The organism is Paenibacillus sp. GCM10023250, assembly GCF_042653205.1.
Taxonomy (GTDB): domain Bacteria; phylum Bacillota; class Bacilli; order Paenibacillales; family Paenibacillaceae; genus Paenibacillus_Z.
Window position 1 is genome coordinate 57289 of the sequence record NZ_JBHSHY010000001.1, and the last position, 57671, is coordinate 114959.

At 63.7% G+C, this 57671-nt stretch carries 50 protein-coding genes (2 of these 50 only partly in view); 41 read left to right on the forward strand and 9 right to left on the reverse strand.

Annotation, left to right across the window (positions count from 1 at the left end):
• Positions 1-1081: the 3' portion of an MDR family MFS transporter gene (locus ACFPB1_RS00265; protein ID WP_379220611.1), read on the forward strand. It extends 491 nt beyond the left edge of the window; only the last 1081 of its 1572 coding nucleotides appear in the window; the start codon falls outside the window, past its left edge; it ends in the stop codon at positions 1079-1081.
• A 246-nt stretch (positions 1082-1327) separates the two neighbouring features.
• Here the strand turns inward: ACFPB1_RS00265 and ACFPB1_RS00270 are convergent, their stop codons facing one another.
• Positions 1328-1885 carry a TetR/AcrR family transcriptional regulator gene (locus tag ACFPB1_RS00270; protein WP_379220613.1) on the reverse strand — a complete coding sequence of 186 codons (558 nt, stop codon included), beginning with the start codon at positions 1883-1885 and terminating at the stop codon, positions 1328-1330.
• Between the two features lie 237 nt (positions 1886-2122).
• On the opposite strand from ACFPB1_RS00270, the gene ACFPB1_RS00275 reads away from it, so the two are divergent.
• The 6 genes from ACFPB1_RS00275 (at position 2123) to ACFPB1_RS00300 (ending at position 8570) form a co-directional block, all read left to right on the forward strand.
• Complete coding sequence (locus tag ACFPB1_RS00275) at positions 2123-3130, forward strand: oxidoreductase (RefSeq protein ID WP_379220615.1); 1008 nt, start codon at positions 2123-2125, stop codon at positions 3128-3130.
• A 60-nt stretch (positions 3131-3190) separates the two neighbouring features.
• Complete coding sequence (locus ACFPB1_RS00280) at positions 3191-3655, forward strand: cupin domain-containing protein (RefSeq protein ID WP_379220617.1); 465 nt, start codon at positions 3191-3193, stop codon at positions 3653-3655.
• A gap of 389 nt (positions 3656-4044) precedes the next feature.
• On the forward strand, positions 4045-7437 hold the full coding sequence (locus tag ACFPB1_RS00285) for a methylmalonyl-CoA mutase family protein (RefSeq protein WP_379220619.1): 3393 nt from the start codon (positions 4045-4047) through the stop codon (positions 7435-7437).
• A 29-nt stretch (positions 7438-7466) separates the two neighbouring features.
• Entirely contained in the window at positions 7467-8024 is a 558-nt protein-coding gene (locus tag ACFPB1_RS00290) for a cob(I)yrinic acid a,c-diamide adenosyltransferase (RefSeq protein WP_379220621.1), read from the forward strand.
• Positions 8025-8134: 110 nt separating this feature from the next.
• Positions 8135-8266 (forward strand): DUF4023 family protein, encoded by a 132-nt coding sequence (locus tag ACFPB1_RS00295; RefSeq protein ID WP_379220623.1) that lies wholly within the window; start codon positions 8135-8137, stop codon positions 8264-8266.
• Between the two features lie 100 nt (positions 8267-8366).
• Positions 8367-8570 carry a hypothetical protein gene (locus ACFPB1_RS00300; protein WP_379220625.1) on the forward strand — a complete coding sequence of 68 codons (204 nt, stop codon included), beginning with the start codon at positions 8367-8369 and terminating at the stop codon, positions 8568-8570.
• A 159-nt stretch (positions 8571-8729) separates the two neighbouring features.
• Here ACFPB1_RS00300 and ACFPB1_RS00305 read toward each other — a convergent pair whose 3' ends face one another.
• Complete coding sequence (locus ACFPB1_RS00305) at positions 8730-10181, reverse strand: PLP-dependent aminotransferase family protein (RefSeq protein WP_379220627.1); 1452 nt, start codon at positions 10179-10181, stop codon at positions 8730-8732.
• A gap of 185 nt (positions 10182-10366) precedes the next feature.
• Positions 10367-11545, reverse strand: a complete 1179-nt coding sequence (gene chrA, locus ACFPB1_RS00310; protein WP_379220629.1) for a chromate efflux transporter — start codon at positions 11543-11545, stop codon at positions 10367-10369.
• 225 nt (positions 11546-11770) lie between these two features.
• Here chrA and ACFPB1_RS00315 point away from each other — a divergent pair, with 225 nt between their 5' ends.
• Positions 11771-13081 carry a VTT domain-containing protein gene (locus tag ACFPB1_RS00315; RefSeq protein ID WP_379220631.1) on the forward strand — a complete coding sequence of 437 codons (1311 nt, stop codon included), beginning with the start codon at positions 11771-11773 and terminating at the stop codon, positions 13079-13081.
• A 115-nt stretch (positions 13082-13196) separates the two neighbouring features.
• Here ACFPB1_RS00315 and thpR read toward each other — a convergent pair whose 3' ends face one another.
• Positions 13197-13874 carry an RNA 2',3'-cyclic phosphodiesterase gene (gene thpR / locus ACFPB1_RS00320; RefSeq protein WP_379220633.1) on the reverse strand — a complete coding sequence of 226 codons (678 nt, stop codon included), beginning with the start codon at positions 13872-13874 and terminating at the stop codon, positions 13197-13199.
• A 160-nt stretch (positions 13875-14034) separates the two neighbouring features.
• On the opposite strand from thpR, the gene ACFPB1_RS00325 reads away from it, so the two are divergent.
• Positions 14035-14355, forward strand: coding sequence for a thioredoxin family protein (locus ACFPB1_RS00325; protein ID WP_379220635.1), 321 nt, complete (start codon positions 14035-14037; stop codon positions 14353-14355).
• A 141-nt stretch (positions 14356-14496) separates the two neighbouring features.
• Here ACFPB1_RS00325 and lspA read toward each other — a convergent pair whose 3' ends face one another.
• Positions 14497-14958: a signal peptidase II gene (lspA, locus tag ACFPB1_RS00330; RefSeq protein ID WP_379220637.1), complete on the reverse strand. Its 462-nt coding sequence runs from the start codon at positions 14956-14958 to the stop codon at positions 14497-14499.
• 212 nt (positions 14959-15170) lie between these two features.
• Here lspA and ACFPB1_RS00335 point away from each other — a divergent pair, with 212 nt between their 5' ends.
• The 5 genes from ACFPB1_RS00335 (at position 15171) to speD (ending at position 19290) form a co-directional block, all read left to right on the forward strand.
• Positions 15171-15920 (forward strand): hypothetical protein, encoded by a 750-nt coding sequence (locus ACFPB1_RS00335; RefSeq protein ID WP_379220639.1) that lies wholly within the window; start codon positions 15171-15173, stop codon positions 15918-15920.
• 92 nt (positions 15921-16012) lie between these two features.
• A complete protein-coding gene (locus ACFPB1_RS00340; RefSeq protein WP_379220641.1) occupies positions 16013-16957 on the forward strand; it encodes a nucleoside hydrolase in 945 nt (314 codons plus the stop codon).
• Positions 16958-17076: 119 nt separating this feature from the next.
• Entirely contained in the window at positions 17077-17295 is a 219-nt protein-coding gene (locus ACFPB1_RS00345) for a hypothetical protein (RefSeq protein WP_379220643.1), read from the forward strand.
• Positions 17296-17564: 269 nt separating this feature from the next.
• Complete coding sequence (locus ACFPB1_RS00350; protein WP_379220644.1) at positions 17565-18092, forward strand: 3D domain-containing protein; 528 nt, start codon at positions 17565-17567, stop codon at positions 18090-18092.
• Positions 18093-18459: 367 nt separating this feature from the next.
• The gene (gene speD, locus ACFPB1_RS00355) at positions 18460-19290 is read left to right on the forward strand and encodes an adenosylmethionine decarboxylase (RefSeq protein ID WP_379220646.1); all 831 of its coding nucleotides are present in this window, start codon (positions 18460-18462) and stop codon (positions 19288-19290) included.
• Between the two features lie 153 nt (positions 19291-19443).
• Here the strand turns inward: speD and spoVB are convergent, their stop codons facing one another.
• Positions 19444-20991, reverse strand: a complete 1548-nt coding sequence (gene spoVB, locus ACFPB1_RS00360) for a stage V sporulation protein B (RefSeq protein ID WP_379220648.1) — start codon at positions 20989-20991, stop codon at positions 19444-19446.
• Between the two features lie 209 nt (positions 20992-21200).
• Here spoVB and ACFPB1_RS00365 point away from each other — a divergent pair, with 209 nt between their 5' ends.
• From ACFPB1_RS00365 to ACFPB1_RS00390, 6 genes are all read left to right on the forward strand, one after another.
• A complete protein-coding gene (locus ACFPB1_RS00365) occupies positions 21201-22271 on the forward strand; it encodes a Gfo/Idh/MocA family protein (RefSeq protein WP_379220650.1) in 1071 nt (356 codons plus the stop codon).
• A 184-nt stretch (positions 22272-22455) separates the two neighbouring features.
• Complete coding sequence (locus ACFPB1_RS00370; protein ID WP_379220652.1) at positions 22456-22833, forward strand: MerR family transcriptional regulator; 378 nt, start codon at positions 22456-22458, stop codon at positions 22831-22833.
• 105 nt (positions 22834-22938) lie between these two features.
• Entirely contained in the window at positions 22939-23775 is an 837-nt protein-coding gene (locus ACFPB1_RS00375; protein ID WP_379220654.1) for a phytanoyl-CoA dioxygenase family protein, read from the forward strand.
• 300 nt (positions 23776-24075) lie between these two features.
• Complete coding sequence (locus ACFPB1_RS00380; RefSeq protein ID WP_379220657.1) at positions 24076-25035, forward strand: phytanoyl-CoA dioxygenase family protein; 960 nt, start codon at positions 24076-24078, stop codon at positions 25033-25035.
• A gap of 215 nt (positions 25036-25250) precedes the next feature.
• Entirely contained in the window at positions 25251-25919 is a 669-nt protein-coding gene (locus tag ACFPB1_RS00385; protein ID WP_379220659.1) for a sulfite oxidase-like oxidoreductase, read from the forward strand.
• Between the two features lie 150 nt (positions 25920-26069).
• Positions 26070-26465: a VOC family protein gene (locus ACFPB1_RS00390; RefSeq protein ID WP_379220661.1), complete on the forward strand. Its 396-nt coding sequence runs from the start codon at positions 26070-26072 to the stop codon at positions 26463-26465.
• Between the two features lie 73 nt (positions 26466-26538).
• On the opposite strand, the gene ACFPB1_RS00395 is transcribed toward ACFPB1_RS00390, so the two are convergent.
• Positions 26539-27120 carry a TetR/AcrR family transcriptional regulator gene (locus ACFPB1_RS00395; protein ID WP_379220663.1) on the reverse strand — a complete coding sequence of 194 codons (582 nt, stop codon included), beginning with the start codon at positions 27118-27120 and terminating at the stop codon, positions 26539-26541.
• A 317-nt stretch (positions 27121-27437) separates the two neighbouring features.
• On the opposite strand from ACFPB1_RS00395, the gene ACFPB1_RS00400 reads away from it, so the two are divergent.
• The 8 genes from ACFPB1_RS00400 to ACFPB1_RS00435 all read left to right on the forward strand — a co-directional run bounded on the left by ACFPB1_RS00400 (position 27438) and on the right by ACFPB1_RS00435 (position 37489).
• On the forward strand, positions 27438-28181 hold the full coding sequence (locus tag ACFPB1_RS00400; protein ID WP_379220665.1) for an SDR family oxidoreductase: 744 nt from the start codon (positions 27438-27440) through the stop codon (positions 28179-28181).
• Between the two features lie 234 nt (positions 28182-28415).
• A complete protein-coding gene (locus tag ACFPB1_RS00405; RefSeq protein WP_379220667.1) occupies positions 28416-29174 on the forward strand; it encodes a cyclase family protein in 759 nt (252 codons plus the stop codon).
• 488 nt (positions 29175-29662) lie between these two features.
• Positions 29663-31279 (forward strand): response regulator transcription factor, encoded by a 1617-nt coding sequence (locus ACFPB1_RS00410; protein ID WP_379220670.1) that lies wholly within the window; start codon positions 29663-29665, stop codon positions 31277-31279.
• A 15-nt stretch (positions 31280-31294) separates the two neighbouring features.
• Positions 31295-33184: a cache domain-containing sensor histidine kinase gene (locus ACFPB1_RS00415; RefSeq protein ID WP_379220672.1), complete on the forward strand. Its 1890-nt coding sequence runs from the start codon at positions 31295-31297 to the stop codon at positions 33182-33184.
• Positions 33181-34572: an ABC transporter substrate-binding protein gene (locus tag ACFPB1_RS00420; protein WP_379220675.1), complete on the forward strand. Its 1392-nt coding sequence runs from the start codon at positions 33181-33183 to the stop codon at positions 34570-34572. The genes ACFPB1_RS00415 and ACFPB1_RS00420 overlap by 4 nt, the downstream gene beginning before the upstream one ends.
• A gap of 97 nt (positions 34573-34669) precedes the next feature.
• On the forward strand, positions 34670-35620 hold the full coding sequence (locus ACFPB1_RS00425; protein WP_379220676.1) for a carbohydrate ABC transporter permease: 951 nt from the start codon (positions 34670-34672) through the stop codon (positions 35618-35620).
• A 6-nt stretch (positions 35621-35626) separates the two neighbouring features.
• Positions 35627-36460: a carbohydrate ABC transporter permease gene (locus tag ACFPB1_RS00430; RefSeq protein ID WP_379220677.1), complete on the forward strand. Its 834-nt coding sequence runs from the start codon at positions 35627-35629 to the stop codon at positions 36458-36460.
• Positions 36461-36628: 168 nt separating this feature from the next.
• The gene (locus ACFPB1_RS00435; protein ID WP_379220678.1) at positions 36629-37489 is read left to right on the forward strand and encodes a phosphotransferase; all 861 of its coding nucleotides are present in this window, start codon (positions 36629-36631) and stop codon (positions 37487-37489) included.
• 171 nt (positions 37490-37660) lie between these two features.
• Here the strand turns inward: ACFPB1_RS00435 and ACFPB1_RS00440 are convergent, their stop codons facing one another.
• Positions 37661-38785: a GntR family transcriptional regulator gene (locus ACFPB1_RS00440; RefSeq protein WP_379220680.1), complete on the reverse strand. Its 1125-nt coding sequence runs from the start codon at positions 38783-38785 to the stop codon at positions 37661-37663.
• Positions 38786-39261: 476 nt separating this feature from the next.
• On the opposite strand from ACFPB1_RS00440, the gene ACFPB1_RS00445 reads away from it, so the two are divergent.
• The 5 genes from ACFPB1_RS00445 (at position 39262) to ACFPB1_RS00465 (ending at position 44980) form a co-directional block, all read left to right on the forward strand.
• On the forward strand, positions 39262-40896 hold the full coding sequence (locus ACFPB1_RS00445) for a hypothetical protein (RefSeq protein WP_379220682.1): 1635 nt from the start codon (positions 39262-39264) through the stop codon (positions 40894-40896).
• A gap of 82 nt (positions 40897-40978) precedes the next feature.
• A complete protein-coding gene (locus ACFPB1_RS00450) occupies positions 40979-41872 on the forward strand; it encodes an ABC transporter permease (RefSeq protein ID WP_379220684.1) in 894 nt (297 codons plus the stop codon).
• Positions 41866-42819 (forward strand): carbohydrate ABC transporter permease, encoded by a 954-nt coding sequence (locus tag ACFPB1_RS00455; RefSeq protein ID WP_379220686.1) that lies wholly within the window; start codon positions 41866-41868, stop codon positions 42817-42819. Before ACFPB1_RS00450 ends, ACFPB1_RS00455 begins: the two co-directional genes overlap by 7 nt.
• A 35-nt stretch (positions 42820-42854) precedes the next feature.
• A complete protein-coding gene (locus ACFPB1_RS00460) occupies positions 42855-43700 on the forward strand; it encodes a phytanoyl-CoA dioxygenase family protein (protein ID WP_379220688.1) in 846 nt (281 codons plus the stop codon).
• Between the two features lie 56 nt (positions 43701-43756).
• The gene (locus ACFPB1_RS00465; protein WP_379220690.1) at positions 43757-44980 is read left to right on the forward strand and encodes an enolase C-terminal domain-like protein; all 1224 of its coding nucleotides are present in this window, start codon (positions 43757-43759) and stop codon (positions 44978-44980) included.
• Between the two features lie 84 nt (positions 44981-45064).
• Here the strand turns inward: ACFPB1_RS00465 and ACFPB1_RS00470 are convergent, their stop codons facing one another.
• Positions 45065-45205: a helix-turn-helix domain-containing protein gene (locus ACFPB1_RS00470; RefSeq protein ID WP_379220692.1), complete on the reverse strand. Its 141-nt coding sequence runs from the start codon at positions 45203-45205 to the stop codon at positions 45065-45067.
• Between the two features lie 214 nt (positions 45206-45419).
• Here ACFPB1_RS00470 and ACFPB1_RS00475 point away from each other — a divergent pair, with 214 nt between their 5' ends.
• The 8 genes from ACFPB1_RS00475 to ACFPB1_RS00510 all read left to right on the forward strand — a co-directional run.
• Positions 45420-48218 (forward strand): S-layer homology domain-containing protein, encoded by a 2799-nt coding sequence (locus ACFPB1_RS00475; RefSeq protein WP_379220694.1) that lies wholly within the window; start codon positions 45420-45422, stop codon positions 48216-48218.
• A gap of 235 nt (positions 48219-48453) precedes the next feature.
• Positions 48454-49563 carry a 4-hydroxyphenylpyruvate dioxygenase gene (hppD, locus tag ACFPB1_RS00480; RefSeq protein ID WP_379220696.1) on the forward strand — a complete coding sequence of 370 codons (1110 nt, stop codon included), beginning with the start codon at positions 48454-48456 and terminating at the stop codon, positions 49561-49563.
• An 83-nt stretch (positions 49564-49646) separates the two neighbouring features.
• Complete coding sequence (locus tag ACFPB1_RS00485; RefSeq protein ID WP_379220698.1) at positions 49647-50825, forward strand: homogentisate 1,2-dioxygenase; 1179 nt, start codon at positions 49647-49649, stop codon at positions 50823-50825.
• Between the two features lie 28 nt (positions 50826-50853).
• A complete protein-coding gene (locus tag ACFPB1_RS00490; RefSeq protein ID WP_379220700.1) occupies positions 50854-52881 on the forward strand; it encodes an AMP-binding protein in 2028 nt (675 codons plus the stop codon).
• Positions 52882-53101: 220 nt separating this feature from the next.
• Entirely contained in the window at positions 53102-54061 is a 960-nt protein-coding gene (locus ACFPB1_RS00495; protein ID WP_379220702.1) for a hypothetical protein, read from the forward strand.
• 4 nt (positions 54062-54065) lie between these two features.
• The gene (gene fahA / locus ACFPB1_RS00500; RefSeq protein ID WP_379220704.1) at positions 54066-55334 is read left to right on the forward strand and encodes a fumarylacetoacetase; all 1269 of its coding nucleotides are present in this window, start codon (positions 54066-54068) and stop codon (positions 55332-55334) included.
• A 34-nt stretch (positions 55335-55368) separates the two neighbouring features.
• Positions 55369-57084 carry an aromatic amino acid hydroxylase gene (locus ACFPB1_RS00505; protein WP_379220706.1) on the forward strand — a complete coding sequence of 572 codons (1716 nt, stop codon included), beginning with the start codon at positions 55369-55371 and terminating at the stop codon, positions 57082-57084.
• 255 nt (positions 57085-57339) lie between these two features.
• Positions 57340-57671, forward strand: partial view of an SDR family NAD(P)-dependent oxidoreductase gene (locus tag ACFPB1_RS00510; RefSeq protein ID WP_379220708.1) — the 5' portion only. Its footprint extends 472 nt past the window's final position; only the first 332 of its 804 coding nucleotides appear in the window; the start codon lies at positions 57340-57342; its stop codon lies beyond the right edge, outside the window.

A 57671-nucleotide genomic window follows, 5' to 3' on the forward strand; every position in this document is an offset into this window, starting at 1 on the left:
GTGGATATTCTACATTAACCTGCCGTTCGGCATCTTCGCGGCCATCATCCTGTCGATCGCGCTCAAGGAATCCAAGAGCGACGAGAAAAAGGCGATCGACTGGGGCGGCGCGGCCACGCTTACCGGCGCGATCGTGGCGTTCCTGCTCGCCATCGAGATGGGCGGCAGCGGCTCGTCCGAAGGCGGCATGACGAAATATGCGTGGGACTCCCCGCAAATTCTCGGCCTGTTCGGCGCCAGCCTCGTGCTGATCCTGCTCTTCCTGTGGATCGAGTCCAAGGTGAAAGAACCGATCATCCCGCTCAAGCTGTTCGCCAACCGCGCGATCTCCGTATCGAGCATCGTCGGCTTCTTGATGGGCATGGGCATGTTCGGCGCCATCACGTACATTCCGCTGTTCTCTCAGGCGGTTATCGGCACTTCGGCCTCGAATTCCGGCTATATCCTGACGCCGCTCATGCTGTCGCTCATTCTGTCGAGCATCATCGGCGGCCGGCTCATCATGAAGCTGAGCTACCGGAGCATCGTGATGGCGTCGATGGCGATCATGACCATCGGCTATCTGTTCATGTCGCAGATGACCGTGAATACCGGCAGCTTCGAGCTGATCGTGTATATGATCATCATCGGCTTCGGCATGGGCGCGCTCATGCCGGTGCTCACGATCGCGGCGCAAAGCGCGGTCGGACACGAGCTGCGCGGCGTCGCGACGTCGACGACCCAATTCACGCGTTCGATCGGCGGTACCGTCGGCGTCGCGATCATGGGCGTCATCATGTCGACCAAAATGACGGACGGCATCGGCGGCCTGCAGCAGGAGTTCCAAGACATTCCCGCGGATCAGCTGAGCTCGCTGGCGAATCCGCAGGCGCTCCTGCAGCCCGAAGTAAAGGCGCAGGTGCCGCCGAAGCTGCTCGAGGCGCTGCAGCATATTTTGAGCAACGCGATTACCTCCGTCTTCGTCATCGGCATCGTCGTGGTCGTCATCGGCCTGATTTCGGCGTTTTTCTTCGGCAAGCTTCGGATGCCCAAGCGCCAGCAAGGCGCCGCGCCGGTGAAAATCGAAGCGGAAATGATGTAAGCCGGCCGTTCTCATGGATTCGGGAATCGCCGGTTCAACGATTTCGTTCGGATTTGAACGCACTTATTCGATTCGCTTTACCGCCAAGCCTGATTAGGGCTTGGCTTTTTTTTTTGCGCGGCCGGCGGGTTGTGGTGGGATCACCTGAAGGGCAGTGTGATTTATCATTTGTGCGGATAATTAAATATAAAAAAGCAAAAAGCCGATGCATCGTCGGCTTTCCAAGCAGCAAGTAATGAAACACTCCTAATCGTTAAGAATCATTCGAAGCAATTCTTTAATCATTTCGCGAAGCTCCGAGGAGTTTTTGGCGACAATTTTAAACCCGCGAGTGGCACTTGTTAAGAGATGAGCCAATTTCTCTGGAGAAAGGGTATCTAAGCTTTTGGCGGATTTCGGATGAGATTCCAAGATACTGACTAGAACGACCTCAAGCTTCTTGTAGCTCGCATGGAGTGCCTCTTGAGCGAATGTATACGAGCTCTCAGTCATTTCTTTTACTTCCGGTGAGTTCAACGATTGATCGAAATTGTTTATAGACCAAACCTCGAACGCAAATAAAATTTTGTCCTCAGGCGTTTTCTTGGAAGAAAGTCCTTCCACTATTTCTTCAATAAGAAGGTCGCCATAATGAAGAATCGTCGCGTTAAAAACTTCCTCCTTGTTCTTAAAGTACAAATACAGACCCGCACGCGATATGCCGGCGGCTTCTGCGAGTTCATTCATTGACACTCGCTTATAGCCATACTTGAAAAACACGTCCAAAGCAACGGTTAGCAGATGCAGCTTTTTTTTGTCGTCCATGATGTTATTATTATACACTTTACACACTTTGTCTATTCGTATATTATCGTCATATAGACATTAAACGTTATTTGTCTAAATATCAAAAAGGAGGCCTGCAATGAGGACCACAGCATTTAAAAGCTACTGCAAGGGTTGCCGATTGTTTTAGCTGGACTTTGCGGCTATCGGTTTCGAAATGGATAGCAAATACAAGATAAGCCATTTATTATCATGACCTTTAAAGGAGAATTTATGATGACAACAAAACAAACACCAATCGGCTCCGGATTTGGAGCTACTGTAACAGCCGAAGAGGTTATTAAAGGTATTGATCTTACCAATAAAACGGCCATCGTCACCGGAGGCTATTCCGGACTTGGACTTGAGACCGTGCGCGTACTGCGTTCTGCAGGAGCCAAGGTTATTGTTCCAACGCGTGACGTCAATAAAGCGGTGAGCGCACTTGCAAACATTGACGGCGTTGATATTGAAGTGATGGACCTAATGGACCCAGCTTCGATTAATGCCTTTGCAGACAAGTTTCTTGCTACCGGGCAAGCACTGCATATCCTGGTAAACAGCGCGGGCATTATGGCGTCTCCTTTGTCCCGCGATTCGAGGGGTTATGAATCACAATTCGCGACGAACCATTTGGGCCATTTCCAGCTTGTTGCACGGCTATGGCCAGCGCTGCGCAAGGCGAACGGCGCGCGCGTGGTGTCGGTTTCTTCCTGGGGGCATCACTTTTCGCCTGTCGTGTTTGAGGATCCTAACTTCGATCGGCGTGACTATGACCGCTGGGCAGCCTATGGGCAGTCTAAGACGGCAAACATTCTCTTTGCGGTTGCGCTGGATAAACGCGGCCAGGCCGACGGCGTGAGGGCGTTTTCCCTTCATCCGGGCAGCATCGTCGGCACCGGTCTCGAAAAACATCTGTCGGAAGAGGAACTTCGAGCAGCCGGTGTCATCGACGAGAACGGACAACCGGTTCTAGATCCCGCCAAAAATCTCAAGACTGTAGAACAAGGGGCTGCTACCAGCGTATGGTGCGCGACGAGCCCACAACTTAACAATAGGGGCGGCGTTTATTGCGAGAACTGTGATATCGCCCCTCTGGGTCATGACAATGAGTCGGATTTTTATTTGGACAACGAGTCGACTTTAACGGATTCAGGCGTGATGCCGTATGCGGTTGATTCGGCAGCAGCCGATCGGCTCTGGAGCCTCAGTGAACAACTAATCGGCCAAAAGTTTGCAATATAAGAAGAAGGAGTTCATACAGCGGGAAATAATGATAACGCCTTGCAGCGAGGAGAAATGAAAATGAAACAAACAACTAGTTCCGTAACCAAGGCAGCAGTTACTTTCGCCGAGGATCTCGAATGGTTCGATACGATGCCGGGTGAACAAATGGCTATTCGCATTCACAGCAGCCAAGTTGGCGGAGCAATAACGGTCATTGAAGCTCGTGTACCAGCTTTGATTGGCCCGCCGAAACATATTCATAAGGAAAGGGAAGAGGTATTCGAGATTCTTGAAGGGACTTTCCGTTTCCAAGTGGGTGAAGAGGAATTTGAAGCTACACCAGGAACGAGTGTCGTGGTTCCCAGAGGCATTCCTCACGCGTGGGCTAACGTCGGGCATGATACGGGACGTATTCTTTTCACTTTCGCGCCAGGCGGAATAGACGATTTCTTCCTTGAGATCAGCCGGCATACGATCGAGGAAATTGGGCGGCTGGCCGAGCAAAATGATACCCTAATTATTGGGTCTCCAATGCTCACGTAATTCGGAATTGACAATTGAACTTCATAAAATAACCAAACACGGGACAGCTAGCCCACAATCGGATAGAGCGAAGCTCATATGAGCTCTCGAAGCGTCTTATGAAGCCCATAAAGTAACCGCCCAAAGATCGCGAATCGTGCAATCCGGCAGCGTAACGGAGCAGGCGTAAGGTTCATAACGCCGCGTCTTGACCGCGAGCGGGGCTCCAGTTGGGAAGGCGCCAAGGCATTCGGCCTTGGCGCCTTTTTCTTTTGCCCGGGCAGCGGCTGGCGGCCGCGGCCGGCAGCAACCGGTTCTCCGAAACGGCATCTCTCGCGTGAAACCGAAATAAGGTAATAAGGAACGCAGCAATTCGGTGCGGCGCACAGCCGCGGAAGGGCGGGTGCATCATGGATACGCAAGCGTATCGCCCGGTTCATCCGGTGCGCTTCGTAACGGCCGCCGCCTTGTTCGACGGGCACGACGCTTCCATCAACATCATGAGGCGGCTGCTTCAGGACTCCGGCGTCGAGGTCATTCATCTGGGGCATAACCGGTCGGTGCAGGAGGTCACCGCGGCGGCAATCCAGGAAGACGCGCAGGGCATCGCCGTCAGCTCTTACCAAGGCGGCCATCTGGAATATTTGACGTACATGCTGGACGTGCTGAAGGCGCAGGGCGCGGGCCATATCCGGATTTTTGCCGGCGGCGGCGGCGTCATCCTGCCGTCCGAGATCGAAGCGCTGGAACGGTACGGCATCGCCAAAGTGTTTTCGCCGGACGACGGGCGCGCGATGGGGCTGCAGGGCATGATCGATTTTATGGTCCGCGACTGCGACCGCCGGACGCCGCGGCAGGCGGAGGCGGATATGCAGGCGCTTGGCACGGCGAATTGGGGCGCCGTCGCCAGGATGATCTCGCTCGCGGAGGACCGAGCGGCGGGCGCGGAGCTGGGCGGCGCGGAAGCCGCGGCGCTCGCGCGGCTGCAGGCGGAGGACACGCCGCCGGCGCCGGTCCTCGGCATTACGGGGACGGGCGGCGCGGGCAAAAGCTCGCTCACCGACGAGCTGGTGCGGCGCTACCTCGACGCCTATCCCGGGCGTACGATCGCGGTGCTGTCCGTCGACCCGACGAAGCGGAAGTCGGGCGGCGCGCTGCTCGGCGACCGGATCCGGATGAACGCGATCCAGAACCCGCGCGCCTATATGCGCAGCCTCGCGACGCGGGGCTCCGGCTCGGAAATCAGCGACGCGATCCGCGACGCGATCGCGGTGGTCAAGCGGGCCGGCTACGACTTCGTCATCGTGGAGACGAGCGGCATCGGCCAAGGGAGCGCGGCCGTCGTGGACGTCTGCGACGCGGCGATGTACGTCATGACGAGCGATTTCGGCGCCGCGAGCCAGCTGGAGAAGATCGACATGATCGATTACGCCGACATCATCGCGATCAACAAATTCGAACGGCGCGGCTCGGCGGACGCGCTGCGCGACGTGCGCAAGCAGTTCAAACGCAGCCGGAAGGCGTTCGACGCGGCCGACGAGCAGCTGCCCGTGTTCGGCACGATCGCCAGCCAGTTCAATGATCCCGGCACGTCGCGGCTGTTCCGGCGGCTGATGGCGATCGTCGAGGCGAAGACCGGCAAGAGCTGGCCGGCCGGCCTGAAACCGTCGGACGATCCTAGAGACGGATCGCCGGCCGCGGCCTCGCCCGCGAACGCGCCGCAGCCGCACGTGCCGCCTGGTTCCGCCCGAGACGCCGCAGCCTTAGCCCCGTCTGCGGCAGCGCATGAACCGGCGGCGCGGCCGGCGATCATTCCCGCCGAGCGCAGCGGGTATTTGAACGAGATCGTGCAGACGATCCGCCGCCGGAGGCGCTTCGTGGACGCGCAGGTCGAGGCCGCCCGGCGGATCGCCCACCTCCGCGGCGCGATGGAGCAGCTGGCGACCGACGGCGCGAGGTTCGTGAGCGCGGAGGAGACGGCCGACATCGCCGCGAAGCTGGGCGCGATGCTCGCGGATCGCGAGGCGGCGCTCGATCCGGCGTGCCGGAAGCTGCTCGACGATTGGCCGGCCATCCGAGCGGCGTACCGGCAGGAGCTGAGCGTCAGGACCGATGGCGCGCCGATACCGCCGCGCGAGGAATCGGCGACCGAGTCGCTGTCCGGGACGCGCGTGCCGCGCGTGAGCCTGCCGAGGTTCGAGGATGCCGGCGAGCTGCTGCGCTGGCGGCTGACGGAGAACCTGCCCGGCCATTACCCTTATACGGCCGGCGTCTTCCCATTCAAGCGGACCTCGGAGGATCCGAAACGGCAATTCGCCGGCGAAGGCACGCCGAAGCGGACGAACCGCCGCTTCCACTATCTGTGCCGGAACGACGAGGCCAAGCGGCTGTCCACGGCCTTCGACAGCGTCACGCTGTACGGCCAGGATCCGAGCGAGCGGCCCGACATCTACGGGAAGATCGGCAATAGCGGCGTGAACGTCTGCACGCTCGACGACATGCGGAAGCTATATGCCGGCTTCGACCTTTGCCATCCGACCGTCAGCGTGTCAATGACGATCAACGGCCCGGCCCCGGCGATTCTCGCGATGTTCATGAACGCGGCGATCGACCAGCAGACCGAGCGTTTCACCGCGGAGCACGGCCGGGAACCGGACGAAGCCGAGCGCGCGGCACTGCAGGCCGCGACGCTGCGGGCGGTCCGCGGCACCGTGCAGGCGGATATTTTGAAGGAAGACCAGGGGCAGAACACGTGCATCTTCAGCACGGAATTCGCGCTCAAGATGATGGGCGACATCCAGCAATATTTCATCGACCGCGGCGTGCGCCATTATTATTCCGTCAGCATCAGCGGGTACCACATCGCGGAGGCAGGGGCCAATCCCGTGACCCAGCTCGCCTTCACGCTCGCGAATGGATTCACGTACGTCGAGTATTATTTGGCCCGGGGCATGCGCATCGACGATTTCGCCCCGAACCTGTCGTTCTTCTTCAGCAACGGGCTGGATCCCGAATACAGCGTCATGGGACGGGTGGCGCGCCGGATCTGGGCGACGGTCATGAAGGAGAAGTACGGCGCGAACGAGCGGAGCCAGAAGCTGAAATACCACATCCAGACGTCCGGCCGCTCGCTGCATGCGCAAGAGATGGACTTCAACGACATCCGCACGACGCTCCAGGCGCTGATCGCGATCTATGATAACTGCAACTCGCTGCATACCAACGCCTACGACGAAGCTGTCACGACACCCACGGAAAGCTCGGTCCGGCGTGCGATGGCGATTCAGCTCATCATCAACCGGGAGTTCGGGCTGGCGAAGAACGAAAACCCGCTGCAGGGCGCTTTCATCATCGAAGAGCTGACCGACCTCATGGAGGAGGCCGTGCTGTTGGAATTCCAGCGGATCCACGACCGCGGCGGAGTGCTCGGGGCGATGGAAACCGGCTACCAGCGGGGCAAGATCCAGGACGAATCGCTGGCCTACGAGCATAAGAAGCATTCCGGCGAGCTGCCCATCGTCGGCGTGAATACGTTCGTGAATCCGCAGCCGGAGCAGCGGCTGGACGACATGGAGCTGGCGCGTTCGACGGACGAGGAGAAACGCGAGCAGATCCGCAATCTGGAAGCCTTCCGGCAGCGGAACCGGGATCGGAACGAGGCGGCGCTGGAGCGGCTGAAGGAGACCGCGAGGAGCGGGGGCAACGTGTTCGAGGCGCTGATGGACGTCGTGCGCTTCGCGTCGCTCGGGCAGATCACGGCCGCCCTGTACGAGGTCGGTGGCCAGTATCGGCGCAATATGTAGCGCGCTAACGGGATGGGAGGAGGATCGGCATGAAAATATATACGAAGTCGGGCGACAAAGGCCAAACGAGCCTGGTGTCCGGCAAACGGGTGCCGAAGAACGCGGCACGGGTTCAGGCGTACGGCACGGTCGACGAAGCGAATTCGATGATCGGCTTCGCGTTGTCCGCGCTCGAAGGAAGCAGCGAATGGGAGTCGTTCCGCGCCATGCTGCTCGAGGTGCAGGCGAAGCTGTTCCACGTCGGGGCGGAGCTGTCGACGCCGTCGCTGCTGAAGCCCGCCTGGCCGATCAAGGAGGAGGACGTCGATCGTCTCGAAGCCTATATCGACGGGATGGAGGCGGAGCTGCCGCCGTTGACGAACTTCATCCTGCCCGGCGGACTGCCGTGCGGGGCGGCGCTGCACGCGGCGCGGACGGTCGTCCGCCGGGCGGAGCGGTTGGCCGTCGAGGTGAGGCGCGAGGAGGACTTGAACCCGGTGGTGCTGAAATATTTGAACCGGCTGTCCGACCTGCTGTTCGTGGCCGCCCGCTTCGCGAACCGCCGTCAAGGCGCGCCCGAGCCGGACCTGCCGCGTCCGCCCGCCTGATGCGGCGCGCCGGCTTGCAAGCGCCTTCGGAGGTGACGGCTTCCCGCCTGCATACCTCTTCGGGAACGGGGAGACGCTATGGTCAGCCATACGCAAAGGAGGGAACCCGAATGGAATCGACGAATGAATTCGTAAGCAAGGTGAAGAACGCGCAGGCGAAGCAGGAGAAAAACAAGGCGCATTACGGTAAAGGGACGCCTTCGGCAAAACTGTCGACCAAGCAGCATACGAACAATCCGTAACGAACGCGCGGCGCCCGGGAAATGGATGGCGTCCGCTGCCTTGCGAATGGCGGGTGTCAGCGGCAAGCCGGCCGCTTATACTATAACCGGGTGATGACGGATGACGATATTATTCATCCTGGTCGGCATCGTTATGGCCGCGGGCGTCGCGGCGACGATCATGATCGGGGAATCCAAAAGCAACAAGCAGGAAAATCCGGACTATTTTCGCAACACCGGCCGCAAGTGGATGAGTCTGACGGGCATTTACGCGATCGGGCTGGCGGTGGCGGCCATCTGTCTGATTATTTTCATTGATCGCTAATGCAGCTTTACAAAACCGAAACGCGAACAAACCGCGGAGCATGCGCTCCGCGGTTTGTTCGCGTTTCGGGCGAAGCCGCCCGGCGGACGGGGATCGGGGTATCGGCCGCTCAAGGATAAAGCATGCAAACGCCCGCATGCCTGAGGCCCGCTGCGAGGGTTACCGGCCGCCCGCGCCTTGTTCGAGCGCTCGCAGCGCTTCGGCGAAGGCGGCGATGCCCGGTCCGATGTCTTCCCCGCGCGGTCTCGCGTACGTGAACCGGACGAAGCCCGGCTCCGAGCCGTAGACACTGCCGGGAACGAAGACGGCGCCGCGGCGAATCGTTTCCTCGAGCAGTTTGCCGTCCGGCACACCGCCGCGCAGCCGGCACCAGAGATGGAGCCCGCCGCGCGGGATGCCGAATTCGATCCGGTCCGGCAGCTCTTTGCGGAGCGCCTCGATCAGGAGATCGCGCCTGAACTGCAGCTCCGTCCGCAGCCGTTCCAGGTGAGGACGGAAATACGGCGATTCCAGGAACCGCGCGACGATCCGCTGCGGAATGACGCTGAGGCCGAAGTCCATCTGCTGCCTGGCGTCCGCCAGCCGCTCGACGATGGCATTCGGGGCGACCATCCAGCCGACGCGCAGGCCGGAGGCCGCGATTTTGGAGAAGGAGCCGATGTAGAGAACGGTGCCGTCCTCGTCCATGGCTTTCAGCGGCGCTGGAGGCCGTTCGCCGAAGGCGGTGAGGCTGAACGGATCATCCTCCACGATCGGCAGCCCGAGGCCGCTGGCGGCTTCGAACAGCTGCTTCCGGCGCTCCGCGGCGAGCACCGTGCCCGTCGGGTTCTGGTAATTCGGGTTCAGGAACACCATCTTGACGCGATGCTTCTTGCGCAGCGCCCGGATGTCCTCCGGCCGCGCGCCGTGCTCGTCCACGGGCAGGCGAAAGACGCGGAGGCCGGCCGACTGGAACATCGGCAGCGAGCGGCAGTAGGACGGATCCTCGACGGCGACGGCGTCGCCCGGCGCCAGCAGGCATTGCGCGATGAGGAAAAGGGACTGCTGCGAGCCGGACGTGATGAGCACGGACGAGGCCGTCGTCCGTATGCCCCGGTATTCGGCGAGATAGGACGCGAGTGCCTCGCGGAGCGGCATATGGCCTTGCGGGTTGTCGTAGCCCAGATAGGCGATATCGTCCTGCTCCCGCAGCAAGGCCGCGATCTCCGCGGCGGGCGCCAAATCCGCGGCCAGCTCCCCGCTCGCGAAATCGATCAGGGACGGCTGCCGCGACAACGACTCGCGGATGTGCCGCATGAGCGGCAGGTTCGGGAGGAAGCCGCCGTCTTCGGCGTAGCGGCTCCAGTTTGGCGTCTGCTTGGGCGCCGTGCCCCAGCCGGCGCGGCTGACGCGCGTGCCGCTGCCGGTCCGGCTCTCGACGATGCCCGCCGCGCGAAGCTCGCCGAAGGCCAACACGACCGTGCTCCGATTGACGCCGAGCAGCTCCGCCAGCTTTCGCTCGGACGGAAGCCGGCTGCCCGGCGGAAACTCGCCGGACGAGATGCGCCGCGCCAAATCGTCGGCGATTTGGGCGTAGAGCGGCATGCCGCTGCCGCGGTCGGGCTTCCACATCGATCGATCGCCTCCTGGTTTAAGTGTGATCCCGCACGCTCTTTTGCATCCCATCATACCATGGTCGACGCGAGCCGCGTCATCCGAATGGCGGCGGAAAAGCGTCGATTGTATTACTGTCTCGTGAACATGGCGGGTCCGCCGGCTCCCTAATTGGATGGTGCGGATTCGTTATACGTTTCTTCTTACAGGTAAGGCAGTGCCAAGCCGCCGAGCGCCGATACCGCGACGACGAGCCACGGCGGCAGCTTCCACACCGTCAGCAGCCCAAATGCGATCAGCGCCAAGCCGAAGTCGGCCGGCGTACGCACGGCGCTCGTCCAGACGGGATCGTAGAGCGCCGCGGCCAGGATGCCGACGACGCCGGCGTTGACGCCCGCGAGCGCCGAGCGGAAGGCCGGCTTCGCGCGGATGGCGTGCCAAAACGGGAGGGCGCCCGCGACGAGCAGATACGCCGGCAGGAAGATCGCGGCGACCGCGAGCAGGCCGCCCGCGATGCCGTTCGGCGCCGGACCGGACACGACGCCGAGGTACGCGGCGAGCGTGAACAGAGGGCCGGGTACGGCCTGCGCCGCGCCGTAGCCGGCAAGGAACTGGCCGTCGGTCATCCAGCCCGGCGGCACGACGCTCTGCTGCAGCAGCGGCAGCACCACGTGGCCGCCGCCGAAGACGAGCGCGCCCGCGCGATAGAAGCCGTCGAACAGCGCGATCGCGTGGTTCGGCACGGCGGCCCGCAGCAACGGCAGCGCAATCAGCAGCGCGCCGAACGCCGCGAGGAACCACGCGCCGGTCCGGCGCCCGATCGCGGCGGGCCACGCCTCGGCCGGCCGCGCGTCGTCCTCTCGCAGGCATCGCCAGCCGATCAGCCCCGAGGCCGCGATGATGCCGGCCTGGACGAAGGGCGAGGGGACGAGCAGAGCCGCGACGGCGGAAGCGATCGCGATGGCGGCCGTCATTTTGCCGTTCGCCAGCTTCGCGGCCATGCCCCAGACCGCCTGCGCGACGACGGCGACCGCGGCGAGCATGAGCCCGTGCAGCCAGCCCGCGTCACGAACGTCCAGCCCATGCAGCGCGTAGGCGAACGCCATGAGCAGGACGACGGACGGCAGCGTGAAGCCGGCCCAGGCGAGCAGTCCGCCGAGCAGGCCAGCCCGGCGGATGCCGATCGCGATGCCGACCTGGCTGCTCGCCGGTCCGGGCAGGAACTGGCAGAGCGCGACCACGTCCGCGTAGCTCTCCTCCGTCAGCCACTTCCGCCGTTTCACATACTCCTCGCGAAAATACCCCAAATGCGCGATCGGCCCGCCGAACGACGTCAGCCCGAGGCGCAAGGATACAAACAGGACTTCCAGCAATCGATTCACATTGATGTCTCCTTCCGCGCGGATGCGCAGTAACTCAGCCTTGATTATGCCAAGCTTTTGTTCTTTCCGTGTTAAGAGGAAGGACTAAGGGGGAAATTTAATCGGGGAGACGCAGCGCGAACATACCTCGGCGGCGCGGCGGGCAACCTAGAAGCTGACGATACGGACGGGGCTGCCCGTCTGCCGGACGCGGCACGCATATCCGCGAGCAGGGAGGAGAGCGCCGTGGGCGCGTTAAGCGATGTTTTAAGCCGGTTGTTGGAGACGTACGGCTATCTCGTGCTGTCTTTGTCCTTATTTCTGGAAATGCTGGCGCTGCCGCTGCCGGGCGAGCTGCTGATGACCTATACCGGCCTGATCGTCTTTGAAGGCCGCCTCCATTGGCTGCTAGCCGTGCTTGCGGGAGGGGCCGGCGCGTCGCTCGGCATGACGGCTTCCTATTGGATCGGCTATCGGCTCGGCAATCCGTTCTTCGAGCGATGCGGCGCGCGCTTTCACTTCGGACCCGACAAGTTCAGCCGGTTGTCCAGCTGGTTCGCCCGATACGGCTGCAAGCTGCTGCTGATCGCCTTCTTCATTCCCGGCGTGCGCCACATGACCGGTTACTTCTCGGGCACGACCAGACTGCCGTTTCGCAAGTATGCGGCATTCTCGTACGCGGGCGCGTTTCTGTGGGTGTTCGTCTTCATCACGCTCGGCAAGATGCTCGGTCCGAAGTGGGAGCAGTACCATCACGAGCTAACCCGTTACTTGGTCATCTTCGGCATCATCTCGGTCGCCGCGTACGCCGCCTACGCGCTGATCAAACGAAGCCGCGCGCGCTGGTATGCGCTCGCCAAGTCGCGGGTGGAGCGCGCCGCTCGCCGCTACCGCTCCCTCGGGACGGTGCGCCTGCTCATACTCGGGGCCGGCGCGGCGTTCCTGGGCTGCTTCTCGCTCATGATCGGCCTCGTTCGAAATTTCCTGGCGCACGAGTTCGCCGTCTTCGACGAGGTCGTCCTTTACCTCGTCGGACGGCTGTTCGGCCCGGAGTGGCTTACGCCGATGACGCGCTTCGCCGCGCTCGGCGCCATGCCGGCGCTCGCCGCGGCGATGCTGCTGACGCTGCTCTGGATCGGGCTCGGCAGCCGCGACCGGCTGCTCGAGCTGGCCTTCTACGCCGTGGTCATCGCCGGCGGCGAAGGATTGGAGGAAGGGCTGCGGCAGCTGTTCCGCCGGGTCGGACCGACAGGCGAATGGCTGTCGTTTCCCGGCGAGCCGACGTTCATGGCGCTGACCGTGTACGGCTTCTCGGCCTATCTGCTGGTGCGCCATCGCGGCCGGCCGAAGCATCGCGTCCTGGCCGCCGCGGCCGTAACCGTACTATGCCTCTTGACCGGCATCGGCACGGTCGCGCTGCGGCTGAGCTATCCCAGTGACGCCGCGGCCGGCTTCGTATTCGGCGGCATGTGGCTGACGCTGAGCGTCGCGCTCCTGGAAGGCTTCCGCTACGCGGGTGCGGGCACGCTGCGGCCAAGAGCGGAGAGCCGAGCTTGACTGCGTGATGCGCGGGCGTCAGTGAACAAGCCGCCGCGAGTTCCGATGAGGATCCTGCGGCGGCTTGTTCGGCATGCGGCTGACGTTCCCGCGGGCGGCGATGGCGAAGGGAAGCTCAGCCGAGCCGGAAACGTCCGGCCGCTTCGTACATCGGCCGCCGGTGCATGTGCGTGCGGTACAGGACGATCTCGTCGACGACCCAGCTTAAGTCATTGCCGTCGCCCAAGGCGCCAAAGCGAGCCTTGCTGTCGTCCGCCGAGCCGTCTTCCGCCGCACCGTTCGCGGACGGCATCGTCCCGCTCTTTGGGGGGAACGCCGGCTGGACGAACGGATCCGGTCCCACGAAGTTGCGGGCGAGCGTGAGATGCGGGTTGTACGGGCGCTTTTCCGCTTCGTAGCCGAGCGGGGCCGTCGCTTCGACGACGAGGCGATGCAAGCGGTGAAGCGCTTGGATCTCGCCGCCGAGGCTCGCCCAGAACACGCGCGGCTGCTCGGTCCGGCCGAACGTGCCGACGCCGCCGAGCGCGAGGCGGAAAGGCCGGACCGCGCCTGACGCCGCGGCACCCGCGAGCGCCGCCGTCAGCGCCGGCAGCCGGTCCGATGCCGTGTCGCCCAGAAACTGCAGCGTCACGTGCAGGTCATCCGCATGCGTCCATTTGCGGAACGGATGTCCGGCTTGGAGCGACCGCGTCCATTCGCCCAGCGTCCGCTTCAGTCCTTCAGGCAGCGGCGCCGCGACGAAGAGGCGCTGCGGCCGGACGCCGGCGGCGGATTCGGCTGTCTTGTCGATCATGTGCGCTGGAACCTCCTTCCTTCGTTTTCGCGATTGGCTATAGGGTAACCCGCGGGCACGGGGAACAACCGCTGCGCGCCGGCGCTTGACTCTGACATTGGCGGCAGGCTCTATACTGAATGCGCAGCCCCATTCAAGCATTGAAGGAGGAATCTCGCGCATGAGTCCGATACCGCGAGCGGAAAGCGTGAACCAATTAAACGAGCTGACGCGGGAAGGCGTCGTGCTGGTCGATTACGGCGCGCCGTGGTGCCAGCCCTGCAGAACGCTGGAGCCGATTCTCAGGGAGCTGGGCGAAGAGCTGGCAGGCTCGGCCCGCATCGTCTACGTCGACTGCGACGCGCTGCCGGACGCCGCGGCCGCGGCCGGCGTGATGGGCACGCCGACGGTCGTCGTCTACAAAGACGGCCAGCCGATGGAGAAGCTGGTCGGCCTCCGGTCCAAGGCCGCGTACCGATTGGCGGCGGAGAAGCATCTGTGACCGTTCGCCGCCGCCCCGTTCTTGGCGCCGCCGAGTAACCCGCAGGCATCCGCAGGCCCGATCGTGAGGCAAGGGGCTGTCCCGAAGCGAATCGCTTCCGGGACAGCCCCTTGCGCCGCCTTAGGCCGGCGTTCGGCCGATTCACGACGCGACGCCGTCGTTCTTGGGCTTGCGCAGGAGCAGGAGCTGCTGCAGCAGGACGGCGACGATGCCCGCGTTGATGCACAGGTCCGCGATGTTCAGGATGCCGTCGCCCGACCCGAAGACGAGGAAATCCGTAACCTTGCCGAATAGCAGCCGCTCGGCGCCATTGCCCGCGGCGCCGGCGACGAGCAGGGCGAGGCCGGCATCCGTCAGGCGGCTGCTGCTGCCCTTCGTCCTGCGGTAGTAGAGGACGAGGACGATGAAGAGGACGGCGACGACGCCGAAGAGCCGCCCGTAGCCTTGAAACGAGCTCCGCGCCGCGCCGGAATTTTGGTAGTACGTGAAGTGCAGCAGGCCGTCCAGGAACGGACGGCTGTCGCCGACGCTCATCGTCGACGCCACGATCCGTTTCGCCGCGAGGTCGACCGCGGTCATCAGCAGGGCGATCCAATAGAACATGTCCGGCTTCACCGACCTTTCGTTCGCATACGTCCAGCATACCCCGGGTTTGCCCCTCCGCACAACCCGGCCGGCCGCCGTCAAGCCGACCTCCACGATTTTTCCCCGCGAATGACGCAACTTTTCAGGCATGGAAGCGTTTTATTAGTTGTAAAATAGTACCAAACACAAGAGCCAAGCCTATCGAGCCCATTAAGAGGAGGAAGTGTCTCATGCAACTGTCGTTCGAGCAAAAATCCGCCATGCTGGAGCATGGCTATGTGCACGTCCCCGGCGTCGTGCCGAAGATCATGGTCGACCGGGCGATGCGCCACATCAACCATTCGGTCGGCCAAGGGATGGATCCGGAGCGGATGACGATCTTCCGCGCCCAGTCGTACTGCCCGGAATTGCAGAACAAGCCGCCGATCGCGGACTTGTTCAACGCGACGCCGGTCAAATCGCTGGTCGAGGATTTGATCGGCGAAGGCCAGGCGCTGCCGGTCAGAGACGGCCAGATCGCGCTGCGCTTCCCGTCGCTGCAGGATCCGCCGCCGCCGCCGGGCATTCATCTGGACGGCATGTATACGCCGACGAACGGCATGAAGGAAGGGACGATCGGCAATTTCACGATGCTCGTCGGTGTGCTGCTCAGCCCGGTCCGGGAGGACTACGCGGGGAACTTCACCGTCTGGCCGGGCACGCACCGCCTCTACGAAGCGTACTTCAAGGAGCACGGTCCCGAATCGCTGCTGAACGGCATGCCTCCGGTCGACCTGCCGGCGCCCGTGCAGACGCGCGGGGAGCCCGGCGACGTGTTCCTGGTCCATTACCAGATCGGGCACGGCGTCGCGCCGAACGTCTCGCCGCTGCCGAGGTACGCGATCTTCTTCCGCGTCAAGCACGTGGATCATCACCTGGATTGGAAGGCGCCGATGCGGGACATCTGGCTGCACTGGCCGGGCATTCGCGCCATCCGGTGACGGTCGGTTTTGCCAGCGAGCCCGCTCGCGCCGTATAATCGAAGGGATGGGCGCCCGCCCGATTCCAACGAAGAAAGAGTGAACCCCACATCATGACGATCCCAAAATTCATCATCGACGCCGATACGGGTATCGACGACGCCTTGGCGATTCTATACGGCTTAAAGTCGGACAAAGCCGACATCGTCGGCATTACGACCGTCTTCGGCAACATTCCCGTCGAGCAAGCGACGGAGAACACGCTCCGCATCGTGAAGCTGGCCGGATTCGAGCACCGCGTCCCCGTCAGCATGGGAGCCGCTCGTCCGCTCGTCCGCCATGCGGAATTCGCGACGCGGGTGCACGGCGGCAACGGTATCGGCGACGTCGAGCTCCCGCCGTCGTCCCAGCTGCCGGCCGCGGAGCCGGCGGACGCGTTCATCGTCCGTATGGCCGAGGAGCTCGGCGGCGAATTGTCGCTCGTGACGCTCGGACGGCTGACCAACGTCGCGCATGCGCTGCGCAGAGACCCCGGGCTGCCGGATAAGATCAAGCACGTCTACGTCATGGGCGGTGCCGTCCGCGTGCCCGGCAACGTCACGCCGGTCGCCGAAGCGAACATATGGGGCGATCCGGACGCCGCGGATCTCGTCTTCCGCTCGGGCCTCGCCGTTACGCTGATCGGCCTCGACGTGACGCTCCGCGCGCGCCTGCACCAGCATCAGCTGGACGCGCTGCGCGTGAACTGCAGGCCCGAGAACCGCGAGATCGCCGACTTCATCGACCGTTCGATGCAATTTTACTTCCGATTCTACCGCGAATCGAACGGGTTCGAGGCGTGCGCGCCGCTGCATGATCCGCTGACGATGCTGGCGGCCGTCGAACCGGGCATCGTGCATGCCGAGACGATGCGCCTGTCGGTCGAATGCGGCGGCACGCACTGCCTCGGCATGACCGTCGCGGACCTGCGGCACCGCGCCGCCGTCGGCCATCCCGTGCAGGTCGGAGTCGAGGTGGACGCGGCAGCGGCCGTGGACAAGCTGCTCGCCGTGTTTTGAGCCCGCCCTTAGGCCACCAAAGCGGTAAGATAGTTAGATGATGATCGTACGATCCGCCGTTTTATGGTATACTGGATAAGCATACGGAGTCCAGACGATAGAGAATGGGAGAGGATAACATGACACGGTTCCTGTTTGAATACGAAGTGCCGTCGACGGGCAAGAAGGCGACGTTCAGCTGGGTCGGCAAGTCCGAAGAAGAAGCGCGCGCGGCGGTGCACGCGAAGGCAGCCGATTTCGAGTTCATGGAATTGTCCGACATCGTCGTCGGCAAGCTGCTCGAAGCCAAAGAAACGACCGGCAATCAATACTACGAATGCGAAGGCTGCAGCGCCTAAGCGTTCCAAGCGCGCTTAACGCGCCGCACGAAGAAAGCCCTGGCGACAGGGCTTTTTTTGCGTGCTCCGAGCCGTTCGGCATACGTCCGAAGACGCGGCGAGGATGCGGCATTCTGGCAAATTCCGAGTCTTCATCCAAGATGTAACGGGTTACAAGACGGGCGAAACGGGTTATAAAGGGGAATGCGTATGCGAAACCGAAGGCAAGGTTTGGCACAGCCCTTACAGATCGCCACGATACGTACTTTAGATTGGAGGAATTCTCGCTCATGATCGCAGCCAGAACCATCGCATGCAGCGCATTCGCGCTGATGCTGCTCATAATTTCACATTTTCCGGTGGCGGAAGAGGCGAGCGCGGTCGGCGCGCCGGCGACGCTGCCGGCAGCGCCGCTCTTCACGGCGTCGCTCGCCAAGTCGCTGACCGTTCCGAACCTTGAACAAGCCCGCGCGTCCGCGCACCAGGCGAAATCAAAGCAGGCCGTTAAACGCGCCGCCAAGCCGTCCGGCACGAAGCGCCATTTCGAAGTGACCGCGTATACGGTCGGCGACGATTTCACGCCGTCGCACGGCATTACGGCCAGCGGCGAGCGCGTCAAGGAAGGACGCACGCTAGCTTGTCCGAAATCGCTGCCCTTCGGCACGAAGGTATATTTGCCCGCCCTGGACCGCACGTATACGTGCACGGACCGCGGCGGTATGATCAAAGAGGGACATCTCGACATTTACATGGATTCGCTCAAGGAGGCGCTCCGCTTCGGACGCCGGCAAATGAAGGCCGTGTTATCCGCGGCCTGACCCGCATACGCGCAGGCGATCGATCAAGGCTTGTAAGATCGTGCCGGGGACCGTTAAGGCCCGCCGTCACTGACTGCAAAGGGCTGTTTCCGCGGACTCGTTCCGCCGGAAGCAGCCCTTTGCCCGTTCGCGGACCAGCCATCCACCCTTTGTCGACTGAGAAGGCTGCCGTATGCGGCCGCATGGGCCGCTTCGGCTTACGGTTTCTTTACCCGCCCGGACGACGGCGGAATCAGGCGGACCGTTCGGCGGGGCGACTGCGCGGACGGTGGGAAACGCGGCGCCGCCGGCGCAAGGGAGAGTGACGGAACCCCAACCTGGACATGCTATGCAATGAATTTCCGCCTAAAGGAGGGATGGCGCGGCTATGAAATCGGCCTCGAAAATCACCTTGCACGGCTTCAACAATTTGACCAAAACGCTCAGCTTCAACTTGTACGACGTCTGTTATACCGGGACGAAGGACGAGCGCGAAGCCTATATCGCGTACATCGACGAGCAGTACAACGCCGACCGGCTGACGCATATACTGAACACCGTCGCGGAGATCATCGGCGCGCATCCGCTCAACGTCGCCCAGCAGGATTACATCCCGCAGGGGGCCAGCGTCACGATGCTCGTCTCCGAAGGGCCAGTCGTCGAGGTGCCGCCTTCCAGCTACGAGGAATCGCCGGGCCCGCTGCCCGAGAACGTGGTCATCCAGCTGGACAAAAGCCATATTACCGTTCATACATATCCTGAATATCATCCCGACGTCGAGATCAGCACGTTCCGGGCGGACATCGACGTCTCCACCTGCGGGGAAATTTCGCCGCTCAAGGCGCTCAACTATCTGATTCATTCGTTCGAGGCCGACATCATGACGCTCGACTACCGCGTGCGTGGCTTCACCCGAGACGTCAACGGCCGAAAGCTGTACATCGACCACGACATCAGCTCCATCCAGAATTATATCCCGGACGACGTCGCGGAGGCGTACGACATGATCGACGTGAACGTGTACCAGGAGCATATCTTCCATACGAAGTGCAAGCTGCGGGAGTTCGACTTGAATCAGTATCTGTTCGGTTATTCGAAGGACAAGCTCGATCCAAAGGAGCAGCGCGACATCGCGAACCGGCTCAAGGCGGAGATGGACGAGATCTTCTACGGCAAAAACATCCCCCGCCCCGAAGAGAGCCCGGGACGAAGACGGTGAAGCCGCCTAGCAAGCTGGTGTAAGGTAAGAAGGATACCGGCAAACGGAAAATGACAGTCGGCGGCCAACACGTTCACAAAAAACGAAAAAGCAGCTCGGCCGGCCGAGCTGCTTTTTCGTTTTTTTTGCGTCTACCGCGCGGTGCGTCCGGGGCTACCAGGACACCGGCGCGCGGCGCACCTGCTTCCAGCGCCAAGCGTTCGTGAAGGTCAGCAGCGCGAGATAGAGCGCCAGCGCGCCCGTGACCGAAGCCGTGACGCTCCAGAGCAGCGGCCAGCCCTCGCGAATGAGGAAGTCGAACGCCGCCCGGCCGCAGACGGCCATGACCGACATGCAGAAGCCGACCTTGATGTACGGCTCGATCCGCCAGTAGAAGCCGATGCTGCCCGACACGGAGAAGAAGTTCAGCAGTGTCTGCATGACGATGCCGACGCCGATCCCGACCGCGACGCCGGCGATGCCGAACTGGCTGCCGAAGACGAAGATCGACGCCGTCTTGAACGCCGTGGCCAGCACGAAGTTCCACAGCGCGGAGCCCGCGCGGCCGAGGCCGAGCAGAATCGCGTGCAGCGGCGCGTCGAAGTAGTGGAGGAAGAACATCGGCGCCAGGATTTTCAGCAGCAGCCCCGCGTCCGGCGCGTGATAGACGAGCGTCGTGAGCGGCGTGGCCCAGACGAACAGGATGACGGTCGCGGGCGCGCCGATGAGCAGCCCCATCCGAAGCGCTTGATCCATCCGCGTGTGCATGAGCATGCCCTGCTTGTTCACCGACGCTTCGCCGATCGCCGGGATGAGCGCGGTGGACAGCGAATGCGTGATGAAGCTCGGCATGAACAGCAGGGGGAACGCGTAGCCGGCCAGCAAGCCGAACTGCTTCGTGGCGGCCGCCGTGCCGATGCCGGCGAGCGCCAGGCTGCTCGTGATGAGCAGCGGCTGGAAGGCGCCATAGATCGACGAGACGACGCCCTGCCCGGTGGTCGGCAGGCCGATCTTCAGCAGCTCGGAGAACGTAGGCCTGCCGTGCCGAAGATGCTTCGACCACGTCTCGCCCGGTTCCTTCGCTTCGCCGTGCAGCTTGTAGCTGAGCCCGAGGAACAGCAGGCTGATCGCTTCGCTGACGACGGAGGCGGCCATGGCGCCGGCAGCCGCGTATGCTACGCCGTACGGCATTAGCAGATGCACGAGCGCGAGCACGCAGGCGATCTGCACCGTATGCTCGAGCACGTCGGAGGCGGCGATCGTCTTCATGCGCTGCATGCCGCGAAAGTAGCCCTTCAGCACGGCGGAGACGGCGACGATCGGGGCGATCGGCGTAATCGCGAGCATGGCGTAATACGCCCGCTGATCGCTCAGCAGCAGCTTGGCGATCCATTCGGAGCCGAGCAGCGAGGCAGTCGTCAGCGTGACGCTCAGAATGCCGGTGACGGCCAGCGACACATGCAGGATGCGCCGCACCTTCGCCCGCTCGCCGCGGGCGTTGGCCTCCGCGACCAGCTTGGAGATCGCGACCGGCAGGCCGAGCTCCGTGATCGTGATGACGAGCGGCACGAGGGGATGCGCCATCATCAGGATGCCGATGCCCTCCGCGCCGAGCACGCGGGCGACGAACATGCCGCTGATGAAGCCCAGGATCCGGTTCACGAAGGCCGCGACGGACAAGACGAGCGTGCCTCGCATGAACGACTGTTCCGGTTTTGCCATGATTTGGGTACCTCCCGATGCTCGAATACTTACATATGTATTCCGGCCGCGCGGCCGACATGCGAACAAGCTCGAAGCCCGGCCGAACGTCCCTGCCGCCGAAGCGCGCGGCCCGCGCCGATGGGTACGCGCGGAGCTTGCCGGGGGAAGCGCCGTCGGGCCATAATGGGAGCAGTTGCACATTCATGCAGACAGGACGGTGATCCCGGATGAACGAATCCCGCAAGCTCAATGTAGGCGTGCTCGGCTGCGGGCCGATCTCGCAGGCGGCGCATCTGGAGGCGTGCGCGCGGGCGCGCAACGCGGAGTTGTACGCGATCTGCGACGTCGCCCCGGACTTGCTCGATAAAATGAACGCCAAATTCGCGCCTGAGCGCGCCTATTCCGATTACGGCGACATGCTCGCGGACCCGAACGTGGACGCCGTCGTCATCGGCATCGCGGACCAATTTCACGTGCCGATGGCGGAGAAGGCGATCCGGGCCGGCAAGCACGTGCTGGTCGAGAAGCCGCTCGGCGTGACGATCGAGGAATGCGAGGCGCTGGAAGCGCTCGTCCGTCGTTCGGGCCTCGTGCTGCAGGTCGGCAACATGAAGCGCTTCGACCCCGGCATTGCCTACGCGCGGCGCTTCATCCGGGAGGAGATGGGCGAGATGCTCGCCCTCAAGGCCTGGTATTGCGACTCGACGCACCGGTACGAGGTGACGGAGAACGTCATGCCCATGATTGCCGCAAGCGAAGCCGCCTTGCGGCCGGAGGGCAATCCGAAGCTGGACAAGCAGCGGTATTTCATGATGACCCACGGCAGCCATCTGGTGGACACGGCCCGGTTCCTGGGCGGGGAGATCGAGAGCGTCCAGGCTTGGCATACACAGCGGTTCGGCGCGTACAATTGGCTCTGCACGGTCGAATTCGCGAGCGGCATCGCCGGCCATCTCGACCTGACGGTCGCCGTCCGCATGGACTGGCACGAAGGCTTCGAAGTATACGGCGAGCATGGCAGCGTCATCGCCAAGACGTACAACCCGTGGCTGTTCAAGGCAAGCGATGTAGAGGTGTTCTCCGCGCGGGACGGCGTCTACCGAAGGCCGCTCGGCGCGGACGCCCACTTCTACCGGCTGCAGCTGGAAGGCTTCGCGGACGCGATCCTAAGCGGCGCGCCGCAGATCGGCGCGACCGTCGCCGACGGGGTTCGCAGCATGCGCGCCATGGTCGCGATCGCGCGGTCGGCGGAGAGCGGGCGCAAGGTGCGGCTGGACGAAGCCGTCGGCGCCGTCTAGGGCTGGCGGATCCGGCCGGCTTCCGGCGCTGGCGCGTCCCGGTCGCGCGTCCCGGTCGTGAGTCCAGGCAGCGAACCGCGAATCGCCGGCCGTTCGAAGATCGCACGGCGCGTTCACGCTTGACCCTCGCATCGGTGTCAGGGTGTATAATGAAACCAACCATGCGGAAGGAGGGGACGACGGAATGCGGATCGGGGAATTGGCGGCGCGTACGGGCGCCAGCATCCGCTCGCTGCGGTATTACGAGCAGCAAGGGCTGCTGGCGCCGCTGCGGGAAGATAACGGCTATCGGGTCTATTCGCCGTTCGCGGAGGAGCAGGTGCGGACGATCCGCCTGTACTTGAACCTCGGGCTGACGACGGACGAGATCGCGGGCATCCTGCAGTGCGTGCTGATGAACGAGGAAGCCTTCTGCGAGCAGGTGCTCCCCATCTACCGGCAGAAGCTGGAGCAGATCGACGAGCAGATCCGGCTGCTGACGGGGATTCGCCGCAATCTGCTCGACCGCATCGACGCCATCGTGCGCGAGCGTCCCGGCGAAGCGCGCGAAGAGGTATTGTAGGATTGCCGCGCAGCGGCTATAATCATATGTGCCCGCGCACATGAAACCGTTAACATGGACGGTCGCGGCCATCGGGAGAACAACCACTACGCGAGGTGAACGAGGTTGAAGATTAGCCAAGAAGAATTGGAAACGCTCCAGCTGAACGAAGCGACGATCGAGCTTGCCGTCAACCTGATCAAAGTGAACGGCTACGTGATTTTCGAAGGCGTGCTGCCGGAGGCGAAAGTAACCGAGCTCCGCGAAGCCTTCAAGGCATGCATGAAGTGGTTCATCGATAAACACGGCGAAGAGATTTATCTGAACAAGACGGGCTTCAACGAAGGCACGAACCATCTGGGCATCTTCCTGCCGTTCGCTCCGCCATTCAACGATCCGCTCGTCATCGAGCACCCGTTCGCGCTCGCGGTCATCGACCGCCTGCTCGGACCGGACCATGCCGTGACGCTGTTCTCGTCGAACACGTCGCTGCCCGGCGGCCGGAAAGCGCAGCCCGTTCACCCGGACTACGGCGCCCGCTTCGGCGACCTGTGCAAGGTCTCGCTGCCGATCACGGACCTCGTGTTCAACATTCCGCTCGTCGACGTTAACGAAGGCAACGGTCCGATGGAGATTTGGCCGGGAGGCACGCATTTGCTGCCGGACTCCTATTACGGGCCGAACGGGCCGAACCCGGAAGAGCTCGCGCCGCACATGCATTCGATCAAGGTGCATATGCCGGCGGGATCTATCCTGATCCGCGACGTCCGCATGTGGCACCGGGGTACGCCGAACCGGAGCGACGAGATCCGCCCGAATCTGGCGCTCATCTACAGCGCGTCCCACCGCGACAACACGGTGCAGATTCCGCAGGAGACGTACGACGGGCTGTCCGAGCGGGCTAAGCATCTGTTCCGCTGGCAGAAGATCGGCTACCCCGTCATCGAGCCGACGCACGAATAGCCGCCGCGTTCGCCAGCATCGCGAGGCGATCCGACTCGTCAGGACGCGGGTGACATACGCGAAAGCAAGCCAAGCCGCGGATCCCGCGGCTTTTTTTGCATGGGCAGGCGCGGCCCACGGCAACCGGTATCGGGCAGCAGCGCCGTTCCGCCGGTTCGGCCAGCCCGAGCCGCCTGCCGCAGCAGGTCAGGAGGTCATAAAACCGTCAAAACGATCCTATTAGGTCGTAGTTGAAGCGTCTCCGGCGTTCTATAGTGGAATGGAGAGGATTCGCACAGCAAACCGATAGGATGTGAAACGATGCAATCGAAAGTGTTGACGAAAACACAGATCGAGCAGTTCATCGAGCTCGGCTACGTGCATTTGGAAGAGGCATTTCCGCGCAAGGCGGCGCTCGCCGCGCAGGATTACCTGTGGGCGCAGGTCGAGAAGCGCAGCGTGCTGAAGGACGACCGCGCGACCTGGAACCAGCCGATGGTGCATATTCGCGAGCAGTTCGACACGGAGGAATTCCAAGTATGCAATACGCTTCGGCTGGCCGACGCCATCGAGGACGTGGTCGGCGCGGGCCGGTGGAAGGAGCGTTCCGTCTACGGCCAAGAAGGGGACAAGACGCAGTGGGGCTGGTGGCCGGTCAATTTCGCCGCCGGCGCCGATCTGCCGTGGGATGTGCCGACGAACGGCTGGCACTGGGACGGGATGAGCCGCCCGCATTACGTGGACAGCCCGGAGCAGGGACTGCTATTGCTCTGCATCTTCTCGGACATCGACCTGCGCAGCGGGAGCACGCTCGTAGCCGAAGGCTCGCATAAGATCGTGAGCAAGCTGCTCGCGGAGCATCGCGACGGCCCGAAGGCGAACGAAGCGATCCGGCTCGCAAACCGTTCCCACCCGTGGCTGCGGGAGCTGACGAACACGAAGGAGAGCGATGCGGGCCCCGTCGATGTGTACGGGGATGCGGCCGCGCAAGCCGCGCCGAGCGCCGAGGCGGGGAACCGCATCGCGGCGTTCATGAAGCGGGAGCACGTGGACGCGGACGGCTTCCGGCTGCGCGTCGTCGAGACGCCCGCGTCGGCCGGCGACGTGCTGCTCTGCCATCCATTCCTCTACCACTGCGCCTCGCAAAATCATTCCGGCGTGCCGCGGTTCATGTGCAACCGCGCGACCCCGCTCGTCCGCCGGATGAACCTGAACCGGGCGAATCCGGACGACTATTCGCCGCTCGAGCTCAGCGTGCGGCAGTCGTTCGTCCGGGCTTAAGCCCGCGGCCGGCCGCGGGGCGCCGCGAAGCGGGTCGCGCTCGTTCCTGCCGGACAAGCGTGCCGGGCTTGCCCCGGCATCGATCCGCGAACCGATTATAGCCGCCCGCGCGACGGGGCTGCCGGAATATCCCGGCGGCCTTGTTGACGTTGCGGGACAAGTATTTTAGGATAATGGATACGCAAGACATTCGAACCGACAAAGGAGTCACGCACATGCATAACAAAGCCGAGCGGCTGCAGCGGGCCAAGCCGCCCGTCGCCGAATCGCCGCGGGAGCTCGCCCACCGGCTGCCGCCGGGTCAAATCTGGACGGAACGGTTTCCGATTCTGCACGAAGACGAGGTGCCGAGCTACGACATGTCCGCTTGGAATTTCCGGCTCTTCGGCGAAGTCGGGGAGGAGCCCGTCCTGAGCTTCGAAGACCTGATGGCCCTGCCGCAGACCGAGATCCGCGTCGACATTCACTGCGTCACGCGCTGGTCCAAGGCGGATACGACCTGGAAGGGCGTCTTGGTCCGGGATCTGCTCGAGCGGCTGAACATCGATCCGGACGCGCATTTCGTCATGGTGCATGCCGACCCGGATTACGAGACGAACCTGCCGCTAAGCGACTTGCTTGGCGATCAGGTGCTGCTCGCCCACACCTACGACGGTCAGCCGCTCACGGCGAAGCACGGCGGACCGCTGCGGCTCGTCGTGCCGCATCTGTATTTCTGGAAGAGCGCCAAATGGGTCCGCGGCTTCGAATTCATGAAGCGCGACCGGCCGGGATTCTGGGAGCGCAACGGCTTCCATAACGAGGCCGAGCCGTTCCAGGAGCAGCGGTTCTCCGAGGAAGGCCATATGCCGGAGGACGAGTGGAAGAATTTCGACTTTGACTGAACGAAGATCCGATTGTCAAAAGGGCTAGTTGATTGCTGCAAGGTTGAAGTGAAAGCCGAACCCGGGCTGACCAGGCGCGACGACAGTTAAGCGATGAAACGAACAAGAGCGCCCGCGCAGCCCGACATCCGTTAGGGAAGAGGTGCGTCCATGTCGGTGCTGGGCATGAAGAAGATCGAATTCATTACGCTGTTCGTCGAGGATTTGCCGCGGGCGAAGTCGTTTTACGAGACGGCCTTCGGCTCGTCCCCCGTATTCGAGGATCCGCATTCCGCCGTCTATCCGTTCGGCAACCTGAGCATCAACCTGCTGGTCGATACCGAAGCGCCCGGGCTGATCGGCCCGGCGAAGGTCGCGGCCCGGGAGGCCGGCTCGCGGTTTCAGTTCACGATCCCGGTCGAGGACGTCGACGGCGCGTGCGAGGAGCTGCGCGGCCGCGGTGTCTCGCTGCTGAACGGCCCGCTCGATCGGCCGTGGGGCATCCGCACGGCATGCTTCGCCGATCCGGACGGCCATATCTGGGAGCTGGCGCAGCAGCTGGGTTAGCGCCAAGCGTATCATACGACGATGAAAGCCGCATTCGCGCGGCTTTTTTCGTTGTGCCGGGCGGGCGGCGGCGTCAATGCAGCTCGACGCCGTTCTTCGCGAACAGGTCTCGCAGCTGCCGGGCCATCGCCTCCGGGGAATGGGGCATGGCGCGCCCGATCCACCATTCCACGATGCCGACGAACGCGGAGGCCACGAACTCGGCGTGCAGCTCGCGGTCGATGCGCGGCGCGCCGCCGAGCCCATCGAGCTTCCGCAGGACGCCGCCGGCCACAAACGCCAGCATCCGTTCGCGGAAGACGGACGTCCGCTGGTTGGCGAACATGGCCGAGAAGAACGAATAATGAGCCGCGAGGTAGTCGAAGACCGGCTTCAGGTCGCCTTCCAGCGCGGGCGGACCGTCCGCCGATGCGGCGTCGCCGTGAACGCAGAAGGCGAGCAGCCGGTTTAAATGGCTTTCGATATTTTTGTCGAGAAGGTCGTACTTGTCTGCGTAATGCAAATACACCGTTCCGCGGTTCACATTGGCGCGGTCGGAAATGTCGTTGATCGTAATGTGCTGGAATTCCTTCTCGGCGAACAGCTCCAGGAACGCTTTATTGATCGCTTCCCGCGTCTTGACTACGCGCCGGTCGAGTTTGGCTTCGGTGCTCATGGCGCACGCTCCTTTCTTGAAAATCATAGGGCCGATTGTCGCTAACGCCTGCTTGGATGACGCGAGAATCTTCTGGGCAGACTTGGGACGACGATAAAGCATGGCAGTCCAACGATCCGGTTGTCCCACGCTGGAACCGCCGCTTCCCCTCCGTTAATCGACACCGTCGGGCCGATTGTCGCATATGGGACAGAACGGCCGACATCAGCGATTGAAGTCCGACCTGGTCTGTTTATAATGATAATCAACGAACGCCAATTATTCAACGCGTGTTGAGTGAATGGCTTCGATTCCTAAGGACGAAGGGAAGATCGAGGATGGACAACATAACGGGAAAAGTGGTTATCATCACGGGCGCATCGAGCGGCATCGGGGAAGCGACGGCCAAGCGGCTGGCGGAGAAAGGGGCTAAGCTGGTGCTGGCGGCGCGGCGGGAGGACCGGCTGAAGGCCCTGACGGAGGAGATCGTTCGGATGGGCGGCGAAGCGGCGTACGCGGTTGCCGACGTGGTGTCGGCCGCAGACCTGCGCAAGACTGCTGCCTTAGCCGTCGAGCGCTATGGGCGAATCGACGTGCTGGTGAACAATGCCGGCATCATGCCAGTGTCGCGGCTGAGCGAACTGCGGGTCGAGGACTGGGACCGGATGATCGACGTCAACGTCAAGGGCGTGCTGTACGGCATCGCGGCGGTGCTCCCGGTCATGCGCGAGCAGCGCTCCGGGCATATCGTCAATCTCTCCTCGACGTCGGGGTACGAGGTCAGTCCGACGTCGGCCGTGTACAGCGCGACGAAGTTTGCCGTCCGGGCGATCACCGACGGGCTGCGCCAAGAGGAATCGGCAGCCTCGGGCATTCGCGCGACGCTCGTCGCGCCGGGCCTGACCGAGACGGAACTGCTCGGCTCGCTGACGAGCCCGGAAGCGCGGGCGATCGCCGACCACATCGTAGGAATGGGGATGTCGCCTGAGCGGATCGCGGATGCCGTCGCGTATGCGATCGGGCAGCCGAACGAAGCGAGCGTGAGCGAAATCATCGTCCGTCCGACGGCGCTGGCCATGTAACGGAGCGATTCATATCGGATACGCGGGAAGCCGACCGGGACCGGTCGGCTTTTTTATGGGCATTCGCGCCTGCGGCCGTGCGCCTGACCGCGCGTGGCCGTCCGGAGATCGGCTGATAGCGGCCAGAGGCAGGAATTAACCGGATGAGCCAGCGCTTGTGGCTGAATTGGCTGAAGCCATCGGTTCTTGTTATAATTGGATGGTTAGCCAATCTCACATCAAGGAGCTGCACTCATGAAATTGATCGATCTCAGTGTTACCATTAGTCCGCGCATCCGCGAGCCGCTGCCGGCGGCGATCCAATATGCGAGCCACGAAGACGGCGCGAAGCAGGCGGCGGCCGTTCTTGGCTTGAAGCAGGAAGATTTTCCCGAAGGCAAAGCTTGGGCGACGGAAACCGTCACCTTGAATACGCACGCGGGCACGCATATCGATGCCCCTTGGCACTATTGGCCGACGTCGGAGGGCGAGAAAGCCAGAACGATCGACGAGCTGCCGCTCGAATGGTTCTACGGCGACGGCGTCGTGCTTGACTTCAGCGGGAAGCCGCCGGGCTACGAGATCACGACGGACGACCTGATCGCTGAGCTGGACCGGATCGGGTATACGCTGAAGCCGCTCGACATCGTGCTCGTCCGTTCCGACGCGGACAAGCGGCTGTTCGACGACAACTATGCGTTCCTGCATGCCGGCGTGTCGGCGGAAGCCACCGTCTGGCTGCTCGAGCAGGGCATCAAAGTCGTTGGCACGGACGGCTGGGGCTGGGATATCCCGCTCAATCTGCAGGCTGCCGCGTACAAGGCGCAGCCTCGCGACGGCGTGCTGTGGGCGGCGCACTACGTCGGCAAGGACCGGGAGTACTGCCAGATCGAGAAGCTGGCCAATCTGGACCGGCTGCCCAAGCCGTACGGCTTCAAGGTGGCGTGCTTCCCCGTGAAGGTCGAGGGGGCAAGCGCGGGCTGGGCGCGTCCGGTCGCCATTTTCGAAGACTGATGGCGCCGCGGGCCGCGGTCGAGGCAGCTTGGACGACGTTCGAACTGCCGGCGAAGGACCGGCGGCGGTGCGTTTCGATTCTCTGTTCATAAGAACCGATGCTTCGCGTGCAGGCGCGCGATTCAGCCGGTCGGCGTCATGCCGGCCGGTTTTTTCCGGTTGTGCGCGAGAGCCGCAGGAGAATGCTGTCGACTCTTGTCGTTAGAAGGAGAAAAAAGAAAATGCGACATCATTTTCAGGAGATGTCGCAAAATTGGAGCTATTTATGAGATAAATTTAGGATGCGGAACGAACGGGGATTATGCTAAATTATTGGGTAACCATTATGGATTTTGTCGATCTGGACAGATCGCAGCGACAATACGTTTTCCGCTTCGTTGATGCGTTTCCTTTGGTTGCGGACCGGCCGGGCAGTACCCGGGGCCGGCATGTTGGCAGGAGCTTGCTTCTGACGTTTATGAAAACGGATACAAGAAAGGGTGAGCGGCGTGTTTTCATTATTGGTTGTGGAGGACGAGCGTTGGATTCGCAGAGGGCTGTGCGAAACGATCGATTGGGCGTCGGAAGGCATCCGGGTGTCGGGAGAAGCGTCGGACGGGGAAGAAGCCATGCGCTTCATGGAGCGCCATTCGCCGGATATCGTCATCACTGATATCGTCATGCCCGTCATGGACGGCATCACGTTCCTGAAGACGATGCGGGAACAGAAGATGTCGTCGGAGGTCATCATCATGAGCGGCTACAGCGATTTCGAATACGCGCGGACCGCGCTCAAGAACGGCGCGTTCGACTACGTGCTGAAGCCGATTCACGAGCAAAACATGCTGGGCGTCGTGCGCCGCTGCGTGCAGGAGCTGGACCGCAGGCGGAAGGCCGAGACCGAGATGAACCGGCTCGCCCGGTCCGCCCGCGAGACGCTGTTCCTGGCCCGCCAGCGCCTGTTCGAGATGCTGCTTACGGAAGCGCCCTATTCGCCGGGCTGGATGCCGGAGCAGATGAAGGCGCTCCAGATCGAGCTCGATCCGTGCCGAATCCGCACGTTCGCGGTGAAGATCGTCGATTGGGGGGACAAGGCCAAGACGGACCGGGACCGCGCGCTCATCCTATATGCGCTGTGCAACATGCTGGAGGAGACCGGCGGCAGGTATGGCCCGGTCGTTGCGTTCCCGATTCACAACCAGAAGACGGCGGGCGAAGCGGACGTCGCGATGCTGCATACCGAGAGCTATCCGATCGGCCGGGAGGAGCCCGGCGTCGCCGCCGATCTGCCCCGCTTGATCGAGCAGGCGGAGGCGATGCTCGGCGTGCGCGTCGGCATCGGCTATTCCGGCGAAGCGAGCTTCGGCCGGCTGGCGGGCATGTTCGAGGAGGCGCTGCACGCCTCCGCCTACTGGTTCTACGAAGGCGGCGGCTGCCTGCGCGGCGCCGAGCCGATCGCGGGCGCCATGCAGGCGGACATGCCCTATTGCGGCCCCGCCGGCTGGGACTCGCGCTTCGCATCGGCGCTGAAGATGGGCGACGCCCGGCTGCTCGAGCAGCTCGTCCGGGAGCTCGGCGAGCATCTGCGCTCGCACCGACCCAAGCACCTGCCGCTGACGATCCGCCGGGGTCTGAAGCTGCTGTTCCAGAACGTCAACCAGAAGAGCGACGCGCTGCACCGCCGATCGAACTGCGCAGACGCGCCCGTGCCGCTCGTGCTGCCGCCCTGCACAGCGGATTCGATCGAAGACGCCTTGCTCGAAAGCCTGTCCTGCGCGATGGCCGGCGAACGCCCCGTCCGCAGCCGCAAATGGATCGTCGAGCGCGCGCTGCAGTTCATCGACGCCAACCGGGATCGGATGGTCACGATGAATGACGTGGCTGCTCACCTCTATTTGAACCATTCGTATTTCAGCAAGATTTTCTCCGAGGAGATGGGCGAGACGTTCAGCCGGTACGTCCTGCGGTCGCGCATCGAGGCAGCGAAACGGCTGCTGAAGGAGACGCCGCTCAAAATCTACGAAATCGCCGGCCAGCTCGGCTATACCGATATCCGCCATTTCACCAAGATGTTCAAGGAATTCGAAGGCTTGACCCCCGCGCAGTACCGGGATCACGGCTTGTAAGAAGGGGACCCGCATATGAAATGGCTGCCGAAGTTCAAATGGACCTCCGTCGGACACCGCTTGTTTCTGCTCTGCTTCGTCGGCATTTCCGTCAGCATCGCGATCATGGGCTATTATTTTTACGACAAATCGACCCGCATCATCCAGGACAAGGTCGGCTACATCACGCAGCAGACCATCCAGCAGTCGGGCGAACGGCTCGATCTCATCATGGAGGAGTACAGCACGCGCTCCTTCTACCTGCTCGGAAGCAAGAAGCTTCAGCAGGGCATCAAGGACGACTTCACGGACAATTACGACCGCGAGGAGACGAACAAGGAGATCGGCGAATTCATCGCCAACCTGCTCAATTCCAAGAACGATCTGATCAACCTGTACATCTTCGGCGAATACGCCAGTTCATACAAGTATTCCACCGGCTACCTCTCGATGCCAGGCACGACGCAGGCGATTCGCGACGCGCAATGGTATAAGGAGGTCGTCGCCGGCGAGGGCAAGGTCGTCTGGTTCGGCATGCGCCCGTCGCTCGTCCCCAAGCCGTGGGCCGACGATAGGTCGCAAGAACCGGTATTCTGCTTCGGCCGGGCGATCAAGGACTTGAACAACCTGAACCGGATCATCGGCGTCATGCTGATCGAGATCGATCCGGCGACGATCCTGTCGCAGATCAACCTGGGCGAGGTGGGCAGCTCGCTGCTCGTCGACGGGCACGGACGCATCGTCGGCGGCCAAAATCCGAAACAACTTCTGGAAACGATTCCATTCAAGCTGCCGACGCAAACGTCGTCCATCGGCTCGCGCACGTTCGACAACGAACGGATCATGGTGGCGCATACACAGCTCTCAAACGGCTGGAACCTGGTCGGGCTCGTGCCGGCGGAGAAGCTCGTGCAGGAATCGCGGGTGTTCGGCTGGTTCACGCTCTACTTGGCGGCCGGCTTCATGGCGGTCGCGCTCGGCTATGCGCTGTTCGCGGCCTGGCAGATGAACAAGCCCGTCCAGCGGCTGCTCAAGGGCATGCAGGAGGCGCGGAGCGGCAACTTCGAGATTCAGATCCTCGCGGACCGCAAGGACGAATTCGGCCTGCTGTCGCGCGGCTTCAACACGATGATCGCCCGAATCAAGGAGCTGATCGACGAGCTGTATGTTCAGCGGCTGCTGCAGCAGGAGCTTCAGCTGAAGATGTTCGCGTCGCAGATCAACGCGCATTTCCTCTATAACACGCTCGATTCCATTCACTGGATCTCGAAGCTTTACAAGGTGAAGGAGATCGACACGATGATCTATTCGCTGTCGAGCTATTTCCGCATCAGCCTGAGCGAAGGCCGGGAATTCGTCAAAGTCGGCGAGGTGATTTCCCTGCTCGAGCATTATTTCGAGATTCAGCAGATCCGCTTCGGCGAGCGGATTTCCTTATCCTTGTCCGCCGATCCCGAGCTGCTCGATTGCGAGGTGCTGAAATTCGCGTTTCAGCCGATCGTGGAGAACGCCATCTTCCACGGCATCGAGAAGAAGAAGGGGAGCGGGAAGCTGACGGTCGAATGGAGGCGCGTCGAGGACGGCCTGCTGTTCCGCGTGACCGACGACGGCGTCGGCATGCGCCCGGACAAGCTGCAGGAGATCCGGCAGGTGCTGCAGGACGGCGAAGCGCTGCGTCCCGGCAGCAATTTCGCGATGAAAAACATCAATTCGCTGCTGAAGCTGACGTACGGTCCGTCTTACGGACTAGAGATCGACAGCGCCTGGGGATCGGGCACGCGCGTGACGATGCGGCTGCCGTTCGTGGAATCGGAACAAAGTGACAAAATCGCACACGGTAAAAACAAAATCGACCACCCTTACTTCTCCCCTGAACGCGCTTACAATGAAAGAGTATCGAACAATCAAAAGGGAGGATTCATATGAAATGGAAACTCACTAGCATTTCGATCGCCGCGCTGGCGACGGTCGTTGCGCTCTCGGGCTGCGGCAGCAGCGGAAGCGGCGGCAACGGCGGCAATACCGCCAACACGGACGGCGGCAACGCAGCCGCGAACGGCAATGCGGCAGGCGGCAACGCGGCCGGAGAGAATGCGCCGGCAGATACCGGCAGCAGCAGCGACAAGGAAGTCACCGTCAATTTCTGGGTCAACTGGGGCGGCGATTTCAAGAAGGATTACCAGAAATACGTCATCGACGAATTCGAGAAGAAATACCCGAACATCAAAGTCAAAATGACCTACGTCGAAGGCACGGACAAGCTCCTGACCTCGATCGCGGGGGGCAATCCTCCGGACGTGGCGCAGCTGGACCGCTTCATAGTGGGCTCCTGGGCCGCGAAAGGGTCGCTCGAAGATTTGACGCCGCTGGCCGAACGGGACAGTATCAGCAAGGACGACTACTATCCGGCGGTATGGGCGGAAGCCAACTATGACAACAAAACGTATGCCCTGCCATGGGGTACGGACGACCGGGCATTGTATTACAATAAAACGCTGCTGAAGCAAGCGGGTCTCGATCCGGAGAAGCCGCCGACCACGATGGAAGAGCTCGACATGATGGCGGACAAGATCTTCAAAAAAGGCGGCAACGGCAAATACGACACCGTCGGCTTCATTCCGTGGATGAACCAAGGCTCGATCTACGCATACTCTTGGGCGATGAACGGGAAGTTCGAGGACGGCGGCCAGCTGACGCCGAACGATCCGCAAAACGTCAAGGCGCTGCAATGGATGGCCGATTACGCGAAGAAATACAACATCGCCACGCTGTCGAGCTTCTCGAACGCGATGGGTCAAACCGGTCTCAATCCGTTCTGGACGGGCAAAGTCGGCTTCATCGTCGACGGCAACTGGATCCTGAACGACCTGGCGAAAACGAAACCGACGTTCGAATGGGGCGTCACCCCGATTCCAGGTCCGGAAGGCACGGAGCCGACGACCTGGTCCGGCGGCTTCTCGTACATCATGCCGAAGGGCGCGAAGCAGAAGGAAGCGGCTTGGACGCTGCTGAAATTCATCGCCGGCTACGACGGCACGCTGCTCTGGGCGAAACGTCCGAACGCGGGCAACGACATTACGGCAATGCCGAAGGTCAACGCCGAGCTGAAGATGGAAGAGAACCCGAACCTGAAAGTATTCCTCGATCTGATGCCGAACGCGCATTTCCGCCCGGTCTCGCCGGTCGGCCAGAAGCTGTGGGACGAGATGTTCCGCGTGCAGGATTTGGCGATCAACGGCAAAGGCGAGCCGCAAGCGCTGCTTGACGAGGTCAAGAAAAACGTCGACAGCGAGCTGGCGAAAATCACGAAATAAATCGGTAAAGGCGCCTCCGGCTTAAGCGGGGCTTACCCGTCCCGCTTGCCCCCGGATCCTGCCGGGGGGCGCCTTTCGATCGGGGAGGAAAATACTTATGGCCGCGAACGAGAATGTAGCGACGACGCTAAAGGCCTATCCGGAAACAAAGCTGAAATCCTCGACGTACAAACGAAAAATGGCGCTGTACGGACTATTGTTCGCTTCGCCGTGGATCATCGGCATTCTGGTGTTCAGCGCTTATCCGCTGATCATGTCCATCTATTACAGCTTCACCACCTACAGCATTTTGGACCATGGCGAATGGGTCGGCTTCGGCAACTACAAGGAATTGATGAGCGACAACACGTTCAAGATCAGTATTTACAATACGCTCTATTACACGTTTATCTCCGTACCGCTGAACATCGCCGTCGGCGTCGGACTCGCGCTGCTCCTGAATACGAAAATCAAAGGCCAGGGCATCTACCGGACGCTGTTCTTCATTCCGAGTCTCGTGCCCGCCGTTGCGACGACGATCATTTGGCTGTGGCTGCTCAATCCGCAGTTCGGTCTTGTCAACTATTGGCTGGAGCAAATCGGCATTCCCGGCCCGCCGTGGCTGGGCGATGAATCCTGGTCCAAGCCTTCGCTGATCCTCATGAGCCTGTGGGGCGTCGGCCAAGCGATCGTCATTTATTTGGCGGGACTGCAGGATATCCCGCAGGATTACTACGAAGCCGCGGACATCGACGGAGCGAACACGATGCGCAAGCTGCGCCATATTACGCTGCCGCTCATGACGCCAGTTATTTTCTTCAACCTCATCATGGGCGTCATCGGTACGATGCAGAACTTCGTACTGCCGTATACGCTGACGAACGGCACGGGCTCCCCGGCCGACTCGCTCATGTTCTACGTCATGTACTTGTACCAAAATGCGTTCTTGTATCTGAAAATGGGCTATGCTTCCGCGATGGCGTGGATTCTGTTCCTTATCGTGGTCGTGCTGACGGCGCTGATCTTCATCTCGCAAAAACGCTGGGTCCATTACCAAGGAAAGGAATGACGCACGATGACCCCACGTTCGATTCGCCTCATCAAGAACGCCGCGACGCATATTTTCCTGGTGGTGTTCGGCCTGTTCTTCCTGTCGCCGTTCCTTTGGATCATCTCGACCTCGCTGAAGCCGGATGAAGAGTTGTTCCTGTGGCCGCCGAAATGGATCCCCTCCACGCTCATGTGGAGCAATTTCCCGGACGCGATCAGCTACTTTCCGTTCTGGCAGTACCTGGGCAATACCATGACGATCACGGCGCTCGCGACGCTCGGCGTCCTGTTCTCGTGCCCGATCGTGGCGTACAGCCTTGCCCGCATCCCGTGGAAGGGCTCGAAGCCGCTGTTCGGCCTGACGCTGGTCATCATGATGCTGCCGTACCAGGTCACGATGATTCCGATCTTCATCGTGTTCAAGAATCTCGGCTGGGTCGGCACGAGCGTGCCGCTGTGGCTGCCGGCCTTCTTCGGGGCGCCGTTCTACATCTTCCTGCTGCGCCAATTCTTCATGGGCTTGCCCAAGGAGCTCGAGGACGCGGGCCGCATCGACGGCGCGTCGGAGATGCGCATCTACGCCCAGGTCATGCTGCCGCTCTGCAAGCCGGCCCTGCTGACGGTGGCGCTGTTCCAAGTCATCGGCAGCTGGACGGATTACCAAGGTCCGCTCATCTACCTATCGGACGAAGCGCAGTATACGCTTATGCTCGGCCTGTCCTCGTTCAAGACGCAGCACGGCGCGGAATGGCAGATGATGATGGCGACGAGCGCCCTGATCACGCTGCCGGTCATCATCCTGTATTTCGTCGTTCAGAAGGCGTTTATCCGGGGGATCACGTTCTCCGGCATCAAATAAGCGTTCCCTTACGGCCCGATAGCGGTTACGAATGAAGCTCGGGCTGCGCGGAGCGCGCAGGACGTGCATCATCGGGACGGAGACGTCGCAAGCAGGAAAGCCCGCGGGATGGACCCCGCGGGCTTTCCTCATGCTCTATCTAGCGATTCGAGAGAGGAGAGACGAAGCATGCACCGGCATCCGCATTTCGATCTGATGCTTCACGACGACGCCGAATTGGCGGAGGCGCTCGGCAGCCCGGTGACGGAGCGGACCGTCGTTCACGAATGGCCGCTGTCCTGCGTCCAGCGCGTCCGCACCGCGGGCGGCGCGAGTCATATCTACAAGGTGCAGGCGCCGCCGACGCTGGAGGCCGAATTTTACGCCGCAGCCCGGTCGCCGCTCCTCGCGGCCGCGCGCGTGCTGGAGACGGCGGGCCGCCCGGCCGCCCTAGTAATGGCGGACATCGAGGCGCCGCGCCTTGGCGACCTCGGCTTGTCGGAACCGGAGGCCGTCGCGGCCGCGGACGAGCTGCTCGCGGGCATCGCGGCGATCGAGGGCGACCTGCCCGCGATGACGGACCTGCGCACGGAGGAGCGGTTCGCCACGTACATCGGCGCCGCGCTGGACGACGTGCAGGCGTCGGTCGACGACGGCAGCTTCGTCCAGGTGGGTGAAGCCATGGTCGGCCGTCTCCGCCGCTGGAGCGGCGGTGACGCGCTGCGCGCGGCGTTCCGCACGCCGTCCGGCTACGTCCATGCCGACTTGAAGGCCGACAATGTGCTGGCGGCGCCGGACGGCTGCCGCATCCTCGACTGGCAGCGGCCGATCCTCGGCCCGGCCGCGCTCGACCGCGCGACGCTGCTCCTCTCGCTCGGCTTCGATCCGGCGCGCCACGTCGAGCCCGGCATCGTGCAGCTGTACCACTATCTGCATCTCGCCTGGTATGCGCAGGCGGGACGCCGCTGGTACCCGCAGGGCAAGCCGTGGTTCGACGGCATCATCGCGAAGCTGGCCGGCGAGCTGGAACGGCTGCAGCAGCAGGGGTGAGCAAGCGCTGCGGCGGGGCGCGCAGGCGTGCCAAAGCATGAAAAAAACGTCGAAGGCGTGCTTTCGACGTTTTTTTCATACGGTCCGGGCGGGGCGAGCGCTATCTGCTCCGCCGTCGCGCGGCTGGGGCCGGCGCTGCCCGATCGTCCCTCGAGGGCCGCGGACAGCCGTTCAAGCTTCGCGCAGGACCGGCGGAACCGTCGAGTCCCGAAGCAACAGGCTGGGCGGCAGATAGAGCTTGCGGCGCTCCCGCCGCGGCTGCTCGATGACCGCGAGCAGCATCCGGGCGGCCTCCTGGCCGAGCAGCCGGGAATCTTGCACGACGCAGGAAGGGCGCAAGGCGTGGAATTCCGAGAACTCGAAATCGTCGAAGAAGACGAGCGACAATTCCTGCGGCAGGCGGATGCCCAATCCGCGGGCGGCATCGGCGACCTCGAGGCCAAGCCCCGGATTAATGGCGAAGACGGCCGTCATGTCGGGGTTGCGGGCAAGGAAGGAGCGGAGCTCCGCCTGCTTGGGCACTTCGATCTCGAGATGGGTGAGCCGGTAGCCGCGGTTAACGGGGAGGCGGTAGTCGGCATGCGCCTGTTCGTAGCCCGCCAGCCGCTCTTCGATGCTGCTCGTGCCCGCCACGACGGTGGAGACGAAGCCGATGTTGCGGTGCCCGAGCGAGCACAGGTGGCCGACCGCTTCCCGCGCGCCGGCGGCATTATCCGCGCCGACGAAATGCGTGTCGAGGCCGCGCAGATCGCGATCCACGACGACGAACGGGAAGCCGTCCAGCGCGAGCTGCACGAGCTCCCGGTTATAGGTTTCGCCTTCGACGGGGTAGACGATCAAGCCGGAGAGGGGCATTCGTTTCAAGCGGCGGAGGATGCGTTCCTCATTGCCCTGGGAGTTGCAGGTATGGCAGAAGAGGAGCGGGTAGCCGGCTTCGGCCAGGACGCTCTCGACGCCTCCGAGCAGCAGGGCGTTGAACCGGTTGTTGATGAACGGAAGCAGCAGGGCGACGGGGGATTTGAGGGAGACGGAGTCGAGCTCGGGCGGCGCGGCGGGAAACTGGCCGTCCTTGGGGCTTACGTACGAACCTTTGCCTTGAATCCGGTAGACGAGTCCTTCCTTGACGAGATCCGACATCGCCTTCTTGACGGTGATCCGGCTGACCGCGAAGCGCCGGGTCAGCTCGTGCTCGGAAGGGAGCAGATCACCCGGCTTCCAGGCTTGCCGGGCGATCTCCGAGCGGATGAAATGCTTGATTTGCTCGTACAGCGAAGTGGATAGCGGTTTATCGGTCATCGCGTCAGCCCCTCGGTTCGGATTCGTCTTGCATTAAAATCTTAGCGCCCGGCCGGGCGTTTGTAAATGACGCGGGACGAGCCGGAAAATCGGACAAGCCACGATTCGAAACCAAACGTAAGGAAACCCGTCTTCGACCTGGGGAAATCCGGTAAACAATCCGGACACCGGGCGGGGGGCGGGTTTTTCGTCTTTTACAACGCCGAAGGACGGGTGCTAGACTCAGTCACGAGCCATGTAGCAAGCCAAGCAGGATGACTTATATCAAGCATGCCAAATCGCGGAATCGGGCCGTACGCAAGCGCTTTCGACCTATCCCTGGCCGGGCTTTTCGGTCAGTCAAGCCGCCGCCGTGCCGGAGCCGGAAAGCCATCCGGTCCGCATCCGCGCCCGAAAGCGCATTCCGACAGCCGGTGAAACGTTCCTTCGGGAATCTTTCATAGCATCGCCATAACGAAAAGGGAGGTTTTGATTCGATGCGGTTAAGGATGCACCCGCGCCAAGCGCGCGGAACGAAGACGAGGAAGACGCTTGCGGCAGCGGTTGCGGCGGCGGCGCTGCTGCTCGGGCTCGTCGGCTGCTCGTCGGGCTCGGACGGCAACGGGAATACGAACGGGCCGGCCGCGGAAGGGAATGCCGACGGCGGCGCCGTGTCCGAGAACGCCGGACCGCTCAAGTTCAGCTACGTCCGGCCGACCTGGGGACCCGCGACGTACACGAAGGGGGGCGCGTACGAGAAGGAGCTGTTCAAGCAAGCGAACGTCGACATCGACGTCCGCATCATCCCCGTCGTCGATTACGACGCCACGATCAAGACGACGGCGGCATCCGGCGGCATGCCGGACGCAATCTGGGGCTGGGGGCCGGTCGATCCGTTCTGGAAAGATCTCCAGGACCAGGGCGCCTTCGTCAAGCTGAACGATTATCTCGACCAGTACCCCGCCGTGAAGGCGGCCGTGCCGGACGGCATCTGGGACAAGATGGCGGACGACAAAGGGGATATTTATTTCATTCCGAACCTGATCTACCCGGTCGTGCCGTTCTTCATCAACTACCGCGCCGACATCTTCGAGAAGCTGGGCATTCCCGAGCCGTCGTCGGTGCCGGAGCTCGAAGCGGCGCTGCAGAAGATCAAGGACAGCGGCCTCGGCATCGTGCCGATGACGCACGGCAACACGATTCCATTCTGGGCGGGCAAGGACATCGCGACTTCGTTCGGCGCCATCAGCGGCTGGGCGCCTTCCAAGGAGGACCCAAACAAGCTCGTCCCGCCGGAAATGCAGGAAGAGACGCTGGATTACAAGTTTTGGCTGCAGGATCTGAAGAAGCGGGGGCTGTTCGACGAGGAGGCCGGCGTCAATCCCGACGCGTCGTTCGGGGAGACCAAGTTCAAGGCCGGCCGGGCGGCCGTCATTCTCGGCGGCAATTTGGCAAGCCTGCTGACCGAGCTGCGCAAGAACGTGCCCGACGCGCAGATCAAAATCATGCCGCCGCTCGAGGGGCGGGACGGGCAGAAGGGCGGGACGCGGGTCGTCTTCCCGCAGGACCGGGGCTTCTACATCAACGCCAAGGCAGCGGACAAAGCGGAAGGCATCTTCCGGTTCCTGAATTGGTCGCTGACCGACGGCTCGGACTTCCGCCGGTACGGCATCGAGGGCAAGACGTACAACGTCGATCCCGAAGGCCGCAAAGTGCCCATCCCGGACGAACAGCGCGAGAACGACTACAAAGCCGCCCAGATCGAGCCGCTCAGGTTCCTCGACCCCATGAGCGAGAAGCTCGACTGGCAGGCGACGGAGCTGCAGTTCATCGGCGGCGGCATCGGGAATCAATTCCAGTATTACAAGGATACGTTCGAGAAGTACGCCGCGTCGCCGTACAACGATTATAAGGATCCGACCGTTCAGTCGCCGACCGCGGCCAAGATCGGCGCCCAGATCTGGGAGGACTATATGGCCAAGGTGGACGGCAGCATACTGACCGATATGAACCTGACCAAGGACGAATACAAGAAGGCGCGGCAAAAATGGCTGGACGCGGGCGAGCAAACGATCATCGACGAAATCAACGAGCTGCAAACCGACAAGTCCGAGCCGAACTACGTCGATTAACGCGGAAGGGCGGGAGAACCGGAGCGGCGGCCGCCGTTCCGGCCGCCTCTTCCGTGCCGGCGGCAGAAAGGAATGAGGTTCCGTGGGCACACGCATCTGGCAAGCCCGCCATATCTATATGCTGATCTTGCCGACGATCGCCTTCTTCGCGGTCTTCACGTACGCGCCGTTCTACGGCATCACGCTCGCGTTCAAGGATTTCAAGATCTTGTCCGGCATTCTGCACAGCCCTTGGGTCGGATTCGAGCACTTCCGCTCGATGTTCGCGTCGGAGAAATTTCCCGAGCTGCTCCGGAATACCGTCGTCATCAGCTTGTACCGGCTGATCTTCGGATTCCCAGTGCCGATCCTGTTCGCGCTCCTGCTGAACGAGGTGCGGCAGCTCTGGTTCAAGCGCTCGATCCAAACGATCACGTACTTCCCGCACTTCCTGTCCTGGGTCGTCTTTGGCGGCATCGTGTACAATTTCATCGGCCCGAGCGGTATCATCAATCTGCTGCTTGTCAACGCCGGGCTCGACAAGTTCAACTTCACGACCAACGACGAGGTGTTCCGGACGGTCATCGTGGTGACGGCGATCCTGAAAGAATTCGGCTGGGGCGCGATCATCTACCTCGCGGCGCTCTCCGGCATCGACGGGCAGCTGTACGAGGCCGCCAAGATCGACGGCGCGGGGAAGCTGCGGCAAATCTGGCACGTGACGCTGCCGGGCATCCGGCCGATCATCGCCCTGCTGTTCTGCCTGCAGCTGGCAGGCATTCTCGACGCCGGATTCGATCAGATCTTCATATTCCTGAATCCCGCCGTCTATGACGTCGGCGACATCATCGACACGTACGTGTACCGTCTCGGCCTGCTGCAGTCGCAATTCGAGCTGGCCACGGCCGTCGGATTGTTCAAGGGCGTGATCGGCATGGTGCTGATCATCGCCGCCAATACGACGATACGGAGGATGGGGGAGAAGTCGCTATGGTAGCAGGGGAGCAAGACATCGTCCAATCGGAGGCGGACGCTGCGCTCGCGCTGGGCGTTAACCGCAAGCTGGACGCGAATCCGTGGTGGGCGCAGACGATCATCCTCGTCCTGCTCGCCGCGGCGGGGCTCGTGACGCTGCTGCCGATGGTGAACGTATGGGCCATCTCGTTCAGCGAAGCGCACGAGGTGTTCAAAAATCCGATGATGCTCTGGCCGAAGTCGTTCACGCTGGAAGCATATAAGTACATTTTCCATACCAACGTCCTCTTGAAATCGTTCGGCATCACCGTCTTCGCCGCCGTCATGGGCACGTTCCTCAGTCTCGTCTTCACCGCCACCGGCGCGTACGGACTGTCCAAAACGCATATTCCCGGACATAGACTCTTATTATGGCTCGTCATCATCCCGATGCTGTTCGGCGCCGGGCTCATCCCGATGTACATCCTGCTCAAGAATCTGGGCCTGCTGAACAGCGTCTGGGTGCTGATCCTGCCGAAGCTGGTCGCCCCGTTTAACCTGATCCTGATGCGGAACTTCTTTTGGAGCATTCCGGAGAGCCTCCAGGAATCCGCGCAGCTCGACGGCGCTTCCGAGCTTCGCATTCTATGGAGCGTCATCCTGCCGCTGTCCAAGCCGGTCATCGCGACGGTCGGGTTGTTTTACGCGGTCGGGTACTGGAACGATTTCTTCACGGGCCTGTTCTTCATCAGCGACAACAGCAAGTGGCCGCTACAGATGGTGCTGCGGTCTATCGTGATCGACTTCAACATGCTGAACATGGGCAGCCAGAACACGAACACGATGAACGACGCCGCCCATATGGTGGTGCAGCCGGAGAACATCAAGGCGGCGACGATAATTTTCGCCATCGTGCCAATCCTGCTCGTGTATCCGTTCCTGCAGAAGTATTTCGTCAAAGGCATTATGCTCGGCTCCGTGAAGGGCTGAGCGGCCGAATCCTGAATCGAAAGCGAGGGACCGAGTTGAAGAGGACCGAGACGCAAACGACGCGCGAAGATATTTTGGCCCATTACCGGGCGTTCGGCTATGCCGTCATCCCGGATGCGCTGTCGGCGGAAGAGCTGGACGAATTGAACCGGCTCGTCGACCGCGAGCTGGAGGCCGATCCCGACAGCTGGCACAAGCCGATCGAAGGCGCCGTCGGCAACGGCAGCCTGCTCCTGAAGTATCCGCGGGAGCTCGACCGGTACGTCCGGCACCATAAGCTGTTTCCGCTGATTCAGGAGGTGCTGCGCGGCGAGGCCCGGTTCGCCCAGTTCGACTTCCGGGACATTACGGTGGAGCGGGCGAGCGGCAGCGCGATGGGCTTCCACCGTGACATCAGCTGGTACGGAACGGTCGGCGGGAAAATCTGGGACCCGGAAAATCCGTACAAGAGCACGTACGCGTGCGTGATCTATTACTTGAAGGACGTGCACGACTGCTGTCCCGCCTTCTGCATGGTGCCGAACAGCCACGAATACGGCACGCTGGACGAAGCGAGGGAGAAGCTGGGCGCGGCATACGAGGAAGTGCCGATCCGGGGGAAGGCGGGCACGGCGATTCTGTACAACATCACGACCTATCACACCCGCAAAGGCGGCAAGCCCGAATGCACCCACGGCCGAAGGACGATGCACAACTACCATTCGCGGGCATCGAGCGCCCCGCTGACGAACTGGGCCACGGTGCCGGAGGAGCTCGCGCTGAGCGGCGACAAGGATACCCGGCTGTTCTATTCGCAGTGGACGCCGAACCAGATCAAGTACGCGCGCGACCATTACAAGCAGCCGGTTCCGTCGTACTATCCCGTCAAGTCGATCAAGTGACCGTCCGGACCGGGAGCTAGTTGCCGGAAGGATAGCCGGAAGGAGGAGGGGAAGTAATGGCGAAAATCGCGCGCGTGCGGCTGATTCGCACGCGCCACGACGCGAGCTGGACGATCGTCAAGGTGGAGACGGATCAGCCGGGGCTGCACGGCATCGGCTCGGCGAACGATCATTTCAATCCGGGGGCGGTTGCCGCCGTCGTCGAGGAGCTGCTCGCGCCGACGCTGATCGGGCGCGACGCGGGCGCCATCGAGGACATCTGGCAGTCCATGTACCAGAGCGGCTACTGGCGCAACGGTTCTGCGCTCATGACGGCGATCGGCGCCATCGACATGGCGCTGTGGGACATCAAGGGGAAGGAAGCCGGCATGCCGGTCTACCGGCTGCTCGGCGGTCCGTGCCGGGCGGCGGTGCCCTGCTACGCGCACGCGAGCGGCGGCGACGCCGCCGAGCTGGCCGAAGCCGTCGCCCGGTACCGCGAGGAGGGCTATTCCGTCGTGCGCTGCCAGCTCGGCGCGTACGGCGGCGGAGGGTTCGTGCCCGCCGGGCGGGCGAGGCGGCCGCGCAACGCTTGGCCGGCGGAGAATGTCTTCGACGAGGAGGCGTACCTGGAGGCGATTCCCGCGATGTTCGAGCAGCTCCGGCTGCGATTCGGCGGCGACGCGAAGTTCACGCACGACGTGCACGAGCATCTGAGCCCGCAGGGCGCGGTCCAGCTGGCGAAGCGGCTGGAGCCGTACCGGCTCTTCTTCCTCGAGGACGCGCTGCCGCCCGAGCAGATCGCCTGGTACCGGTCCATCCGGCAGCAGTGCGCGACGCCGCAGGCGATGGGCGAGCTCTTCACGAGCCCGCACGAGTGGCTGCCGCTGATCCAGGAGCGGCTGATCGATTACGTGCGGGTGCGCGTCTCCAAGGCGGGCGGCATCTCGGCCTGCCGCAAGATCGCCGCGCTCGCCGAGGCGTACGGCGTCCGCACGGCGTGGCAGGAAGGCGGCGACAACGACCCCGTCAACCAGGCCGCGGCGATGCACCTCGACATGGCGATCTGGAACTTCGGCATCCAAGAGGACAATACGTTCCGGACGGAAGAGCTGGAGGCGTTTCCCGGCCATCCCGTGCTTGCCGGGGGTTATCTGTACGCCTCCGAGCGCCCGGGCCTCGGTATCGACATCGACGAGGAGAAGGCGGCGAAGCTGCTGTCGCCGGAAGCGCGGTCGCGTCCGTACCATCGGCCTTATCCGATCGACCGCCTGGCGGACGGCACGATCGTCCGTCCGTGAAGGAGCGCGAGCGGCCGGGCTCTGCTCCAGGCTGCGCGGGTTCGAAGCGACAAGGGCGTAAGGCGGCAATGCGGGCCTTGTGTCCTAGTCGCCGTAATGGCTCGCCGCCGGACGCCTCTTGAACCGATAGCGCGACGGCGGGGCGCCGAAGTGCCGCTTGAAAGCCTTGGTGAAATGATAAATGTCGGAGTAGCCCAGCGCGGCGGCCACCTCGGTGTTATTCATGGCCGTCACTGAGCAGAAAGCGGGCCTATTCCAGGCGGAAGCGCGTCATGTACGCCTTGAGCGAATGGCCGGTATGCTGCGACAAAGCCGATCGAGCCCGCAAAGGCGCGATCGGCTTTGTTCATGAGCAAACCTTAACCTTGCAAGCGACTGAAACATTCCCGCGGCCGCGAACGTTATGAAATGGAATGGTTATCCAGCGAAAGGAGACAGCATGAACAAGAACAAGATTTTAACATCGGCGGCGCTGATCGCGCTCGCCGCGTTGTCCGGAGCTGTGTCCCGCGCGGACGCGTCCGCGTTCAAGGACGTCCCCGCGGCTAGTCCATACTATGCGTACATCGACGAATTGGTGGCGCTCGGCGTCGTCGACGGTATCGCGCCGGGCGTGTTCAGCCCCGAGAGCACCCTGACCCGCGGGCAATTCGCCAAGCTGGCCGCGGAGGCGTTCCGGCTGAAGGACCCCGGCGGCTCGCTGCCGTTCAAGGATCTCGCTGGCCACTGGGCCGCGCCTTACGTGCGGGCCGCCTACAAGGCGGGCTTCGTGAACGGCACGTCCGCCACGGCGTTCTCGCCGAATAAGCCGGTGAAGCGCGAGGAAGCCGCCGCGATGGTGTGGCGCTACGCCAAGAAGGTCGGCCTCAAGCCGACCGAAGCGCCGGCCGTGAGCGACAAGCCGGATGCTTGGGCGGCGGAGGCCGTCGGCGCCGTGATCGCCCGCGGCTGGCACGGCGTGGACGCCGCGCAGAGCGCCGGCGCCTGGACGTACCGCCCGCAGGCGGCCATGAACCGCCAGGAGGCGGCCGCGCTGATCGACCTGGCGATGATGGACATCCCCGGCAGCCTGGCGAAGGCCGGACTGATCGATCCGCTCGACGATTGGAAGCAGCTGCACAACCGTTCGAACGTGTACGTGGCCGTGAACAGCCCCGACTACTTCGGCGGCGACGGCAAGCGGGCGGCGCGTTCGACGACCGCGGCGGGGAATGTCGTGTACCACACCGGTTACGACATGACGTCCTTCCAGACGTCCAGTTACTACTTCACCGGCATCGCCATGGAGAAGAACCGGTACTTCGCGTCGGCGGACGGCAAGACGTACAAAGAAGTCGCCGCCGCCTCCTATCCGGTCGGCGCCTCGAAGGGCGGCTGGCAGCAGTACGCCGAGGAATCGTTCGCGCTGCCGGCGAAGACGCGCTACTTGAAGGTCGAGCTGCGCGGCGCGGCCAAAGCCTGGTCGCCGCAGCTCGCCAAGGTGCTGATCAACCGCGCCACGGCGACGGTGTCGGCCAAGACGTCCCGCGCAGCCGACGGGCTGAAGGTCGAGCTGTCCACGCGCTCGCAGGGCGCAGCGATCTACTACCGGCTGAACGGCGCGTCGCCGTATCAGCCCTACACCGGTCCGATCCGGCTGACGGACTACGCCGTGCTCGACGCGTACGCGGTCAAGAAGGGCAAGGAGGCGAGTCCCGTCCGGTCGTACAAGCTGAACGGCCGCGCCGATTTCAAGGTCGACGCGTTCGGCCAGGTGGCTGCGGCGAACTTCCCGGAGAAGGTGAAGAGCGAGCAGGAGCTGAAGGATGACGCGTCCGCGGACGCCGCCTACTACGGCGGCCTGCAAGCCCCGGCCGGTTTGGACAAGTACGGCGGGCTGGCCGGCAGCGCGTCCAAGTACGGCCTTAAAGGCACCGGCTATTTCGCCATCCGGCAGGCCGGCGGCCGCACGGTGATGACGACGCCGACCGGCGACGTCTTCTTCAGCCTCGGCATGAACGGCCTCCATGCGGACGAGACGTACACGAAGGTCGCGGGCCGCGAGGAGCAGTACGAGTGGCTGCCGCTCTACGACGGCGCGTATAAGCCGGCGTTCGTGCCTTCGGATTCCGGCAGCTTCTCCTTCTACATGGCGAACAAGTACCGGAAAACGGGCAAGTTTCCGACCGACGCGGCGTTTTACGCGGAAGCGGTCGAGCGGCTGCGCAAGTGGGGCTTCAACAGCGCCGGCGGCTACTCGCCGGAGCAGTACGGCAAGGCGAACGGCTTCCCGTACGTGCGGATGCTCCCGCTCGACATGGATTGGGCCAAGCTCGACGGGATCTCGATCTTCGACATCTTCGCGCCCGGCGCCGAGATGAAGATCGACCAGGCGTTCGCGAAGGCGGTCGCGCCGAACAAGAACGATCCGCTGCTGATCGGCTATTTTATGGGCAACGAATACGATTTTCACAAATTTTACGACGTTGTGCCGAAACTGAAGGGCTCGGCGGCGATCAAGGCCCGTCTCGTCAAGATGCTGCAGGATAAGTACCAGAAGATCGACTCGTTCAACGCGAGCTGGGGCACGAGCTTCAAGACCTTCGCGGAGCTGCGCGACGCGGCGCTTCCGGTCTCGACGTCGGCGTCGTGGAAGGATATGGACCAGTTCTTCCGGTTCTACCTTGACACGTTCTACGGCACGGTCTCGCGCGTCTACCGCAAGTACGATCCGCATCATCTCCTGCTCGGGGACCGCTGGATCACGACGTCGTTCCACAACGCGAAGTTCCGCGACGTATTGGCGGAGGTGGAGGGCAAGTACTCGGACGCGATCAGCATCAACTACTATTCGTACAAAATCGAGACCGACCTGTTGAACGACGTGCACGCGAAGTCCGGCAAGCCGGTCCTGATCAGCGAATTCGGCTACGGCACCGCGGAGCAGGGACTGGCGCCGCTGCTGCCGAACTCGGCCGCGAACCAGTTCGAGCGGGGCATGCGCTACCGCAACTATGTGGAAGGCGTGGCGAGCCTCGGATACGTCGTCGGCGCCCACTGGTTCAATTACGTCGATCAAGCCGCGACGGGGCGGTATTGGCAGGGCATCGGGGATTGGGCGGAGCATTACAACACCGGCATCCTGAACGTCGCCGACCGGCCGTACAAGCCGTTTCTGAACGGCGTCATGCAGACGAACGACGAGATTTACAAGGTGCTGCTCGGGGAGCGCGCGAAATTTTATTATGCGTTTATTTAATAGCAGCCTGCCGTGAACCTCGTGCCGCCGCTCTAGCGCTCGTCCATCCATAGCGCCCGTTAACGCGGGAACCTGGAGCCGCTTCCGATCCGGAGGCGGCTCTTTTTCGCCTGCCCAAGCCCGGAGACGGATAGTTCCGCCGCGGGCGGAATACATATGTACCAGAGTCGCGGTTCGACATGGTCCGCAGCGTGAAGAATTCAGGCAAGGCAATCGCGGAAAAGGGTGTGAAGGCATGAAGAAACGGCGGATCGAGCAGCACGCGCCGGATTTTTTCCCCGTGCGGGGGATCGACTACATCGAGCTGTACGTCGGGAACGCGAAGCAAGCGGCCCATTATTGGAGCAAAGGGTTCGGCTTCACGCCCGTTGCCTACGCCGGCCTCGAGACCGGCGAATCGGACATCGCCTCGTACGTGCTGGAGCAGCGGCAGGCGCGGATCGTCGTGACCGGCGCGCTGTCACCAGAGCATCCGGCAGCGGCGTTCGTGCGGAAGCACGGCGACGGCGCGAAGGACATCGCGATGCGGGTCGACGACGTGGAGAAGGCGTACCGGGAAGCGGTCGCGCGCGGGGGCATCCCCGTCGAGGCGCCGCGGGAGCGGACCGACGCGCACGGCAAGGTCGTCACGGCGGTCGTCGGCACGTACGGGGATACGGTCCATACGCTGATCGACCGGAGCGGCTACAGCGGCGCGTTCCTCCCGAACTACGTCCCGTGCGAGCTGAATATCCCGCATGTCGCCTCGGGTCTGATCGGCGTCGACCACGTCGTCGGCAACGTGGAGCGGATGGAGGAATGGGTGCAGTATTACGAGCGGGTCATGGGCTTCAAGCAGATGATCCATTTCGATGATCAGGACATTTCGACGGAATATTCCGCGCTTATGTCGAAAGTGATGTTCGGCGGCGGCCGCATCAAGTTCCCGATCAACGAACCGGCCAAGGGGAAGCGCAAATCGCAAATCCAGGAGTTTTTGGATTATTACCACGGCGCCGGCGTGCAGCATATCGCGGTCTTGACGAACGACATCGTCGCCACGGTGTCGGCGCTGAAGCAGAGCGGCATCGATTTCCTCGATACGCCGGACAGCTATTACGAGATGCTGCCGGACCGGGTGGGGGCGATCGACGAGGACCTTGCGAAGCTGCGGGAGCTGAACATTCTGGTCGACCGCGACGATGAAGGGTACCTGCTGCAAATCTTCACGAAGCCGATCGTCGACCGGCCGACGCTGTTCATCGAGATCATCCAGCGCAAGGGTGCGGTCGGCTTCGGGGAAGGCAATTTCAAGGCGCTGTTCGAATCGATCGAACGGGAGCAGGCCCGCCGCGGCAACTTGTAGGCGGGGCGGGCGCCCGAAGCCGCGAGCGGTGTCCGGCGCGGTCCGGCGGGCGCGGAGGTGTAGACGAAAGCGCGGGGGAGAGGATGGGCATGCCGTTCTATCATCGGATGGGGACCGTGCCGCCGAAGCGGCACACGCAGTTTCGCCGGCCCGACGGCGCCTTGTACCGCGAACAGGTCATGGGGACGAAGGGCTTCTCGGGCATCCAGTCGATCTTGTATCATCACGACGCACCGACGGAGGTCGCGGAGGCGGCGCTGCTCGGCGAGCGCGCGCCGCGTTACGAGGCGGCCGGCGCGCTGCGGCACCGGCACTTCCGCACCGCGGGCCTGACCACGGGCGGGGACGCCGTCGAAGGCAGGCGGTACCTGCTCGGCAACGAAGACATGCGGATCGCCGTCGTCTCGCCGACGGAAGCGATGGCGTACCATTACCGGAACGGCGACGGCGACGAGCTGCTGTTCGTCCGCGAAGGCAAAGGCGCGGTGGAGACGATGTTCGGCACGCTGCGCTACAGGCCGGGCGATTACATCGTGCTGCCGGTCGGCACGATCTATCGGGTCGTGCCGGACGCACGCGCCGGCACGCGGATGCTCGTCGTGGAGACGAACGGCAGCATCGCGCCGCCGAAGCGCTACCGCAACGAGCACGGGCAGCTGCTGGAGCACAGCCCGTACTGCGAGCGGGACATCCGCGTGCCGGACAGATTGGAAACGTTTACGGACGAAGGCGAATTCGAGGTTCGCCTCGGGAAGGACGGGCGGCTGCACGCCCACGTCTACGCCCGCCATCCGTTCAACGTCGTCGGCTGGGACGGCTACCTGTACCCGTGGATCCTGAATATCGGCGACTTCGAGCCGATTACGGGCCGCATTCATCAGCCGCCGCCGGTTCACCAGACGTTCGAGGGCGACGGCTTCGTCGTCTGCTCGTTCTGCCCGCGGCTGTACGATTACCACCCGGAGGCGATTCCCGCGCCGTACGCCCACAGCAACGTCGACAGCGACGAGGTGCTCTATTACGTCCGAGGCCATTTCGGCAGCCGCAAGGGGATCGAGGAAGGCTCCCTGACGCTGCATCCGGCGGGAATCCCGCACGGGCCGCATCCCGGCAAGGCGGAGGCCAGCATCGGCAAGAAGGAGACGACCGAGCTCGCGGTCATGATCGACACGTTCCGGCCGCTGCGGGTCGCGGAGCAGGCGAGGGACATCGAGGACGGGGGCTACGCCCGCAGCTGGCTGACGCCCCCGCCGCAGCCATGAGCTCCGCTCGGGAAAGGAGGCCGCGCGCATGGGGCAAACGCCCGTCTGGTTCCCGACCCAAGCCGAGGCGGAGCAAACGCGTCTCTACCAGCTGATGCGGAGGCTGGGCTTCGCCGACTACGATGCCTTCCACAAGCGCTCGGTCGACGACGTCGCCTGGTTCTGGGAGGCGGCCGTCCGGGACATGGGGATCGTCTGGACGCGCGATTACGACCGGGTCGTCGATCTCGCGCCCGGTATCGCGCGCCCGTCCTGGTTCGTCGGCGGCCGGCTCAATATCGCGCGCAGCGCGCTCGATCGCTGGCTCGCCGATCCCGCCGCGGCCGCCAGTCCTGCGCTCATCTGGGAAGGGGAGGACGGAGCGACCCGGCGCTTGACCTATGCCGAGCTGGCGGAGCAGACGGACCTGGCGGCCGAAGGATTTCGCAGGCTCGGCGTCGCGGCAGGCTACCGCGCGGCCGTCTACATGCCGATGCTCCCGGAAACCGTCGTCGCCCTGCTCGCGCTCGCCAAGCTCGGCGCCGTCGCCGTGCCGGTTTACTCCGGCTACCGCGCCGACGCCGCGGCGAAGCGCCTCGCGGGGGCGGGCTGCACGCTGATCGTCACCGCGGACGGGTTCTACCGCCATGGCAAGGCCGTGCTCCTGAAGCCGGAGGCCGACGCGGCGGCGGATGCCGCGGGCTGCGCGTCCCGCACGATCGTCGTCCGCCGGCTGGGCGCGGCGGTCCCTTGGCGGCCGGAACGGGACGTGGATTGGGCGGCGCTGACGGACGGCGGAGGCGGTTCGCGGGCGGCGGCCGAAGCCGTGCCGATGGACAGCGGCGACCCGCTCATGCTGCTGTATACGTCCGGGACGACGGGCGCGCCGAAGGGCATCGTCCATACGCATAGCGGCTTTCCGCTGAAAGCGGCGTTCGATGCCGGCTACGCCATGGACGTGAAGCCCGGGGACGTCATGCTGTGGATCACGGACATGGGCTGGATGATGGGGCCGTTCCTCCTCTACGGCACGCTGCTGAACGGCGCCGCGATGGTGCTCTACGAGGGAGCGCCGAACCATCCCGGGCCCGGCCGGCTGTTCGGGCTGGCCGCCCGCCACGGCGTCACGCACCTCGGCCTCTCGCCGACGCTCGTCCGGAGCCTGATGCCGCATGGCGACGCCTGCTTCCGCGGCTACGACCTCTCCGCGCTGCGGGTGATCGGCTCCACGGGCGAGCCGTGGAATCCGGAGCCGTGGCTGTGGCTGTTCCGTGCGGCTGGCAGCGGGAGGATACCGATCGTCAATTATTCGGGCGGGACGGAAATCTCCGGCGGCATCCTCGGCAACGTCCTGCTGAAGCCGATCTCGCCCGCGGGGTTCAACGCGGCGCTGCCGGGCATGGACGCGGACGTGTTCACGGAAGCGGGCGCGCCGGCGCGCGGCGAGGTCGGCGAGCTGGTGCTCCGGCGGCCGTGGGTCGGCATGGCCGCCGGTTTCTGGGGCGAGCCGCGCCGCTACGAGGAGACGTACTGGTCCCGGTGGCCGGACATTTGGGTGCACGGCGATTGGGCGCGGCTGGACGCGGACGGCTATTGGGCGATTACGGGCCGCTCGGACGACACGCTGAACGTCGCGGGCAAGCGGCTCGGCCCCGCGGAGATGGAGTCGGCGCTCGTCGCGCATCCGCGCGTCGCGGAGGCGGCCGTCGTCGGCGTGCCCGACGAAGCGAAGGGAGAGGCCGCCGTCTGCTTCGCCGTGGCGGCCGGACCGGCGCCGGACGCGGCGGAGGCGCCGCAGCTCGAGGCGGCGCTGGCGGCCTGGGTCGCGGACCGGCTCGGCAAGGCGTTCAAGCCGAAGGCGGTCCATCTCGTCGGCGCGCTGCCCCGGACGCGCAACGCCAAGGTCATGCGCCGCGTCGTCCGCGCCGCTTACCTGGGGCAGAATCCGGGCGATCTGTCGGCGCTGGAAAATCCCGAGGCCGCGGAGGCGATCCGCCGGCTGGGCGCCGGGACGAGTGCCGGGCCGGGCACCGAGGAAGAGCCGGGCGGGGGGGAATCCGGAGAATGGCGGGGCTGACCGGGCATCGTACGCATGCGGCCGGCAGCGGCGGCATCGCCGCGAAACCGGCCTGCATTCGAGACAACGGGAGGCGGTAAACGCCGCGAAATCGGCCCGCAGGCGAGACAACGGGAGACGGTAAACGCCGCGAAATCGGCCCGCAGGCGAGACAACGGGAGACGGTAAACGCCGCGCAACCGGCCGCAGATGAGCCATACCGAAAGGAGGCGCAAACCCTATGCGAACCGGCACGAAAGCGTTCATGGCCTCGCTGATCGACTACGCGGGCTTGTACCCGCCGGCGGCGCTGCCGCTGGGAACGGCCATGCGGAACTATTCCCGCTATCAGCGCGACCAGGACGGCTGGATGCTCGGCAGCTTCGTCGTCCCGGCCGCGCGGCTCGGCGAGCTGCTGCCGTTCAAGCCGCTGTTCGCGGCGGAGCGGCCGCTCCGGCTGACGGTCATCGCGGCGCGCGCCAGCAGCGGCGAAGACTGCCTGCCGCTGCTGCGGGAAAACCTGGCGCGCATCGCCGCTTTCCGCCGGCGGTTCGCGGAGGCAGCCGCGGTCGCGGCGGTAGAGCTGCCGCTGCCCCCGCCGCCGTTCCCGCCCGGCTTGTTCCAGGCGCTCGAGGAGACGGCCGCCGACGCCGGCTTGCGGCTGTTCTGCGAGCCGGCGCAGCCGCTCGACGCGCGCTGGGAGGCCGCCATGCTCGTGGCGCTGGACGCCATCGCGGCCGCCGGCACGGGCACGCGCGGCGGGCCGGGCCTCGGCGCCAAGCTGCGGACCGGCGGCGTGACGGCGGCCGCGATTCCCTCGCCGGGCCAGGTCGCGCTCGTCCTGGAAGCGTGCCGGGACCGGGCGCTTCCGCTGAAGTGCACCGCCGGCCTGCATCATCCCGTCCGCATGCACCGCGAGGAAGTGAACGCGGGGATGCACGGCTACCTGAACGTGTTCTTCGCCGGCATGCTCGCCTATGCCCGCCGGCTCGGGCGGCCGGAGATCGAGGCCATCCTCGAAGACGAGGACCCGGCGAGCTTCGGCTTCGCGGACGTCGGGCTGCGCTGGCGGGACCGCATCGCGTCGGTCGCCGATATCCGGGCGTGCCGCGAGCGCGGCCTCGTCGCCTTCGGCAGCTGCAGCTTCGACGAGCCGGTCGGCGAGCTGCGGGCGCACGGACTACTGGAGCAGAGGAGCTGAGCCGATGAAGCGTTCCTTCGTTCGCGTGGATCCGGACTCTCATTTCCCGATCCAGAATTTGCCCTACGGCGTGTTCCGCCCGCGCGGCGGAGGGGCGGCGCGGGTCGGCGTCGCGATCGGCAGCGAGGTGCTCGACCTGGACGCGCTCGACCGGGCGGGCTGCTTCGCGCACACCGCCGCCTCCGGCCGCGGCGTCTTCGCGCAGCCGTCGTTGAACCGCTTCCTTGCGCTCGGCCGCCCGGCGTGGCGGCAAGTGCGCGAGACCGTCGCGCGCTTGCTGGACGCGGACGAACCGGCGCTGCGGGACAACGGCGCGCTGCGCCAGGCGGCGCTGCGCCCGCAGCGCGAGGTCGAGCTGCTGCTGCCCGCCGAGATCGGCGATTATACGGATTTTTATGCCTCGCGGGCGCATGCCGAGCATGTCGGGACACTATTTCGAGGCAAGGACAACGCCCTCATGCCGAATTGGCTGCATCTGCCGGTCGGCTATCACGGCCGGGCGAGCTCCGTCGTCGCCGGCGGGACGGACGTGCGCCGCCCGAACGGTCAGCTGAAGCCGCCGGACGCGGACGCGCCCCGCTTCGGCCCGAGCCGCCAGCTGGATTTTGAGCTGGAGGCGGGGTGGCTGATCGGCGCAGGGAACGAGCAGGGACGGCCGATCGCGGTCGCGAACGCCGAGGACCATCTCTTCGGGCTTGCGCTCGTGAATGATTGGAGCGCGCGGGACATCCAGGCGTGGGAATACCAGCCGCTCGGGCCGTTCCTCGGCAAGAGCTTCGCCACATCCGTCTCGCCTTGGGTGGTGCCGCTCGAGGCTCTAGAGCCGTTCCGCGTTCCGGCCGGCAGACAGGACCCGGCGCCGCTGCCGTACCTGCGAAGCCCGGCGCCGACAACGTTCGACATCCGGCTCGAGGCGTACCTGCAGGCCGGCGCCATGGCACGGCCGGAGCGGATCGCATCGACCAACTACCGCGAGCTGTACTGGACGATCGCGCAGCAGATCGCGCATCATACGTCCGGCGGCTGCAATTTGCGCCCCGGCGACTTGCTCGCCTCGGGCACGATCAGCGGCGCGGCGAAGGACGCGCGCGGCTGCATGCTCGAGCTGACATGGCGCGGCGCGGAGCCGCTGCGGCTCGGCGGGGACGAGACGCGCGCGTGGCTCGAGGACGGCGACCTCGTCGTCCTGACCGGCTGGTGCCAGGGCGACGGCTACCGCGTCGGCTTCGGCGAGCTCGCGGGACGGATTTTGCCCGCGCTTCCTTACCCCTGACCGGCGGACGCATCCAGAAGAGGGAGGAAACGACATGACGAATATTCCGCCGCACCTGGCCCCCTACGTCGCAGAGCAGCGGTACGACCGGTACACGCCGGTCGATCATGCCGTCTGGCGGTATGTCATGCGCCAGAATCGCCGCGCCTTGCGCGGGAAGGCGCACGAGGCGTACGTGAACGGGCTGGTGCTCTCCGGCATCGGCACCGAGCGCATCCCCCGCGTGTCGGAGATGAACGAATGCCTCGCGCGGATCGGCTGGGGCGCGGCGATCGTGAACGGCCTGATCCCGGGCGCCGTCTTCTACGAATTGCTGGCGTCGGGGATTCTTCCGATCGCGGCCGAGATCCGCAAGCTGGCGAACATCGACTACACGCCCGCGCCGGACATTCTTCACGAGGCGGCAGGGCATGCCCCGATCCTGTTCGACCCGGAATACCGCGCCTACGTGCAGGAAATCGGAGCGATCGGTGCCAAGGCGTTCTCCTCGCCGGCCAAAGGCGCCGCGTTCGAAGCGCTGCGGCGGCTGACGATCGTCATGGAGGACCCGGCGTCGACGGAGCGGGAGCGGGAGGCGGCCAAGCGGGACGCGGAGGAGAAGCAGCGCACGGCTGCCGAAATGACGGAAGCGGAGAAGGTGTCCCGGATGTTCTGGGCTACGGTAGAATACGGCTTGGTTGGCGACCTCGCGGATCCCAAGATTTACGGCGCCGGCCTGCTGTCGTCCGTCGCCGAGAGCCGGCACTGCTTCACGGACGCCGTCGCGAAGCTGCCGTATTCCGTCGAAGCGTGCTTGGCAAGCCCGAAAATCGTTACCGAAATGCAGTCGAAGCTGTTCGTTTGCAAAAATTTCGACGAATTGAAGGAAGGCGCGCGGTCTTTGGCGAATACGATGGCATTCCGGGTTGGGGGCACGGCGAGCCTGGAGACGGCGATAAGGTCCGCCGGCACCGCCACGTTCGAATTCAATTCCGGTCTCGCGGTGACGGGCGTCGTCGCGTCGATCGTCAAGGACGCGGACGGGGAAGCGGTCTACGTGAACACCGCCGGCGCGACGGCGCTGTCCGCGCGCGGCCGGCAGCTGCCGGGACACGGCCGGGAGCGGCATTCGCGCGGTTTCGGCACGCCGATCGGCCGGCTGCGCGGGAACGTCGCGCTGGAAGATTGCGGCGGCGATGCGCTGGCGGAGCTCGGCATCGCGGAAGGACGCGAAGCGCAGCTGGCATTCGAGAGCGGCGTAAACGTAAGCGGCCGCGTCGCGGGCATCCTGCGCGACGATCGGCACGTGCTGCTGATCTCCTTGGAGGCCTGTACCGTGACGCTCGGCGCCCGCGAGCTGTTCCGTCCCGAATGGGGCACGTACGATATGGCGGCCGGCTCGCGCATCGCGTCCGCCTATCCCGGCGCCGCGGATCCGGCCGCCTACTTCGGCGCGCCGCCGGCGCGGACTGCGGCCGCGGACGAAGCGCCGCCGCCGACCGAATTGGAAGCGCTCTACGGAACGGTCGCGCGCCTTCGCCGGAAGGGCCGGCGGGGCGGCGCCCGCGCGGAAGCGCTGCGGGAGGTTCATCGCAGCCTGGACCGCGCCTACCCCCGGGATTGGCTGCTCCGTCTGGAGCTGCTGGAGCTCGCCGCGTCCGCCCCCGAACTCCGCGATATGGAAGCAAGCCTTCGCGCGCAATTGGACGCGCTCGCGAGGGACGCTTCCGTCGCGAACCTCATCCGCAACGGCCTCGCCGTCCTGGCCTGACCCGCCGCTGCGGCGCATGTTCGTCCCCGGACGGGCATACCTATCGAAGGAGGGCCGCCCGAACGGTCCGGCTGCGCGCCCGTCGCGCGCCAGTCCAATGGGCGCGCCGTCCGGCCTGGCCGGACAAGCCTCGGCGAAGCGGATAGCCGCCGCCGCGGCCGCCCGCCGCCTCGCAAGCCACGTAAGCCATGCAAACCGCGCAACGCACGCAAGCATCCGCAGCCGCATCCCCGGAATACGCGGGGCGGAACCATTATGACAGTGGGAGTGATCGCCATGCAAACGATGGGATTGCAAGGAAAGAACGCGCTTGTTACCGGTTCGAGCCGAGGGCTCGGCAAGCAGTACGCATTGGATTTGGCCCGCGCCGGGGCCAACGTGATCGTGCACGACGTCCGGGACAGCTCGGCGGCGGAATTCAACGAGGCGCCGTCCGGCCATGCGGTGGCCCAAGAGCTGCGCGCGCTCGGCGTGCGCTCGGCCTTCATCGCCGCCGACCTGGCCGACCCGGCTCAGGCGGAGCGGCTCGTGAACGAAGCGATCCGGGAGCTCGGCTCGCTCGACATCGTCGTTAATAACGCCGGGGG

Bases quoted from the DNA above. Each gene is read 5' to 3' on its own strand.
- ACFPB1_RS00400 (WP_379220665.1), top strand. From the start codon at position 27,438: ATGGACAACATAACGGGAAAAGTGGTTATCATCACGGGCGCATCGAGC.
- ACFPB1_RS00405 (WP_379220667.1), top strand. From the start codon at position 28,416: ATGAAATTGATCGATCTCAGTGTTACCATTAGTCCGCGCATCCGCGAG.
- ACFPB1_RS00475 (WP_379220694.1), top strand. From the start codon at position 45,420: ATGAACAAGAACAAGATTTTAACATCGGCGGCGCTGATCGCGCTCGCC.
- ACFPB1_RS00335 (WP_379220639.1), top strand. From the start codon at position 15,171: ATGCAACTGTCGTTCGAGCAAAAATCCGCCATGCTGGAGCATGGCTAT.
- ACFPB1_RS00270 (WP_379220613.1), bottom strand. From the start codon at position 1,885: ATGGACGACAAAAAAAAGCTGCATCTGCTAACCGTTGCTTTGGACGTG.
- ACFPB1_RS00295 (WP_379220623.1), top strand. From the start codon at position 8,135: ATGGAATCGACGAATGAATTCGTAAGCAAGGTGAAGAACGCGCAGGCG.
- spoVB (WP_379220648.1), bottom strand. From the start codon at position 20,991: ATGGCAAAACCGGAACAGTCGTTCATGCGAGGCACGCTCGTCTTGTCC.
- ACFPB1_RS00390 (WP_379220661.1), top strand. From the start codon at position 26,070: ATGTCGGTGCTGGGCATGAAGAAGATCGAATTCATTACGCTGTTCGTC.
- ACFPB1_RS00380 (WP_379220657.1), top strand. From the start codon at position 24,076: ATGCAATCGAAAGTGTTGACGAAAACACAGATCGAGCAGTTCATCGAG.
- ACFPB1_RS00435 (WP_379220678.1), top strand. From the start codon at position 36,629: ATGCACCGGCATCCGCATTTCGATCTGATGCTTCACGACGACGCCGAA.
- ACFPB1_RS00505 (WP_379220706.1), top strand. From the start codon at position 55,369: ATGACGAATATTCCGCCGCACCTGGCCCCCTACGTCGCAGAGCAGCGG.
- ACFPB1_RS00495 (WP_379220702.1), top strand. From the start codon at position 53,102: ATGCGAACCGGCACGAAAGCGTTCATGGCCTCGCTGATCGACTACGCG.
- lspA (WP_379220637.1), bottom strand. From the start codon at position 14,958: ATGTTCTATTGGATCGCCCTGCTGATGACCGCGGTCGACCTCGCGGCG.
- thpR (WP_379220633.1), bottom strand. From the start codon at position 13,874: ATGATCGACAAGACAGCCGAATCCGCCGCCGGCGTCCGGCCGCAGCGC.
- ACFPB1_RS00370 (WP_379220652.1), top strand. From the start codon at position 22,456: ATGCGGATCGGGGAATTGGCGGCGCGTACGGGCGCCAGCATCCGCTCG.
- ACFPB1_RS00470 (WP_379220692.1), bottom strand. From the start codon at position 45,205: ATGAATAACACCGAGGTGGCCGCCGCGCTGGGCTACTCCGACATTTAT.
- ACFPB1_RS00300 (WP_379220625.1), top strand. From the start codon at position 8,367: ATGACGATATTATTCATCCTGGTCGGCATCGTTATGGCCGCGGGCGTC.
- hppD (WP_379220696.1), top strand. From the start codon at position 48,454: ATGAAGAAACGGCGGATCGAGCAGCACGCGCCGGATTTTTTCCCCGTG.
- ACFPB1_RS00275 (WP_379220615.1), top strand. From the start codon at position 2,123: ATGACAACAAAACAAACACCAATCGGCTCCGGATTTGGAGCTACTGTA.
- ACFPB1_RS00280 (WP_379220617.1), top strand. From the start codon at position 3,191: ATGAAACAAACAACTAGTTCCGTAACCAAGGCAGCAGTTACTTTCGCC.
- ACFPB1_RS00430 (WP_379220677.1), top strand. From the start codon at position 35,627: ATGACCCCACGTTCGATTCGCCTCATCAAGAACGCCGCGACGCATATT.
- ACFPB1_RS00325 (WP_379220635.1), top strand. From the start codon at position 14,035: ATGAGTCCGATACCGCGAGCGGAAAGCGTGAACCAATTAAACGAGCTG.
- ACFPB1_RS00285 (WP_379220619.1), top strand. From the start codon at position 4,045: ATGGATACGCAAGCGTATCGCCCGGTTCATCCGGTGCGCTTCGTAACG.
- ACFPB1_RS00455 (WP_379220686.1), top strand. From the start codon at position 41,866: ATGGTAGCAGGGGAGCAAGACATCGTCCAATCGGAGGCGGACGCTGCG.
- ACFPB1_RS00350 (WP_379220644.1), top strand. From the start codon at position 17,565: ATGATCGCAGCCAGAACCATCGCATGCAGCGCATTCGCGCTGATGCTG.
- ACFPB1_RS00465 (WP_379220690.1), top strand. From the start codon at position 43,757: ATGGCGAAAATCGCGCGCGTGCGGCTGATTCGCACGCGCCACGACGCG.
- ACFPB1_RS00490 (WP_379220700.1), top strand. From the start codon at position 50,854: ATGGGGCAAACGCCCGTCTGGTTCCCGACCCAAGCCGAGGCGGAGCAA.
- ACFPB1_RS00440 (WP_379220680.1), bottom strand. From the start codon at position 38,785: ATGACCGATAAACCGCTATCCACTTCGCTGTACGAGCAAATCAAGCAT.
- ACFPB1_RS00425 (WP_379220676.1), top strand. From the start codon at position 34,670: ATGGCCGCGAACGAGAATGTAGCGACGACGCTAAAGGCCTATCCGGAA.
- ACFPB1_RS00420 (WP_379220675.1), top strand. From the start codon at position 33,181: ATGAAATGGAAACTCACTAGCATTTCGATCGCCGCGCTGGCGACGGTC.
- ACFPB1_RS00415 (WP_379220672.1), top strand. From the start codon at position 31,295: ATGAAATGGCTGCCGAAGTTCAAATGGACCTCCGTCGGACACCGCTTG.
- ACFPB1_RS00305 (WP_379220627.1), bottom strand. From the start codon at position 10,181: ATGTGGAAGCCCGACCGCGGCAGCGGCATGCCGCTCTACGCCCAAATC.
- ACFPB1_RS00340 (WP_379220641.1), top strand. From the start codon at position 16,013: ATGACGATCCCAAAATTCATCATCGACGCCGATACGGGTATCGACGAC.
- ACFPB1_RS00385 (WP_379220659.1), top strand. From the start codon at position 25,251: ATGCATAACAAAGCCGAGCGGCTGCAGCGGGCCAAGCCGCCCGTCGCC.
- ACFPB1_RS00445 (WP_379220682.1), top strand. From the start codon at position 39,262: ATGCGGTTAAGGATGCACCCGCGCCAAGCGCGCGGAACGAAGACGAGG.
- ACFPB1_RS00485 (WP_379220698.1), top strand. From the start codon at position 49,647: ATGGGCATGCCGTTCTATCATCGGATGGGGACCGTGCCGCCGAAGCGG.
- ACFPB1_RS00290 (WP_379220621.1), top strand. From the start codon at position 7,467: ATGAAAATATATACGAAGTCGGGCGACAAAGGCCAAACGAGCCTGGTG.
- ACFPB1_RS00365 (WP_379220650.1), top strand. From the start codon at position 21,201: ATGAACGAATCCCGCAAGCTCAATGTAGGCGTGCTCGGCTGCGGGCCG.
- ACFPB1_RS00395 (WP_379220663.1), bottom strand. From the start codon at position 27,120: ATGAGCACCGAAGCCAAACTCGACCGGCGCGTAGTCAAGACGCGGGAA.
- fahA (WP_379220704.1), top strand. From the start codon at position 54,066: ATGAAGCGTTCCTTCGTTCGCGTGGATCCGGACTCTCATTTCCCGATC.
- speD (WP_379220646.1), top strand. From the start codon at position 18,460: ATGAAATCGGCCTCGAAAATCACCTTGCACGGCTTCAACAATTTGACC.
- ACFPB1_RS00345 (WP_379220643.1), top strand. From the start codon at position 17,077: ATGACACGGTTCCTGTTTGAATACGAAGTGCCGTCGACGGGCAAGAAG.